At 64.5% G+C, this 41898-nt stretch carries 50 protein-coding genes, 1 tRNA gene and 1 pseudogene; 40 read left to right on the top strand and 12 right to left on the bottom strand.

The features are described from left to right. Both ACK4S9_RS19755 and rpsJ read left to right on the top strand, forming a co-directional pair. Positions 1-120, top strand: a pseudogene (locus tag ACK4S9_RS19755) (elongation factor Tu); the annotation flags it as partial. A gap of 186 nt (positions 121-306) precedes the next feature. After that, on the top strand, positions 307-624 hold the full coding sequence (gene rpsJ, locus ACK4S9_RS19750) for a 30S ribosomal protein S10 (RefSeq protein ID WP_005663509.1): 318 nt from the start codon (positions 307-309) through the stop codon (positions 622-624). A 96-nt stretch (positions 625-720) separates the two neighbouring features. Here rpsJ and ACK4S9_RS19745 read toward each other — a convergent pair whose 3' ends face one another. Beyond that, on the bottom strand, positions 721-906 hold the full coding sequence (locus ACK4S9_RS19745; RefSeq protein WP_409729093.1) for a hypothetical protein: 186 nt from the start codon (positions 904-906) through the stop codon (positions 721-723). Positions 907-1100: 194 nt separating this feature from the next. On the opposite strand from ACK4S9_RS19745, the gene ACK4S9_RS19740 reads away from it, so the two are divergent. Then, positions 1101-1994, top strand: a complete 894-nt coding sequence (locus tag ACK4S9_RS19740; RefSeq protein ID WP_409729091.1) for a hypothetical protein — start codon at positions 1101-1103, stop codon at positions 1992-1994. Continuing rightward, a complete protein-coding gene (locus ACK4S9_RS19735) occupies positions 1991-2566 on the top strand; it encodes a hypothetical protein (RefSeq protein WP_409729090.1) in 576 nt (191 codons plus the stop codon). The genes ACK4S9_RS19740 and ACK4S9_RS19735 overlap by 4 nt, the downstream gene beginning before the upstream one ends. A gap of 10 nt (positions 2567-2576) precedes the next feature. Here ACK4S9_RS19735 and ACK4S9_RS19730 read toward each other — a convergent pair whose 3' ends face one another. From ACK4S9_RS19730 to ACK4S9_RS19700, 7 genes are all read right to left on the bottom strand, one after another. Next, complete coding sequence (locus tag ACK4S9_RS19730; RefSeq protein WP_409729088.1) at positions 2577-3818, bottom strand: TerD family protein; 1242 nt, start codon at positions 3816-3818, stop codon at positions 2577-2579. Then, positions 3815-4708, bottom strand: a complete 894-nt coding sequence (locus ACK4S9_RS19725; RefSeq protein ID WP_409729086.1) for an HpcH/HpaI aldolase/citrate lyase family protein — start codon at positions 4706-4708, stop codon at positions 3815-3817. Before ACK4S9_RS19725 ends, ACK4S9_RS19730 begins: the two co-directional genes overlap by 4 nt. After that, positions 4701-5789, bottom strand: a complete 1089-nt coding sequence (locus tag ACK4S9_RS19720) for a cysteine protease StiP family protein (RefSeq protein WP_409729084.1) — start codon at positions 5787-5789, stop codon at positions 4701-4703. Before ACK4S9_RS19720 ends, ACK4S9_RS19725 begins: the two co-directional genes overlap by 8 nt. Beyond that, positions 5786-6544, bottom strand: a complete 759-nt coding sequence (locus ACK4S9_RS19715) for a hypothetical protein (RefSeq protein ID WP_409729082.1) — start codon at positions 6542-6544, stop codon at positions 5786-5788. Before ACK4S9_RS19715 ends, ACK4S9_RS19720 begins: the two co-directional genes overlap by 4 nt. Beyond that, positions 6516-7700, bottom strand: coding sequence for a phosphoribosyltransferase domain-containing protein (locus ACK4S9_RS19710; protein WP_409729080.1), 1185 nt, complete (start codon positions 7698-7700; stop codon positions 6516-6518). Before ACK4S9_RS19710 ends, ACK4S9_RS19715 begins: the two co-directional genes overlap by 29 nt. Then, positions 7697-8716, bottom strand: coding sequence for an ATP-grasp domain-containing protein (locus tag ACK4S9_RS19705; RefSeq protein ID WP_409729078.1), 1020 nt, complete (start codon positions 8714-8716; stop codon positions 7697-7699). The genes ACK4S9_RS19710 and ACK4S9_RS19705 overlap by 4 nt, the downstream gene beginning before the upstream one ends. 63 nt (positions 8717-8779) lie before the next feature. Continuing rightward, positions 8780-9355 carry a TerD family protein gene (locus ACK4S9_RS19700; protein WP_409729076.1) on the bottom strand — a complete coding sequence of 192 codons (576 nt, stop codon included), beginning with the start codon at positions 9353-9355 and terminating at the stop codon, positions 8780-8782. 159 nt (positions 9356-9514) lie between these two features. On the opposite strand from ACK4S9_RS19700, the gene ACK4S9_RS19695 reads away from it, so the two are divergent. Further along, a complete protein-coding gene (locus ACK4S9_RS19695; protein WP_409729074.1) occupies positions 9515-10534 on the top strand; it encodes a LacI family DNA-binding transcriptional regulator in 1020 nt (339 codons plus the stop codon). A 25-nt stretch (positions 10535-10559) separates the two neighbouring features. Here ACK4S9_RS19695 and ACK4S9_RS19690 read toward each other — a convergent pair whose 3' ends face one another. Together ACK4S9_RS19690 and ggpS are read right to left on the bottom strand one after the other, a co-directional pair. Continuing rightward, positions 10560-11654: a mechanosensitive ion channel family protein gene (locus tag ACK4S9_RS19690; RefSeq protein WP_409729072.1), complete on the bottom strand. Its 1095-nt coding sequence runs from the start codon at positions 11652-11654 to the stop codon at positions 10560-10562. 11 nt (positions 11655-11665) lie between these two features. Then, a complete protein-coding gene (gene ggpS, locus ACK4S9_RS19685; protein WP_409729070.1) occupies positions 11666-14035 on the bottom strand; it encodes a glucosylglycerol-phosphate synthase in 2370 nt (789 codons plus the stop codon). A 322-nt stretch (positions 14036-14357) separates the two neighbouring features. On the opposite strand from ggpS, the gene ACK4S9_RS19680 reads away from it, so the two are divergent. The 30 genes from ACK4S9_RS19680 (at position 14358) to dsbD (ending at position 30945) form a co-directional block, all read left to right on the top strand. Then, a tRNA-Val gene (locus tag ACK4S9_RS19680) sits at positions 14358-14434 on the top strand. Positions 14435-14711: 277 nt separating this feature from the next. Beyond that, on the top strand, positions 14712-15368 hold the full coding sequence (gene rplC / locus ACK4S9_RS19675) for a 50S ribosomal protein L3 (protein WP_409729068.1): 657 nt from the start codon (positions 14712-14714) through the stop codon (positions 15366-15368). 2 nt (positions 15369-15370) lie between these two features. Further along, complete coding sequence (rplD, locus tag ACK4S9_RS19670; RefSeq protein ID WP_036246292.1) at positions 15371-15991, top strand: 50S ribosomal protein L4; 621 nt, start codon at positions 15371-15373, stop codon at positions 15989-15991. Beyond that, on the top strand, positions 15988-16305 hold the full coding sequence (rplW, locus tag ACK4S9_RS19665) for a 50S ribosomal protein L23 (RefSeq protein ID WP_027867259.1): 318 nt from the start codon (positions 15988-15990) through the stop codon (positions 16303-16305). The genes rplD and rplW overlap by 4 nt, the downstream gene beginning before the upstream one ends. After that, positions 16305-17132, top strand: coding sequence for a 50S ribosomal protein L2 (gene rplB / locus ACK4S9_RS19660; protein WP_258826436.1), 828 nt, complete (start codon positions 16305-16307; stop codon positions 17130-17132). Before rplW ends, rplB begins: the two co-directional genes overlap by 1 nt. A 10-nt stretch (positions 17133-17142) precedes the next feature. After that, a complete protein-coding gene (rpsS, locus tag ACK4S9_RS19655; RefSeq protein WP_005663463.1) occupies positions 17143-17418 on the top strand; it encodes a 30S ribosomal protein S19 in 276 nt (91 codons plus the stop codon). After that, entirely contained in the window at positions 17415-17747 is a 333-nt protein-coding gene (gene rplV / locus ACK4S9_RS19650; RefSeq protein WP_171085678.1) for a 50S ribosomal protein L22, read from the top strand. Before rpsS ends, rplV begins: the two co-directional genes overlap by 4 nt. A gap of 11 nt (positions 17748-17758) precedes the next feature. Next, entirely contained in the window at positions 17759-18553 is a 795-nt protein-coding gene (rpsC, locus tag ACK4S9_RS19645; RefSeq protein WP_036208959.1) for a 30S ribosomal protein S3, read from the top strand. A 2-nt stretch (positions 18554-18555) separates the two neighbouring features. Then, positions 18556-18975 carry a 50S ribosomal protein L16 gene (rplP, locus tag ACK4S9_RS19640; RefSeq protein ID WP_027867255.1) on the top strand — a complete coding sequence of 140 codons (420 nt, stop codon included), beginning with the start codon at positions 18556-18558 and terminating at the stop codon, positions 18973-18975. A gap of 12 nt (positions 18976-18987) precedes the next feature. Beyond that, on the top strand, positions 18988-19179 hold the full coding sequence (gene rpmC / locus ACK4S9_RS19635; RefSeq protein WP_027867254.1) for a 50S ribosomal protein L29: 192 nt from the start codon (positions 18988-18990) through the stop codon (positions 19177-19179). Further along, complete coding sequence (rpsQ, locus tag ACK4S9_RS19630; RefSeq protein ID WP_027867253.1) at positions 19176-19448, top strand: 30S ribosomal protein S17; 273 nt, start codon at positions 19176-19178, stop codon at positions 19446-19448. The genes rpmC and rpsQ overlap by 4 nt, the downstream gene beginning before the upstream one ends. A 233-nt stretch (positions 19449-19681) precedes the next feature. Further along, on the top strand, positions 19682-20050 hold the full coding sequence (rplN, locus tag ACK4S9_RS19625; RefSeq protein WP_211519064.1) for a 50S ribosomal protein L14: 369 nt from the start codon (positions 19682-19684) through the stop codon (positions 20048-20050). Positions 20051-20059: 9 nt separating this feature from the next. Then, positions 20060-20374, top strand: coding sequence for a 50S ribosomal protein L24 (gene rplX / locus ACK4S9_RS19620; RefSeq protein WP_036208955.1), 315 nt, complete (start codon positions 20060-20062; stop codon positions 20372-20374). Between the two features lie 5 nt (positions 20375-20379). Then, complete coding sequence (gene rplE, locus ACK4S9_RS19615; RefSeq protein ID WP_258826433.1) at positions 20380-20919, top strand: 50S ribosomal protein L5; 540 nt, start codon at positions 20380-20382, stop codon at positions 20917-20919. Positions 20920-20923: 4 nt separating this feature from the next. After that, positions 20924-21229, top strand: coding sequence for a 30S ribosomal protein S14 (rpsN, locus tag ACK4S9_RS19610; protein WP_005663444.1), 306 nt, complete (start codon positions 20924-20926; stop codon positions 21227-21229). Between the two features lie 15 nt (positions 21230-21244). Beyond that, positions 21245-21640 carry a 30S ribosomal protein S8 gene (gene rpsH, locus ACK4S9_RS19605; RefSeq protein WP_027867250.1) on the top strand — a complete coding sequence of 132 codons (396 nt, stop codon included), beginning with the start codon at positions 21245-21247 and terminating at the stop codon, positions 21638-21640. Between the two features lie 9 nt (positions 21641-21649). Continuing rightward, the gene (rplF, locus tag ACK4S9_RS19600) at positions 21650-22183 is read left to right on the top strand and encodes a 50S ribosomal protein L6 (protein WP_409729062.1); all 534 of its coding nucleotides are present in this window, start codon (positions 21650-21652) and stop codon (positions 22181-22183) included. 11 nt (positions 22184-22194) lie between these two features. After that, a complete protein-coding gene (gene rplR, locus ACK4S9_RS19595; protein ID WP_005663438.1) occupies positions 22195-22557 on the top strand; it encodes a 50S ribosomal protein L18 in 363 nt (120 codons plus the stop codon). Between the two features lie 12 nt (positions 22558-22569). Beyond that, positions 22570-23088 (top strand): 30S ribosomal protein S5, encoded by a 519-nt coding sequence (gene rpsE / locus ACK4S9_RS19590; protein WP_409729060.1) that lies wholly within the window; start codon positions 22570-22572, stop codon positions 23086-23088. Positions 23089-23099: 11 nt separating this feature from the next. Then, complete coding sequence (gene rpmD / locus ACK4S9_RS19585; RefSeq protein ID WP_036246278.1) at positions 23100-23279, top strand: 50S ribosomal protein L30; 180 nt, start codon at positions 23100-23102, stop codon at positions 23277-23279. A gap of 26 nt (positions 23280-23305) precedes the next feature. Next, on the top strand, positions 23306-23737 hold the full coding sequence (gene rplO, locus ACK4S9_RS19580) for a 50S ribosomal protein L15 (RefSeq protein ID WP_258826430.1): 432 nt from the start codon (positions 23306-23308) through the stop codon (positions 23735-23737). A gap of 28 nt (positions 23738-23765) precedes the next feature. Then, positions 23766-25100, top strand: a complete 1335-nt coding sequence (gene secY, locus ACK4S9_RS19575) for a preprotein translocase subunit SecY (RefSeq protein ID WP_409729058.1) — start codon at positions 23766-23768, stop codon at positions 25098-25100. A gap of 20 nt (positions 25101-25120) precedes the next feature. Beyond that, a complete protein-coding gene (gene infA, locus ACK4S9_RS19570; protein ID WP_005663428.1) occupies positions 25121-25339 on the top strand; it encodes a translation initiation factor IF-1 in 219 nt (72 codons plus the stop codon). Positions 25340-25375: 36 nt separating this feature from the next. Continuing rightward, entirely contained in the window at positions 25376-25489 is a 114-nt protein-coding gene (gene rpmJ / locus ACK4S9_RS19565; RefSeq protein ID WP_005663407.1) for a 50S ribosomal protein L36, read from the top strand. A 16-nt stretch (positions 25490-25505) separates the two neighbouring features. Beyond that, on the top strand, positions 25506-25871 hold the full coding sequence (gene rpsM / locus ACK4S9_RS19560) for a 30S ribosomal protein S13 (protein ID WP_036208931.1): 366 nt from the start codon (positions 25506-25508) through the stop codon (positions 25869-25871). 14 nt (positions 25872-25885) lie between these two features. Further along, positions 25886-26296, top strand: coding sequence for a 30S ribosomal protein S11 (rpsK, locus tag ACK4S9_RS19555; protein WP_027867243.1), 411 nt, complete (start codon positions 25886-25888; stop codon positions 26294-26296). 283 nt (positions 26297-26579) lie between these two features. Further along, a complete protein-coding gene (gene rpsD, locus ACK4S9_RS19550; RefSeq protein ID WP_027867242.1) occupies positions 26580-27203 on the top strand; it encodes a 30S ribosomal protein S4 in 624 nt (207 codons plus the stop codon). A 281-nt stretch (positions 27204-27484) separates the two neighbouring features. Beyond that, positions 27485-28462, top strand: coding sequence for a DNA-directed RNA polymerase subunit alpha (locus ACK4S9_RS19545; RefSeq protein ID WP_027867241.1), 978 nt, complete (start codon positions 27485-27487; stop codon positions 28460-28462). 121 nt (positions 28463-28583) lie between these two features. Continuing rightward, positions 28584-28979 carry a 50S ribosomal protein L17 gene (gene rplQ, locus ACK4S9_RS19540; RefSeq protein WP_281912317.1) on the top strand — a complete coding sequence of 132 codons (396 nt, stop codon included), beginning with the start codon at positions 28584-28586 and terminating at the stop codon, positions 28977-28979. 124 nt (positions 28980-29103) lie between these two features. Further along, positions 29104-30945: a protein-disulfide reductase DsbD gene (gene dsbD, locus ACK4S9_RS19535; protein WP_409729055.1), complete on the top strand. Its 1842-nt coding sequence runs from the start codon at positions 29104-29106 to the stop codon at positions 30943-30945. A 53-nt stretch (positions 30946-30998) separates the two neighbouring features. On the opposite strand, the gene ACK4S9_RS19530 is transcribed toward dsbD, so the two are convergent. Next, positions 30999-31559, bottom strand: coding sequence for a Spy/CpxP family protein refolding chaperone (locus ACK4S9_RS19530; RefSeq protein ID WP_409729053.1), 561 nt, complete (start codon positions 31557-31559; stop codon positions 30999-31001). Positions 31560-31763: 204 nt separating this feature from the next. Here ACK4S9_RS19530 and ACK4S9_RS19525 point away from each other — a divergent pair, with 204 nt between their 5' ends. The 5 genes from ACK4S9_RS19525 (at position 31764) to ACK4S9_RS19505 (ending at position 39373) form a co-directional block, all read left to right on the top strand. Then, complete coding sequence (locus ACK4S9_RS19525; RefSeq protein WP_027867238.1) at positions 31764-32492, top strand: response regulator; 729 nt, start codon at positions 31764-31766, stop codon at positions 32490-32492. Continuing rightward, positions 32489-33850, top strand: coding sequence for an ATP-binding protein (locus tag ACK4S9_RS19520; RefSeq protein WP_409729051.1), 1362 nt, complete (start codon positions 32489-32491; stop codon positions 33848-33850). The genes ACK4S9_RS19525 and ACK4S9_RS19520 overlap by 4 nt, the downstream gene beginning before the upstream one ends. A gap of 149 nt (positions 33851-33999) precedes the next feature. Then, on the top strand, positions 34000-35181 hold the full coding sequence (locus ACK4S9_RS19515) for an efflux RND transporter periplasmic adaptor subunit (RefSeq protein WP_409729049.1): 1182 nt from the start codon (positions 34000-34002) through the stop codon (positions 35179-35181). Next, positions 35178-38270 (top strand): efflux RND transporter permease subunit, encoded by a 3093-nt coding sequence (locus tag ACK4S9_RS19510; protein WP_409729047.1) that lies wholly within the window; start codon positions 35178-35180, stop codon positions 38268-38270. The genes ACK4S9_RS19515 and ACK4S9_RS19510 overlap by 4 nt, the downstream gene beginning before the upstream one ends. Before the next feature lie 191 nt (positions 38271-38461). Continuing rightward, on the top strand, positions 38462-39373 hold the full coding sequence (locus ACK4S9_RS19505) for a hypothetical protein (RefSeq protein ID WP_409729045.1): 912 nt from the start codon (positions 38462-38464) through the stop codon (positions 39371-39373). Between the two features lie 82 nt (positions 39374-39455). Here the strand turns inward: ACK4S9_RS19505 and ACK4S9_RS19500 are convergent, their stop codons facing one another. After that, positions 39456-41441 (bottom strand): PKD domain-containing protein, encoded by a 1986-nt coding sequence (locus tag ACK4S9_RS19500; RefSeq protein ID WP_409729043.1) that lies wholly within the window; start codon positions 41439-41441, stop codon positions 39456-39458. Positions 41442-41898: the final 457 nt, after the last annotated feature.

The following is a 41898-nucleotide window of genomic DNA, read 5'->3' as shown; positions in this document are numbered from 1 at the left end:
AACGTGTCGATCACCGTCAAGCTGATCGCTCCGATCGCGATGGAAGAAGGTCTGCGCTTCGCAATCCGCGAAGGCGGCCGTACCGTCGGCGCCGGCGTGGTTGCCAAGATCATCGCCTAATTTCGGTTAGCGAGATCCGTCGACGGGGCGCGTGTCCCGTCGGCACAACAGGTGGGGACAGACTTTTCGGTCTGTCCCCATCTTTATGAGAGGGAACGGTGATATACTCCCGCCTCTTGAGCAGTACCGAAGCACCTTTCACACATTGCCGGCCCCAAGCCGGAACGTTCTTTTAAAGGAAATAGCATGTCCGCTCCGAACCAGAAAATCCGCATCCGCCTGAAAGCGTTCGACTACAAGCTGATCGACCAGTCCGCCCTGGAAATCGTCGACACCGCCAAGCGCACCGGCGCAGTGGTCAAGGGCCCGGTCCCGCTGCCGACCCGCATCCAGCGTTTCGACGTCCTGCGTTCGCCGCACGTCAACAAGACCTCGCGCGACCAGTTCGAAATCCGCACCCACCAGCGTCTGATGGACATCGTTGATCCGACCGACAAGACCGTTGACGCACTGATGAAGCTGGACCTGCCGGCTGGCGTCGACGTCGAAATCAAGCTGCAGTAATCGCATCCACCGCCAGCGGATTTCTCCGCTGAGGTAGCAAGGGCCGGGAATCCGCAAGGATTCCCGGCCCTTGTCGTTTCCGCCCGCCGCAGCGGCTCAGTTCAGGAGCGCGTACAGCACCGGCCCGAGCAGGCTGCCCATGACCACGCCACCGCCGAGCAGCAGCACCAGCAGGGCATAGCGGCCAATCCAGCCGACCAGCGTCGGGTAACCCGTAAAATGCGCGCGCAGGCTCGCGGCGGTGAGGCGGGTGGCATCGTCCGGGAGGTGATCGTTCGACATGGGAGCTCCTTGCAAAAGTCCATTGTCGAGTGCGCTTTTAGCGCGCACTTTGTGCTGGCGCAAGCGCCACGACAGGACAGCAGAGGCTGCGGAACTTCTCCAACCCGGCTGCGGTAAGCGCTTTATGCGGCGCACATTGAGCGGACAGCGCACGCGTGTTGTAATCGTAGGGATCACAACAAAGCGAAAAACGCATGCTTGCCGCACACAGCTTCCAATCCGCAGCGTTCGAGCTGCGCCGCACATCCTGGTTGCAGCTTGCCGGCTACGCCTATCTCGGCTTCTTCATCCTGGTGCTGGTGCGCCTGGCGGCACCGAAAGAGATGGGGTCCGCACTGCGCACGCTCGCCATCGCACTACCCCTGCTCCTGCTGGCCGCCAAAGATTTCGCCCACCTGCCCGATGCGCTGCAGCGCCTGCGCGGCGCCACCGACTGGCGTGGCCGCATCCTTGCCCTGCTGCCGCCGGAATTGATCGGCATGGCCAGGCTCGACCGCCTGATGTGGGTCGGCTTCCTGCAATGGCTGCGCCGCCGCAAGCCGCTGGCGCGGCCGGAAGGCACGGCGCTGACCTATCTGCAGCGCGGCGCCTACGGCACCGCGATCGGCTGCGCGATGGTCGCGGTATTTCTCGAGCTGCCGATCGACTTCGGCATCCTCTACCTGTTCGTCGACGATCCGGATACGCGCATGCTCATCCATGTGGTCGGCGGCATCGGCGCGGTATACACGCTCGCCTGGGTGCTGGGCGACCGCTGGCACGTCGCCGACGGCAGTCATGTACTGGCGGACGACGTCCTGCACCTGCGCATCGGCGTGCGCACCCAGGGCAGCATTCCACTGTCCAGCATCGAGCGCGTCGATGCGGTGAGCGAGGCGCCCGAACGCTGGCGCCGGCGCCACGGCATCCACCCTGCCGACACGATCACGGTAACGCCCTTCGACAAGCCCAATTGCACACTGGTCATGAAGCCGGACGCCGGCGTGACGCTGCTGCACTGGCAGGTGCGCCGGGCCGCACCGCGTTATGTCCTCTTGTATCTCGACCGGCCGGAACTGCTGGCGAGCCGCATCGGTCAGGGCGGATGAGGCGAGAGCGGCGGCTGCGCGCCGTTCCGGGCGCGCTCATCATCCTGGCGCACCTGGTTTTCTTCGCCGTGCTGCTCCGCTACGCCGGCATGCCGACGGTCAGGAACGATACGGCGCCGGCCGATTACATCGCATACGTGCATATCCCGGCCGCCGCCAGGCCGGCGCCGGCCCAAGCGCCGGCACCGGCGCCACAGCGCGCAGCCCGCAAGCGCAGCGCAAGCCTGCGGCAGGACGCGCCGCTGCCGGCGCCGCCGCCAGCCGCGCCAAGCGTGCAGGAAGCGCACGAAGCGCAATCCGCGCAGGCGGCGCCACAGGGCGCGCGCCTCGACATGGCCGCCCTGCGCTCGGACGCGCGCCGTATCGCCGGTGAATACGTGCCGGAAACGTTCGAACGGGTGCGCGATGCCGAGCATCGGCTGGAAGCCGGGAAGAAGGACCTCGGCCGCGCCATCAGGGAAGCCAAGCGGCCGCCCTGCACCAAGAAGTACAGCGGCGGCACGTCCTTGAACGTGTTCGCCTTGATCCCGCTGGCGATCGACACCATCACCGACACCGGCTGCAAGTGGTAGCGCCGGCGGCTTAGCCTTTCGAGCCGGTCTTCCAGCGCAGCCCGAATCCGAAATGCCGATCCATCAGCTCGTGCGCGCTGGTGCCGCCCTGCTGCTGGAAGTACTCGGCCAGCTTGGTGACCTGCAGGCTGCCGCCCCGGTTCTCGATCAGCGCGATCGCGCACATCATCTGGTTGCCGCCGCCGTCCAGGCGCACCTCGATCGGCGCCTGCTCCGGCGCGGAGATGGTCACCACGCCGTCGGTCGCCGCCCAGTTGGGCACGCCCTCGTAGATGAAGGAGAAGATCAGCGCACGGCGAATCTGGTCGAAGCGCTCGCCGTTGATGAACAGGTTCTCGCCGCCGGACACGGCGCCGGTGCGGTCGTCGGCATCCAGGCGGATGAAGGGCTCGCGCTCGAAGTCGCCCCACGCGTTGCCGAGCGCCTGCACCAGTCCGCGCCGGCCGTCGGCCAGCTCGTACATGCAGCCGAGGTCGAGGTCGATGCCGCCGCGGCCCTTGCGGGCGGCGCCGGCGCCGGCGATCAGCTTGTCGAAGAAGCCGGTTTTCACGGGCGGTGGCGGCGCCGTCGGCGCCGCCTGGTTCCAGTTCAGGTTGACGTGGATGCGGCCGAAGCCGCGGCCCGCGCGCTTGTCGAGCGAGACCTTGTCGCCGCGCTTTTCCAGCGTGACCTTCGACAGCGACACCCTGGGCTGCGCCGGCGCGGCCGCGGGGGCCGAGGTGGGGGCAGAAGCGGCAGCCGGCTTGGCTTCGGTGCCGCCGAAATGCGCCAGCAACGCCGACAGTCCGCCATTGAAGCCCTGGCCGACCGCGCCGAAGCGCCACATGCCGTCGCGCCGGTACAGCTCGGCCACGATAACGGCCTTCTCGTCACCGAAGTCCGCACCCGACCACGGGAAGCGCACCGCGCTGCCGAGATTCAGGGCGCAGGCGCCGAGCGAGCGCATGGTCTGGACGCCGTCGATGGCGGCGACAAAGACGAGCTTCGTGATCGTTGCCGGCAAGGCGTCGAGATTGACGGCGAAACGGGCCGGCGAGCCGCTCGACTCCAGCCGCAGCGCGCCCTCGGGGCTGGACAGCTGGTTGTAGAACACCATGTAGCGGTCGTCCGACAGGCGCTCGGCCGCATCCAGCCCGAAGCAGGACACGTCGACCGAGAGGCCGGGCGCCCCGATATCCACCTCGACGGTGAAGGCGTTGCCGGTGCCGAGGTCGGCCAGCTTGCCTTTCTGGCCACGCGAGAACAGGTTCATGAGGTTTCTCCTTCCATCGAACGGGAACCGAAGCGGTGTGATTGTTCCACCAGGCGCTCGGCCCAGGCGCGGTGGGTGGCGACTTCGCACATCGCGTCGTCCATGCGGAACACGGCCGGACTGGCGTCGTCGAGGATGGCGCGCGCCACCGCCAGGTCCTGCGGGCGCACCTGGTAGTGCTGCTCGATCGGCCCGATCTGGGTCGGGTGGATCGCGGTCTTGCCGACCATGCCATGGGCCAGGTCTTCCAGCACCTCCTGGTCGAGCAGCTCGGGCAGGTCGAGGTATTCGAATACCGGCGCCGTCAGCGCGAAGCCCCAGGGCCGGAAGGTGGTGACCAGGCGCGCGATCACGGGCCCGAGCGGCGTGCGGTAGATCGTCATGCCGCGCGGCCGGCGCAGGCCCAGCAGGGCCAGCAGGTCGTTGCCGCCGATGCGCAAAGCCAGGATGCGGTGGCGCACGCCCGGTCCTTCGAACACGGCGCGCAGCTGCTGCATCTCGCTGTCGCAGAACACCTCGGCCGTCTCCAGCGTCGGCATGAGCACGTGGTCGGTATCGCGCACGAGGCGGAAATAGGTCTCGAAGTTGTGGCGCGTGATCTTCGGCAGCACGAAGCCGGTGAGCTTCTCGGCGCCCGGCATGGCCAGCACGCGCGCCATCACGTCCGGATTGCGCACCCGGACGAAACGTTCCGCGGTGACGTCGCCGCGCATGTTCGCCAGCACTACCGAGAGGTTGAACAGCGACCAGCTCAGTTCGCGATCGGCGATGGCGTCTTCGAGGCAGAAGATCAGCGAGCGCGCGTCCGGCAGTTTTTCGCCGTTGGCGATTCTGGCCAGGTCCTTGTGATTGGCCGGCACGTACAGCGACGCGCCTAAAGACTTATGCATCCGATGCACTCCTGATCAGGGAAACTGCGTGATAGGGCAGAAGCGGGTCGAGCGCGACCGGCACCTGTTTTTCTTCGGCCAGCAGCTCGAGGTGCCGCACGTCCGGCGCACCCGGCTGGCGCAGCACCAGCAGGCGCGGCATGCGGCGCAGCAGCACGCGGGTCGCTTCGCCAATGCCGGGCTTGATGAGGTTGACGTCGGCGATGCCGTAGCGTGCCATCGCGCCGTCGAGATAGGCGCGCGAGCGTTCCGCTGCCGCTTTCGCATCCAGCGGTGCCGCGCCGGGCGGCGTGGCGCCGGCCTGCGCCCGCGCCAGATCCACCAGGGCATCGGCGAAACGCTGCGACTGGTCATGGGGAGCGAACTCGCTGTAGTAGACGCAGCCATGGAAGTCGTCCGGACCGATCCGTTCGTCCAGCACCGTGCGGCTCACCAGCCCCGACACCGTGGCATTCAGGATGCTCGACGGAATCAGGTAGTCGTCGCCGGAAGCCGCGACGGCGGCCGCGCCGGCCAGGTCGGAGAGCACGTGCAGGCCATTGTCGATGCCGGTCCCGTGCGCCGCATTGAAGGCCGATACCGACAGCGCCAGCTCGCGCGCGATCACGCCCTTGCCGGTCCAGCCGTCGACGAACACGAGCGATTCCGGCGCATGGCCCCGGGCCAGGATGTGGCGCAGGGCGGCCCGGTCTACGCCGCGGTCGCGCACGATCGACACGCAAAAATGGACCGTCTCGCGTTCGAACACCTCGCGCAGCAGCCGCGCCACCACCACGCCCACCGGCGTGCCGGCGCGCGCCAGCGAGACCACGGCGATGCGGCCGCTGCGCCGTGCGGCGATGAGGCCGGCCAAGCGCAGGCAGTCGGCCGCCATGCGCGCGTTATTGGCGCGGCAGGCTTCCTCGAACACGGCCATGTAGCGCGGCGAGGGCAGGGATTCGGGCGACAGCATCTGGCTGTAGTGGCGCCGGCCGGACTGGATCAGGCGCTCCTTGTCGTGCACACTGGTGAATTCCTGCGCCTGCAAACGCGTGAGCAGGAACTCGACCTCGCCGGCGCGGTAGCTGCCCGGGAAGCTCACAGGGCCTCCACGGTCAGGCGCGCCAGCTGGGTGGCGCGCGGCACGATGGCGTAGTCGCAGGCCGCCATGAAGCGCGCGTCGGAGCGGCTGTCGCCCATGCCGAAGGTGACGATGTCGCCGTGCTCGGCGCGCAGCATCGCGGTGACGTGGGCCACCGCGTTGGCCTTGTCGAGCGCTTTCGGCAGGATGGCCAGGTTGTTGCCGTTGCGGTGCACGACGTAGTCCGGGTGGCCGTCCGCGATCCAGGGGCGCACCACCTCCATCTCGATCGGCGCCAGGCGTTCGTGGCGCTTGTCCGGATCCTTCACGACCAGGAAGAAGGGCGTGGCGAAATCCTCGATCATGCGCGCGCGGCCGCCGAATCCGGTGCGTGCGGCATGCTCGTCGATGTGCCGCGCCAGTTCCTGCAGGCCGGGCAGGGCCGCATGCATCGCGCCGCGCATGCCTTCCAGCCAGGGCATGTCGGCGCCGCCGCCGGGCTGCAGCACCACGCCGCCGTAGTTGATGACGGCGTAGCTGTCGAAGGGCAGGTGCACGCGGCGCAGGCCGTCGTGGTCGCGCGCCGTGGTCGGGATCACCGTCATTCCGTCCTGCACGAAGCTCAGGAAGGCGCGCTGGGCGCGCGTGGTGTACGAGCAGATGCTGCCGTCCTTGTAATAGGCGGCAGGCTCGAGCGCGTCCGCGGAGGCGCACTTCTCGAAAGTCTGGAACAGCGTATCGTCCAGGTCAGCGAACAGGAACTTCTTCAACGTCATCCTCGGACAGGAAGTGGAACAGGCGCGCATCCAGCAGAGCGGCGAGCTCGCGCAAGGCGGCGTTCGGCGCGGTCTCGTGGCAGACCAGCACGTGGTCGTACTGGCCAGGTGCGATGTTGTACACGAAATTGGCGATGCCTTCGCCATAGTTGTCGGGGAAGCGCAATGCGTGGCCGACCGCGCCCCAGGCCAGGATCGGTGAGCGCGTGGTCGACTGCACCCGGACGTCGACGCCGCGCCGCTCCAGGGCGGCGCCCAGCAGCATGGCCGCATGCATGAATTCGCCGGTGCCCAGCACGGCCACCTTCGCGCCGGACGCGAATTCTCCCGCCAGACGCGCGGCCAGGGACTCGGGCGCGCGTAGGGCGGCGCGCAGGCCCAGGCGGCCGAAAGCGGCGCTGGCGCCGCGGTCCGCATCCGGGTCGAAGCGCTGGGCCGGGGTGGCCGGGGCCACGTAGTCGCCCGGCGTGAAGCGGTACTCACCGCTGAGCAGCGCGCCCATCGTCACCGGCAGGCCGAAGCGCCCGGACAGGGCGGCAGTGGCCGCCGGGCCCATGAAATTGGTGATGGTCGCCAGGTGCACCCGCGCGATGCCCGGGTTGAGGCGGCGGCAGGCCTCGGTCAGGTTCAGGAAGGTGTTGCCGGTGCTGGCTTCGTCGTCCACCAGCACCAGGGTGGAGGCCGCCAGCAGCAGGGCGCCCAGGTGCGGATCGTCCGGCATGTGCAGGAACTGGCGCGGCGCGTGGCTGTGCGCTTCCTCGAACTCGATCAGCGCGCCGCCGCCCACGCGGTAGCGCGTGGTGTGGATGAACAGCGCCTCGCGCCCCGGATTGGCGCGCAGCCAGGCTTCGAACACGCCCTGGCCGAGGCCGATCGCGGTTTCCGCCATGGCAATGAATACGACCGGACCATCGCTTGCCGGCACGGTGGCGGCAAGGCGGTCGTGGATGTCCAGCATGCGCGCAGGCGTCACCGGCCAGTGCTTGCCCAGCACCTTGCTCAGGAACAGGAAGCCGCGCTTGGCATTGGCGCGCGCCGCGAAGCCGAGCAGGTCCTCGAACTCGTCCGCGCCTTCGGCCACCGCGACCTCGAGCGTCCCGGTAGGCAGTTCCGCGCTGCGCCGGGCCAGCGCATGCGGGTCCGACTTGGCGTTCATGCCAGCTCCAGTGCGTCGGCAACTTCGATGACGCGCATGCCGTTGCGCACCGGCGTGACCTCGACCGTGTCGAAGCCGTCGGCGAAGCCCTTCAGCGCGATCCAGGGCAGGTTCGGTCCGGCCGCGCAGGCCATGCCGATGCCGCCCGACATGCGCGGGTTGATCTCGAGCAGGCGCGGCTTGCCTGCGGCTTCGCGGAACTGCACGTTGAAGATGCCGTTCAGGCCATAATCGGCGGCGAGCTTGGCGGTCGCCTCGATGATCTCGGGGCGCATGTCGATCAGCTGGCCGCTGCCGGCCTGCGCCGGCTTGCGGCGCGCCACCGCCGCCACCAGGCGGCCGTTGTCGCCCACGCAGTCGACGCTGTACTCGGCGCCTTCGAGGAATTCCATCAGCAGCATGGTGCGGAATTCCTTCAATTCGGCCAGGCCGCGGCGCAGGTCCTGGTAGCCGATGTGGTATTCGACGCCCGCCAGGAGCAGGGCGGCGCTGCTGCGCACTTCATCGACGATGGCGAAGCCGATGCCGTAGATGCCCTTCGCCGGCTTGATGCACAGCTTCGCGTGGCGCGGGCGCAGTTCGGCCCAGGCGGCGTCGAATTGTTCGAGGTTGTCGAAGCGGCGGAATTCGGCCACCGGCGCCTGCGGCAGATCGGTCTCCGCGTAGAAGCCGGCCTTGTCGTGCATCAGCTGCAGCTTGTGCGGCGTGGCCGCGCTCAGGACGCGCGTGCCGAGTTCCTGGAAGCGCGCGTGGTGCGCGGACAGCAGGGTGGCTTCGCGGCCCGGCACGAAGATGTCGATGCGCTGCTTGCGGCAGAATTCGAGGCACCATTCGACGTAGGCGGCCGGCTCCAGGCCGACCGGCTCGCCGTGGAACTCGTGCGCCAGGCGCGCCGCCGGGGTATGGCGGTTGGCATTGCTGTGGATGATGGTGAAACGGCCGGCGGTATCGGCCTCGCGGATCAGCCGGATCGCGGCGTAGATGGACGAAAACGTCCTGTTGTACCAGACGCGCATGAAGACCTTCGAGACAGGTGGACGTACGCGCCCGCGGCGCAGCGGGCGCGTGGAGGATGTGTCTTAGACGTTGACGCCGAACGAGCGCGCGAGCGGACCCAGGCCGCCCTTGAAGCCCTGGCCGACGGCGCGGAACTTCCATTCGCCGCCGTGGCGGTAGAGTTCGCCGAAGATCATCGCGGTTTCGGTCGAGCTGTCTTCGGACAGGTCGTAGCGTGCGATCTCGGCTTCGCCGTTGGCGTTCAGGCAGCGGATATAGGCCTTGGCGACCATGCCGAAGTTCTGGCGGCGCGCGTCGGCGTCGTGGATGGTCACGCAGAACGAGACCTTCTCGACCTCGGCCGGGACGCGCGACAGGTCGACCGCGATCTTCTCGTCGTCGCCCTCGCCCTGCCCGGTGGTGTTGTCGCCGGCGTGGACCACCGAACCGTCGCTGGATTTCAGGTTGTTGTAGAAGATGAAGTCGCTGTCGCCGCGCACCTTGGCGTCGGCCTTGAGCATGAATGCGCTGCCGTCCAGGTCGAAGGCCGCGCCGTCGGTGGAACGCGGGTCCCAGCCCAGACCGATGATCACCTTGGTCAGGCCTGGTGCTTCCTTGCTCAGGTTGACGTTGCCGCCTTTTTGCAGACTGATTGCCATACGAACTCCTTGTGTGGTGGGGTTGATCGGTCGCCGATGACGGCGTTAACTATTCGATTGTACACGCTCCGAATTTCACATTACTCACTCTCTTCGCGTCCATACGCATGTGGCCGCTTCGTAACATTCCGGTCATAATTGCCGTCGCAAGGAGGCAGAATGGCAACAATGAAGCAGGTGGCGGAGCGGGTCGGTGTATCGACCTCGACCGTCTCGCACGTGATCAACGGGACCCGGGCCGTGAGCGAAGCCGTGCGCAGGCAGGTGCTGGCCACCATCGACGAGATGGGCTACATCCCGAACGCGATGGCGCGCAGCCTCAAGAACGACAAGAGCCATACCATCGGCGTCTCCATTCCCGACAACACCCATCCCTGCTTCGCCGAGCTGCTGCGCGGGATCGAGGATGCGGCCTTCGAGGTCGGCTACAACATCATGCTGTGCAACGGCTATGGGGATGCCCGGCGCCAGGCCGTTCACCTGCGCAGCCTGAGCGAGAAGCGCATCGACGGCCTGATCCTGGCGGCCGGCGCTGCCGGCGACGAACTGGCCCCGCTGCTGGCCAGCCAGCGGGTGCCGATCGTGCTGGCCGACCATGAGGTCCCGGCGCTGGACACGGATTTCCTCGGTCTCGACCACGAGGCGACCGGCTATGCCGCCACCCGCCACCTGATCGAACTGGGCCACCGCCGCATCGCCTGCGTGGCCGGCCCCCGGGGCGAACCGCACAGCCTGGGACGCATCGCCGGCATGCGCCTTGCCTTGGAGGATGCGGGCATCCCCCTGCCAGATGCCTACCTGGTGCACGCCGCGCCCGATTGCGCCGGCGGCCATGACGCGGTGCGGGGCCTGCTGGCGTTGGGCACGCCGCCGACGGCGGTATTCGCCTGCAACGACCTGATGGCGCTGGGCGGCCTGTGCGCCGCGCAAGAGGCCGGGGTGGCGGTGCCCGGCCGGTTGTCGGTGGTCGGTGGCGACGACCTCGGCATGGCCGCGTTCGCGATGCCACGCTTGAGTTCGGTAGCCCAGCCGACCCATGCGCTGGGCCGGCAGCTGACCGAATTGCTGGTAGGGCGCATCCGTGGCGACGATGGCCCGCGCCGGCACCAGCGCCTGCGCGGCAGCCTGGTGGTGCGCCAGTCGACCGCTGTGCCGGGCAGGGTGGACGGCTTAGCGTGATCTGGTCCACCGGACCAGATCACCCCTACGCTGCGGCACGTTCATCGGCTGGCGCCATTGCCACGACAGGCAACTCGCCCGTCGGTCCCAGGTGCACCATCTGCGCCGGCAGCGCCAGGCGGATCTTCTGCTGGGCGAGCATCGCCACGATGCGCAGGTAGATTTCCTGCTGCACGTCCATGAACACGCGGTAGTCCGGGCTGTCGACGTAATACACGATTTCGAAGGTGTAGGCGGGCGCCGCCAGCGAGGCCAGGTGCGCGCGGTCGAAGCGCACCTGCGCCTGGGCTGTGACGATCTCCTCGAGCAGGCCGGGCAGGGCGCGCAGCGAGGGTTCGGGCGTATCGTAGGTGACGGCCACCTGGAACACCACGCGGCGTTCCTCCATGCGGCGCAGGTTGTGGATGCGGCTCTTGAGCAGGTCGGCGTTCGAGAACACGATCTGCTCGCCGCCCAGGCTGCGCACCCGCGTGGTTTTCAGGCCCACGCTCTCCACCGTGCCGAGCATCTTGTCGACGATGATGAAGTCGCCCACCACGAAGGGCTTGTCCAGCACGATGGAGAGCTTGGCGAACAGGTCGCCCAGGATGCTCTGCACCGCCAGCGCCACGGCGATACCGCCGACCCCCAGGCTGGCCACCAGGGCGGTGATGTTGACGCCCAGGTTATCGAGGGTCATCAGGGCCACCACCGCCCACAGGACCACCCGCAGCAGGAAGGCGATCGCGGTCGACGAGGTGATGCGGTCGGGATCGCCGGCCTGCTCGGCGCGGGTGCCGGCCAGCCAGGCGCGCAGCGCGTGGTCGCCCCAGATCGCGCACTGGATCAGCACCGCGGCGATCGCGGCGCGGCTGATGAACAGGTGCGACCGTTCGGGCAGGGCCAGCAGGCTGGCGCCGGCATACAGGCCGACGACGAGCAGGACCAGCAGGCGGGTCCTGGACAGCGCCGCCACGGCGGCGCCGAGCGCGCGCGAGCCGCCCGGATTGGCCGCCACGAACGAGCGCAGGCGGCGCAGCAGGATCGCCTTGACGGCGTCGAGGCCGGCCACCACCACGGCGGCGGCCACCAACGCCACCAGCCAGTCGGCCATCGGATTACCCAGGAAAACGGTGTCCATGTGTGCTCCCTTCAGGCGGCGCTACGCTGGTCGGCGGCATCGTCCGGCGCTGCCTGCCGTGCGGTTTGCTGTCCCAGGGCCGCCAGGAAACCGTCGCCCCAGCGGGTGACGTCGTGCTCCCCCACGATCATGGCCAGGCGTTCCGCGCGGTAGGCGATCTCGTCGGCGCCCATGGTGAGCGCCTGGTACAGGGTCTCGCTCATGGCATTGGCGTCGTAGGGATTGACCAGCAGGGCGCCATGCAGCTCGACGGCGGCGCCGGCGAACTCGGACAGGATCAGCAGGCCGGGGCGTCCCAGCGCGTGCCGGGTGGCGACATATTCCTTGGCCACCAGGTTGAGGCCGTCGCGCAGCGGCGTGATCCAGGCGATGCCTGCCGCCGCGTAGTGGGCCAGCACGTCTTCGAACGGCAGCGAGCGGTAGAAGTAGCGCACCGGCACCCAGTCGAGCGTCGAGAAGCGGCCGTTGATGCGGCCCACCGTGCGGTCGAGTTCCTCGCGCAGGCTATCGTAGATTTCCATGCCGCTGGCGGCCGGGGTGACGATGTTCAGCAGGGTTACCTTGCCCAGCATTTCAGGATGCCGTTCCAGCATGCGCTCGTAGGCTTCCAGCTTCTCCAGCGAACCCTTGACGTAGTCGAGGCGTTCGATCGATACGATGGCGGTGCGCGGCTGCCCGGCATCCCCGGCCAGGTAGCTGTCGAGCTCCTTCAGCTGGCGCTGTACGTTGTCTTCCTGCGCCAGGCGCGCGATCAGCTTGACGTCGGTGCCGACCGGGTGGGCGCCGAGCGCGACCCGGCGTTCGCCGACCTCGATCGCGGTCGTCATGCGGTCGACCCCGAGGGCGCAGCCGTAGGTCAGGAAGCGCGGCGCGCAAGCCCGGCTGCCCGCGATCTCCACCGGCGCGAACGAGCGCACCGCGTCGACGAAGTTCTCGACGTAGCGCGGCACGTGGAAGCCCACGTAGTCGCATTGCAGCAGGCTGCCGATGATGTCGCGGCGCCATGGCAGGATGTTGAACACGTCGCTCGAAGGGAAGGCGGTGTGGTGGAAGAACGCAATCTTCAGGTCGGGGCGCAGCGGGCGCAGGAAGGCCGGCACCATCCACAGGTTGTAGTCGTGGATCCAGGCGGTGGCGCCGTGGGCGGCCTCGCGCGCGGTCTGCTCGGCGAACAGGCGGTTGACCTCCAGGAAGCGTTCCCAGTGGGCCTGCTTGAACTCGGCCTTGTCCGGGAAGGAGAAGATGATCGGCCAGAAGGCTTCTTTCGAAAACTTCTTGTAGAACAGGTCGATGTCTTCCGGCGTCAGGGCGATGCGGGCCGCCTTCAGCTGCGGATAGCGGGCCGCGTCCACCGCCACGTGCGATTCGAAGCCCTCGGGGGCGCGGCTGTCCTGCTGCGACCAGGCCACCCACGAACCCTTGCGTCCGTCCGCGAAAAAGCTCAGCAGGGTGGGCATGATGCCGTTCGGGCTCTTCGGACGGCGCTGCAGGGTGATGCCGTCCACCGTGATCTCGTCGTAGGGCAGGCGGTGGTAGACCATGACCAGCTCGGCGTCGCCGCAGGCCGGCGCAACCTGGGTGCCGGCGGCGTCGCCGAGCGGCATGCCGTAATGGGCCAGGGCTTCCAGGATGCCGCCGCAGCCTTCCTGGGTGGCCACGTAGACGCGCGCATTCTTGCGCACGCGCTCGACCAGGGCCGGCTCGGCGCCGCCCACCGCCACGCCGCGAAAGCCGGTCTCGAACATCGACAGGTCGTTCAGGGTGTCGCCAGCCACCACCACGCTGGCCGGGTCGAAGCCGGCCGCGGTCACCAGGCGGCGCAGCGCGGCGCCCTTGCCGACTCCGCGCGGCAGCACGTCGAGGTAGCGGCCGGCCGAGAACAGCAGTTCGCAGTCGAGCGCCTCGACCGCCGCCTGCAGCGCCGGGGTGATCGCGTCCTCGGTCGCGAGGAAGGAGCAGCGGCGTTCCTGCGGCACGCTCTGGCGCACCAGTTGCGGGAAGCCGGCCAGGGCGCGCAGCACCGCCTGGCTGCCGGGCCAGTGCGCGGTCAGTTCGCGCTGGATCTGCTCGACCGGGCGCAGCTCGCTGTCGACCACGGTGGCGCCGACGTCGGCGATGATGTAGTCAGGGTTCGGGATGGTGGGATCGCTCAGCAGGGGCATGACGGTTTCCAGGCCGCGTCCGGTGACGAACACCAGGGTGGGGCGGGCGCCGGCGCATACCCCGGCGGCTATGCCGTCGGGCATGCCGGAGAACAGGTCGCGCACACGGCGCCGCGCCTCATGGGTGCCAGCCAATAGCGTGCCGTCGAGGTCGGTGGCGAGCACGAGGCGGGCAGGATCGAGGGGGCGGGACCAGCGTTGCGAGTCGATGACAGTCATGAATCATCCTTTTCTACGATGCGTCCGCGCGCATGTCGGCGGACCGGGTCGGGGCGTGCGCGATCCGCCGGGAGGCGGGCACACCAGGAAATAGGGCAGGCGCAGCGCGCTGGACGCGCCGTCATCTGCCGGCGAAGGGGAACGTGAACAACAGGAAGGAGGGGTGTCTGTCCCCAAAATGCATTTGTACAATAGCATTTTCTGCCGGCATCGACAACCGGCGATCCGGCAGCCGCCGGGAGGGCGCCGGCGGCATTGCAAAACACAATCGAAAAAAAGCTATTGCAAAACTGTCGGGCCGCTACGTATAATGCGGCTCCCCGGGCGGTTAGTTCAGCTGGTTAGAATACTTGGTCGACATCCAAGGGGTCGCAGGTTCGAATCCTGCACCGCCCACCAGACTTCCAGATCGCAGGCTCCCAGCAATGGTCGTAGCCTGCAGAGAAAAGGCGCAGCGGTGTGCCTTTTCTGTGCTGACCAGCCAGGTCAGATTCCTTGCTCTCTCCAGCTACTGCGGAAAACGCAACAGGCCGAGGTCACCTCGATTTATCCTGTTGCGCCGTTGCCGTTTGCGCGCTATACTAGCCGGCTTCGGTATGGGCGCGTCTTTTTTAGCCCATGCTTTTTTAGTAGTACTAATTAGCCCCGCCCAATCGTAGGTGGGAATGGAGAAAAAATGAGCCTGGGCCTCCTCGGTCGCAAGGTTGGCATGATGCGTATCTTCACGGATGACGGCGATTCGATCCCTGTCACCGTGCTGGACGTGTCCAACAACCGTGTTGCGCAAGTCAAAACCCCTGAAACTGATGGCTACACTGCGGTGCAAGTCGTCTTCGGCCAGCGTCGCGCTTCCCGCGTGAACAAGGCCGCTGCTGGTCACTACGCCAAAGCTGGCGTCGAAGCCGGCACGATGCTGCGTGAATTCCGCATCGATTCCACCAAGGCTGCCGAACTCAAAGCCGGCGACGCCATCAATGCTTCGATGTTCGAAGTGGGCCAGAAAATCGACGTGCAGGGCACCTCGATCGGTAAGGGCTACGCCGGTACCATCAAGCGTTACAACTTCGCCTCGGGTCGTCAGACCCACGGTAACTCGCGTTCGCACAACGTTCCTGGCTCCATCGGTATGGCGCAGGATCCGGGCCGCGTGTTCCCTGGCAAGCGCATGACCGGTCACATGGGCGACGTTACCGTCACCACCCAGAACCTGGAAATCGCCCGCATCGACGCTGACCGTCAACTGCTGCTCGTGAAAGGTGCCGTTCCTGGCGCCAAGAACGGCCAGGTGATCGTCAAGCCGGCTGTCAAAACCAAAGCCAAGAAAGGAGCCTAAGTATGGAACTCCAGCTCCTGAATGAGCAAGGTCAAGCTGGCGCCGGCGTTGCAGCTGCCGACACCGTGTTCGGCCGCGAATACAACGAAGCCCTGATCCACCAGGTCGTGGTCGCCTACGCCGCCAACGCGCGCAGCGGCAACCGCAAGCAGAAAGACCGTGAAGAAGTCAGCCACACCACGAAGAAGCCATGGCGCCAGAAGGGCACCGGCCGCGCTCGTGCTGGTATGTCGTCGTCGCCTCTGTGGCGCGGCGGTGGTCGCATCTTCCCGAACACCCCGGACGAGAACTTCTCGCACAAGGTCAACAAGAAGATGTTCCGCGCAGGTATCTGCTCGATCTTCTCGCAGCTGGCCCGCGAAGGCCGTCTGAACGTTGTCGAAAACCTGTCGATCGAAGCTCCGAAGACCAAGCTGCTGTCGCAAAAGCTGCAGGGCATGGGCCTGGAATCGGTCCTGGTGATCACCGACACCATCGATGAAAACCTGGAACTGGCATCGCGCAACCTGCCGAACGTGCTCGTCGTCGAGCCGAAGGCTGCTGACCCGATGTCGCTGGTGTTCTACAAGAAAGTCCTGGTCACCAAAGCTGCTCTGGCCAAGATCGAGGAGATGTACGCATGAGCACCGCTATCAAATTCAGCGAAGAGCGCCTGATGAAGGTGCTGCTGGCTCCGGTTATTTCCGAAAAGGCGACCTTCGTCGCTGAAAAGAACGAACAGATCGTGTTCAAGGTTCTGCCGGATGCAACCAAGCCGGAAATCAAGGCTGCCGTCGAACTGCTGTTCAAGGTCGAAGTGGAATCGGTGCAAACCGTCAACCGCGAAGGCAAGGTCAAGCGTTCGGGCCGTTTCACCGGTCGCCGCAACCACACCAAGCGCGCTTTCGTGGCCCTCAAGCCGGGTCAGGAAATCAATTTTGTCGAGGAGGCTAAATAATGGCACTCGTTAAGATGAAGCCAACCTCCCCAGGCCGCCGCGGCATGGTGAAGGTTGTGAACAGCGACCTGTACAAGGGTCGTCCGTTCGCAGCCCTGGTTGAGAAGAAATCGAAGACTGCTGGCCGTAACAACAACGGTCACATCACCACCCGCCACATCGGCGGTGGCCACAAGCAGCACTACCGTCTGGTCGACTTCAAGCGCCAGAAGGACGGCATCCCTGCCAAGGTCGAGCGTATCGAATACGACCCGAACCGTACCGCGCACATCGCTCTGCTGTGCTACGCGGACGGCGCCCGTGCGTACATCATCGCTCCGAAGGGCGTCGCTGTCGGCGACACCCTGATGAACGGTTCGGAAGCACCGATCAAGGCCGGTAACTGCCTGCCGATCCGCAACATCCCGGTCGGTACCGTGATGCACTGCGTCGAAATGCTGCCGGGCAAAGGCGCACAGATGGCCCGCACCGCCGGCGCCGCTGTCGTCCTGATGGCCCGCGAAGGCACCTACGCCCAGGTTCGCCTGCGCTCGGGTGAAGTCCGCCGCGTGCACATCGAGTGCCGTGCAACCGTGGGTGAAGTCGGCAACGCCGAGCACAGCCTGCGCAAGATCGGTAAAGCCGGTGCGATGCGTTGGCGCGGTGTCCGCCCGACCGTCCGTGGTGTCGTCATGAACCCGATCGACCACCCGCACGGTGGTGGTGAAGGCCGTACGGCAGCAGGTCGCCATCCGGTGTCGCCATGGGGCCAGCAGACCAAGGGCAAGAAGACGCGTTCGAACAAGCGCACTTCGTCGATGATCGTCTCGCGCCGCGGCAAGAAATAAGGGATAACACATGACTCGTTCATTGAAAAAAGGGCCGTTCATTGACGCCCACCTGGTGAAAAAAGTCGAAGCCGCGCAAGCGACCAAAGACAAGAAGCCAGTCAAAACCTGGTCGCGCCGCTCGACGATCACTCCTGACTTCATCGGTCTGACCATCGCCGTGCACAACGGCAAGGTCCACGTGCCGGTGTACGTGTCGGAGAACATGGTCGGCCACAAGCTCGGCGAATTCGCGCTGACCCGTACGTTCAAGGGCCACGCTGCTGACAAGAAGGCGAAACGATAATGGAAACTAAAGCAATCCTCAAAGGCGTTCGCCTGTCGGAACAAAAGGGCCGCCTGGTTGCGGACCTGATCCGCGGCAAGAAAGTTGACGCAGCACTCAACATTCTGCAGTTCAGCCCGAAGAAGGGCGCGACCATCATCAAGAAGGTTCTCGAGTCGGCAATCGCCAACGCGGAACACAACGATGGCGCGGACATCGACGAGCTGAAGGTCGTGCAGATCTACGTTGAAAAGGGCCCGATCCTGAAGCGCTTCACCGCACGTGCGAAGGGCCGCGGCGATCGCATTTCGAAACAATCCTGTCACATCTACGTGACTGTCGGTAACTAAGGGGTCACACGATGGGTCAGAAAATCCACCCAACCGGCTTCCGCCTGGCGGTCACCCGTAACTGGGCGTCGCGCTGGTATGCTGGCAACGGCAACTTCGCCGAAATGCTGAAGGAAGACCTGGAAGCTCGCGCTTTCCTGAAGAAGAAGCTGAAGAACGCTTCGGTCGGCCGTATCGTCATCGAGCGTCCTGCCAAGAACGCGCGCTTCACCATCTACTCGTCGCGTCCTGGCGTCGTGATCGGCAAGAAGGGCGAAGACATCGAAGTGCTGAAGTCGTCGCTGACGAAGATCATGGGCGTGCCCGTGCACGTCAACATCGAAGAGATCCGCAAGCCTGAGATCGATTCGCAGCTGATCGCCGATTCGATCGCCCAGCAGCTCGAAAAGCGCATCATGTTCCGTCGCGCAATGAAGCGCGCGATGCAGAACGCCATGCGTCTGGGCGCCGTCGGCATCAAGATCATGTCGTCGGGCCGCCTGAACGGCATCGAGATCGCACGTACCGAATGGTACCGCGAAGGCCGTGTGCCTCTGCACACCCTGCGCGCCGATATCGACTACGGCACCAGCGAAGCATCGACCACCTACGGCATCATCGGCGTCAAGGTGTGGGTCTACAAGGGCGATCGTTCGGCAACGGGCGAAGCACCTGTGATCGACGTCCCGGCCGACGAGAAGAAGCCACGCGGCCCGCGCCGCGATGATGGCAAGCCTGCCGGCCGTGGCCGTCCGGGCGCCAAGCCAGGTACCGCACCAGCAGGCCGCCGCGCTGCCAAGCCGGCTGCTGAGAAAGCAGGAGAATAAGCATGCTGCAGCCAAACCGCAGAAAGTATCGTAAAGAGCAGAAGGGCCGTAACACCGGCATTTCGCACACCCGCGGCACCTCGGTGTCGTTCGGTGAGTTCGGCCTGAAGGCAGTCGCCCGCGGCCGTATCACCGCACGCCAGATCGAAGCTGCACGTCGTGCGATGACCCGTCACATCAAGCGTGGCGGCCGTATCTGGATCCGTATCTTCCCGGACAAGCCGATCTCGAACAAGCCGGCCGAAGTCCGTATGGGTAACGGTAAGGGTAACCCGGAGTACTACGTCGCTGAAATCCAGCCAGGCAAAGTCCTGTACGAGATGGACGGCGTTGCTGAAGAACTGGCGCGCGAAGCGTTCCGCCTGGCCGCTGCCAAACTGCCGCTGGCGACCACCTTCGTGGTCCGTCAAGTCGGCCAATAACAGGAGTTGAATATGAAAGCATCGGAACTCCGCGGCAAGGACCAGGAAGCGCTGCAGAAGGAGCTGAATGAGCTGCTGAAGGCCCAGTTCGGCCTGCGCATGCAAATCGCTACCCAGCAGCTGGGCAATACCGCGCAGCTCAAGAAAGTACGTCGCGACATCGCGCGTGTGAAGACTGTGATGAACTCGAAGGAAGCCAAATGAACGACACCACTAAAACGGCGCTGAAGCGTACGCTGGTCGGCAAGGTCGTGTCCGACAAGATGGACAAGACGGTGACCGTCCTGATCGAGCGTCACGTGAAGCACCCGCTGTACGGCAAGATCATCGTGCGTTCGAACAAGTATCACGCGCACGACGAGACCAACCAGGTCAAGACCGGCGACACGGTCGAGATCACGGAAGGTCGCCCGATCTCGAAGACGAAGGCCTGGACCGTGACCCGTGTTGTGCAGCAAGCACAGGTCATCTAACGCCTAAAAATTTGTCTTGCGTGGCCCGCTGGTATCTGTGATACTAGCGGGCTTCGTTCATGTGTTGCCGCAGTATGCCCCCGCGCTTCCTGCGGCCTGTAACGAACGTTATTGGAAAGTCCAATCACCCAATCGTATTGCTCCAGCAGGGGCGGTGCGGCGGGACCAAGACTGACCGCAGGCCCACGGTTTCCGTGGGGTTTTCTACGGCTTAAGTTGGGAAAGAAAATACTATGATTCAAACCGAAAGCCGGCTCGAAGTGGCCGACAACACCGGTGCCAAGGAAGTTCTGTGCATCAAGGTGTTGGGCGGCTCGAAGCGCCGTTATGCGAGCATTGGCGACATCATCAAGGTCACCGTGAAGGTGGCTGCGCCGCGTGGTCGCGTCAAGAAGGGCGAAATTTACAACGCCGTGGTTGTGCGTACCGCTAAAGGTGTGCGCCGCCAGGACGGTTCCCTGGTGAAGTTCGATGGCAATGCCGCCGTCCTGCTGAACAGCAAGCTGGAGCCGATCGGTACCCGTATCTTTGGACCGGTCACGCGCGAACTGCGTACCGAGAAGTTCATGAAGATCGTGTCCCTGGCACCTGAAGTTCTGTAAGGAGTCGACATGGATAAGATTCGTAAAAACGACGAAGTCATCGTTCTGGCCGGTAAGGACAAGGGCAAGCGTGGCGTCGTTCAGAAGCGTGTAGACGCTGAACACGTCATCGTTGAAGGCGTCAACGTCGCTAAGAAAGCGACCAAGCCGAACCCGATGACCGGTGTTACTGGTGGTATCGTCGACAAGACTATGCCGATTCACGTGTCGAACGTCGCGCTGTTCAATGCTGCGACCGGCAAGGCAGATCGCGTTGGCTTCAAAGATGTGGACGGCAAGAAAGTCCGCGTTTTCAAGTCGAACGGCGAAGTAGTGAAGGGGTAAGATAAATGGCCCGTCTCCAACAAATTTACAAAGACAAAATCGTCGCCGAACTGACCGAGAAATTCGGCTACAAGTCGGTGATGGAAGTCCCGCGCCTGACCAAGATCACCCTGAACATGGGTCTGTCGGAAGCAGTCGCCGACAAGAAGGTCATCGAGCACGCCACTGGCGACCTGACCAAGATCGCCGGCCAGAAGCCGGTCGTGACCAAGGCACGCAAGGCAATCGCAGGTTTCAAGATCCGCGAAGGCTACCCGATCGGCACGATGGTCACCCTGCGTGGCAATCGCATGTACGAATTCCTGGATCGCTTCATCACCGTGGCCCTGCCGCGCGTGCGTGACTTCCGTGGTGTGAACGGCAAATCCTTCGATGGCCGTGGCAACTACAACATCGGCGTCAAAGAGCAGATCATCTTCCCGGAAATCGATTACGACAAGATCGATGCGCTGCGTGGCATGAACATCTCGATCACCACCACCGCTAAGACCGACGAAGAAGCCAAAGCGCTGCTCGCCGCCTTCAAATTCCCGTTCAGGAACTAAGAGCATGGCAAAACTTGCACTGATTAACCGCGAACAGAAGCGTGCAGACCTGGTGGAGAAATTCGCCGCAAAGCGTGCAGCTCTGAAAGCAATCATCGACGACCAGTCGAAGTCGGAAGAAGAACGTTACGAAGCGCGCCTGAAGCTGCAGGCTCTGCCGCGTAACTCGGCGCCGACCCGCCAGCGTAACCGCTGCGCCATGACCGGCCGTCCACGTGGCACCTTCCGTAAATTCGGTCTGGCCCGTACCAAACTCCGCGAATTCGCCATGAAAGGCGAAATCCCGGGTATGACCAAAGCTAGCTGGTAATAGGAGAGATAAGCAATGAGTATGAGCGATCCTATCGCCGATATGCTGACCCGCATCCGCAACGCACAGACCGTTTCGAAGACCACCGTCAACATGCCGTCGTCGAAAGTCAAAGTTGCGATCGCCAACGTCCTGAAGGACGAGGGTTACATCGAAGATTTCGCCGTGACCACCGAAGGTGGCAAGGCTGAACTGAAAATCGGTTTGAAGTATTACACCGGCCGTCCGGTCATCGAGCGCATCGAGCGCGTGTCCCGTCCTGGCCTGCGCGTCTACAAGGGCAAGAACGAAATCCCGTCGGTCATGAATGGCCTGGGCGTGGCAATCGTCTCGACCCCGCAAGGCGTGATGACCGATCGCAAGGCACGTGCTACCGGCGTCGGTGGCGAAGTGCTGTGCTACGTGGCTTAAGGAGTAGACATGTCTCGAGTAGCTAAGATGCCAGTCGCCGTCCCGGCAGGTACCGATGTCGCGATCACCGCGTCGTCGATCACCGTCAAGGGCCCGCTCGGCACCCTGACCCAGTCGCTGAACGGCCTGGTCAAAGTGGAAAACAACAACGGCACGCTGACTTTCAACGTGGTGGACGATTCGCGTGAATCGAACGCCATGTCGGGTACCCTGCGCGCCCTGGTCAACAACATGGTTACCGGCGTCACCAAGGGCTTCGAGAAGAAGCTGAACCTGGTGGGCGTGGGCTACAAGGCAGCTGTGCAGGGCAACGCCCTGAACCTGTCGCTGGGCTTCTCGCACCCGGTGCTGCACGCGATGCCGGAAGGCGTCACTGCGACCACCCCGACCCCGACCGAAATCGTGATCAAGGGTATCGATCGCCAGAAGGTCGGCCAGACGGCCGCTGAAGTGCGCGCTTACCGCGCTCCTGAGCCTTACAAGGGCAAGGGCGTCCGTTATTCGGACGAAGTGGTGAAGCTTAAAGAAACCAAGAAGAAATAATCGGAGCTGACATGGACAAGAAACAATCGCGTCTGCGTCGCGGACGTCAAACCCGCATCAAGATCGCCCAGCTGGGCGTGAACCGTCTGTCGGTTCACCGCACCAACCTGCACATCTATGCGAACCTGATCAGCCCGGACGCTAAGGTGCTGGTGTCGGCCTCGACGCTGGAAGCTGAAGTGCGTGCCGAACTGGCAGGCAAGACCGGCGCCGGCGGCAACGCTGCCGCTGCTGCCCTGGTTGGCAAGCGCGTCGCAGAGAAGGCACTGAAAGCAGGAATCACCGAAGTCGCATTCGACCGTTCGGGTTTCCGTTACCACGGCCGTGTGAAGGCGCTGGCGGAAGCCGCGCGTGAAGCCGGTCTGAAGTTCTAAGGAAGAATCGTCATGGCAAAAATGCAAGCGAAAATGGCAAGCGACAAGCCGGATGATGGCATGCGCGAGAAAATGATCGCGATCAACCGCGTCACCAAAGTGGTGAAGGGTGGTCGTATCATGGGTTTTGCAGCGCTGACCGTTGTCGGTGACGGCGATGGCCGCATCGGCATGGGCAAGGGCAAGTCGAAGGAAGTTCCTGTCGGCGTGCAAAAAGCGATGGAAGAAGCCCGCCGCAACCTGATCAAGGTGCCCCTCAAGAACGGTACGCTGCACCACACCGTTACCGGTCGTCACGGCGCCTCGCGCGTCATGATGATGCCGGCCAAGCCTGGTACCGGCGTCATCGCTGGTGGCGCAATGCGCGCTATCTTCGAGGTGATGGGCGTGACCGACGTGGTCGCCAAGTCGACCGGTTCGTCGAACCCGTACAACCTGGTTCGCGCAACCCTCGACGGCCTGTCGAAAATGAGCACTGCATCCGACGTCGCTGCCAAGCGCGGCAAGTCGGTTGAAGACATCCTGGGTTAAGGGGAACAAACATGGCAAACACTGTCAAAGTCAAGCTCGTCAAGGGCCTGATCGGTACCCGTCAGGATCACCGTGCTACCGTCCGCGGCCTGGGTCTGCGTCGTGTCAACTCGGTTTCCGAGCTGCAGGACACCCCGTCCGTGCGTGGCATGATCAACAAAGTCGCGTACCTCGTTAAAGTTGTTTCGTAAGCCGCGGCTTACGTACGGAGAAATCAATGGAACTCAATACCATTCAACCAGCTGACGGCGCCAAGCACGCGAAGCGTCGCGTTGGCCGCGGTATCGGCTCGGGCCTGGGCAAGACTGCCGGCCGCGGTCACAAGGGTCAGAAATCGCGTTCGGGCGGCTTCCACAAAGTCGGCTTCGAAGGCGGTCAGATGCCTCTGCAGCGTCGTCTGCCGAAGCGTGGCTTCAAGTCGCTGAACGCAAGCTTCAAGGCTGAAGTTCGTCTGTCGGACCTGAACAACCTGGCGGTCGGCGAAATCGACATCCTGGTGCTCAAGCAAGCAGGCATCCTGCCGGTGGTGGCACGCGACGTGCGCGTCATCCTGTCGGGCGAGATCACCAAAGCGGTGACCCTCAAGGGCCTGAAGGCAACTGCCGGCGCGAAAGCGGCGATCGAAGCAGCTGGCGGTTCGGTCGCTTAATTGCGGCCCTGCCTGATCGGAGCAAAAATTGGCGACTAATTCACAACTTGGTAAAAGCGCCGCTTCCGGCTTCCCCTGGGGTCGGCTGTGGTTTTTGCTTGGCGCATTGGTCGTGTACCGCATCGGTGCTCATATCCCGGTCCCCGGGATTGACCCGGTGCAGCTGGCAGCGCTGTTCAAGCAGAACGAAGGTGGCATCCTGGGCATGTTCAACATGTTCTCGGGTGGCGCCCTGTCCCGCTTTACCGTGTTCGCCCTCGGCATCATGCCTTACATTTCGGCTTCGATCATCATGCAGCTTGCATCGATCGTCTCGCCGCAACTCGAGGCGCTGAAGAAAGAGGGCGAATCCGGCCGCCGCAAGATCACCCAGTACACCCGTTACTTCACGGTGGCACTGGCACTGTTCCAGGCGTTCGGTATCGCGGTCGCGCTCGAAGCGCAGCCTGGCCTCGTGCTCGATCCGGGCATGGCCTTCCGCTTCGTCACGGTGGTGACGCTCCTGACCGGCACCATGTTCCTCATGTGGCTGGGCGAGCAGATCACCGAGCGTGGTCTTGGCAACGGTATTTCGATCATCATTTTTGCCGGTATCGCAGCAGGTCTGCCGTCGGCCCTGGGTGGCTTGTTCACTCTGGTCTCGAACGGTTCGATCAGCAGCATCGCCGCGATCATCATCGTCATTCTGGTGGTGGCCGTGACGTATGCCGTCGTGTTCGTGGAACGCGGGCAGCGCAAGATCCTGGTCAATTACGCTAAACGCCAAGTCGGCAACAAGATCTACGGTGGCCAAACCAGCCACCTGCCCTTGAAGCTGAACATGGCCGGCGTGATCCCACCGATCTTCGCCTCCTCGATCATCCTGTTCCCGGCGACGATCGTCGACTGGTTCACGCGCGGCAAGGACGCCAGCGGCCCGGTTATCGGGTTCCTGAAAGACCTTGCAGCGTCGATGTCGCCAGGCGAGCCGATCCACGCGTTGCTGTATGCGGTGGCGATTGTGTTCTTCTGCTTCTTCTACACGGCGCTGGTATTCAACAGCAAGGAAACGGCGGACAACTTGAAGAAGAGCGGCGCGTTTGTTCCGGGCATCCGTCCGGGCGAGCAGACTGCACGCTACATCGACAAGATCCTGATGCGCCTGACCCTGGCCGGTGCGGTCTATATCACCCTGGTGTGCCTGGTGCCGGAGTTCATGACCGCCCAGTGGAAAGTTCCTTTCTACTTCGGTGGCACGTCGCTCCTCATCGTTGTTGTGGTGACGATGGACTTCATGGCACAAGTGCAGAACTACGTCATGTCGCAGCAATATGATTCGCTGCTGCGCAAGGCGAATTTCAAGGGCGGAATTCCGTCGCGTTAAGCGGGGAAGGCATAGACCGAATGGCAAAAGACGACGTCATCCAAATGCAAGGGGAGATTCTGGAGAATCTCCCGAACGCAACATTTCGCGTGAAGCTGGAAAACGGGCACGTGGTTCTGGGACATATCTCGGGTAAAATGCGCATGAATTACATCCGCATTCTCCCGGGTGACAAGGTAACGGTGGAACTGACTCCGTACGACCTGTCCCGGGCCCGCATTGTGTTCCGCACCAAGTAAAAATTATCAAAGTAAACGAACCGAAGAGAGTGCAAAATGAAAGTTAACGCTTCAGTCAAGCGGATCTGCCGCAACTGCAAGATCATCAAGCGCAAGGGCGTGGTCCGTGTGATCTGCGTCGAGCCGCGTCACAAGCAGCGTCAAGGTTAATTTCGAGGAATAACGAATGGCACGTATTGCAGGGGTTAACATCCCAAATCATCAGCACACCGTGATCGGCCTGACGGCTATCTACGGCATCGGCCGTCCGCGTTCGCAGAAGATCTGCGACGCTACCGGCATCGCTACCAACAAGAAGGTCAAGGACCTCGACGATAACGAACTCGAGAAGCTGCGTGACGAAGTTGCGAAGTTTGTCGTGGAAGGCGACCTGCGCCGCGAACTGTCCATGAACATCAAGCGTCTGATGGACCTGGGCTGCTACCGCGGCATGCGTCACCGCAAGGGCCTGCCAGTGCGCGGTCAGCGTACCCGCACCAATGCTCGTACCCGCAAGGGCCCGCGCAAGGCAGCTCAATCGCTCAAGAAATAATCTAGGAACCGACCATGGCCAAGCAACAGAGCAGCGCAGCCGCAGCAGCAGCCCGCGCACGCAAGAAAGTCAAGAAGAACGTCGCCGAGGGCATCGCCCACGTGCACGCGTCCTTCAACAACACCATCATCACGATCACCGACCGTCAGGGCAATGCTCTGTCGTGGGCAACCTCCGGCGGCGCCGGCTTCAAGGGTTCGCGCAAATCGACCCCGTTCGCAGCGCAGGTTGCTGCCGAAGCCGCAGGCAAGGTCGCTCAGGAATCGGGCGTGAAGAACCTGGAAGTGCGTATCAAGGGCCCAGGCCCGGGCCGTGAGTCGGCTGTGCGTGCACTGAACAACCTGGGCATCAAGATCACCGAGATCCAGGACGTTACCCCGGTTCCGCACAACGGCTGCCGTCCGCCGAAGCGTCGTCGTATCTAATCGATACGGCGCGCCGGCGGCAACGCTGACGCTGAAGCAGGGCGCTCTTCGGGGCGTCCTGCGTCGCGAAAAGCCAACGACGGGGCCTTGCGCCCCGTTGTGTTTTACCAGATTGACCGGTGTAGTAGCCCAAAAATGGGTTATACTGCCCGGCTCTTGTCGTCTGCCGTTTCTACGGCGGGCGTTTTTCAAGCCACGTCCGCTCTCATCGAGAAGTGGACTAGCGCCTGCCGCATCGCTCGCGATGCCTCCGGGGCGTGATTACTACATCAAAGGATTCAACGTGGCACGTTATATCGGACCAAAAGCAAAACTGTCGCGCCGTGAAGGCACCGACCTGTTCCTGAAGAGCGCACGCCGCTCGCTCGACTCGAAGTGCAAACTGGACGTCAAGCCAGGCCAGCACGGCGTCAAGTCGGGTGCCCGCACCTCGGACTACGGCAACCAGCTGCGTGAAAAGCAGAAGGTCAAGCGCATCTACGGCGTGCTCGAGCGCCAGTTCCGCCGCTACTTCGCTGAAGCATCGCGCCGCAAGGGCAACACCGGCGAAACCCTGCTGAAGCTGCTGGAATCGCGCCTGGACAACGTCTGCTACCGCATGGGCTTCGGCTCGACCCGCGCCGAAGCGCGCCAGCTGGTGAGCCACAAGGCCTTCACCGTCAACGGTAACGTCGTGAACATCGCTTCGTACCAGGTCAAGACCGGCGACGTGATCGCCGTGCGCGAAAAGGCCAAGAAGCAAGTGCGTATCGCTGAAGCGCTGTCGCTGGCCGAGCAAGTCGGTTTCCCGAGCTGGGTCTCGGTCGATGCCAAGAAGTTCGAAGGCACCTTCCGTTCGTTCCCGGAGCGTAACGAGATCGCTGCAGACGTCAACGAAGCGCTGATCGTCGAACTGTACTCGCGTTAATTGACATTTTGGGCGACGCAAGTCGTTCAAAATGTCACCCCGGCGCAGGCCGGGGCCCAAGTTTGGTGGCCCAGCCACGAACTTGGATCCCGGCCCTCGCCGGGATGACGGAGTGGTGGTGCGGGAGCAGCAACTTAGAGTTGGCGCCGCATTGGACGCACGTCTCCATCCCTTCGTCATCTTCGAATTCGTATCACCGCCTGCTCATCGAGCAGGCGCTTTCTATTAATGCCATCAGCCTTATCGGTGTAACGAGCCGAGGGTATTGAAAAGGACATTTCATGCAAAACAGTCTGTTGAAACCACGTATCATCGATGTCGAAGCAATCGCTCCTGGTCACGCGAAAGTCGTGATGGAGCCGTTCGAGCGTGGTTATGGCCACACCCTGGGCAACGCGCTGCGCCGCGTGCTGCTGTCGTCGATGATCGGCTATGCGCCGACCGAAGTGACGATCGCCGGTGTCGTGCACGAGTACTCGTCGCTGGACGGCGTGCAGGAAGACGTCGTCGACCTGCTGCTGAACCTGAAGGGTGTGGTCTTCAAGGTCCACAACCGTGACTCCGTCACCCTGACCCTGAAGAAGGAAGGCGAAGGCGCCGTGCTGGCTTCGGACATCGACCTGCCGCATGACGTGGAACTGATCAACCCGGATCACGTGATCGCCCACCTGACCGCCGGCGGCAAGCTGGACATGCAGATCAAGGTCGAGAAGGGCCGCGGCTATGTGCCGGGCAACGTGCGCCGCCTGTCGGAAGACACCAACAAGACCATCGGCCGCATCATCCTGGACGCATCGTTCTCGCCGGTCCGCCGCGTGTCCTACGCCGTTGAATCGGCCCGTGTCGAGCAGCGTACCGACCTGGACAAGCTGATCATCAACATCGAGACCAACGGCGTCATCACCCCGGAAGAGGCGATCCGCCAGTCGGCACGCGTGCTGGTCGACCAGTTGAACGTGTTCGCCGCCCTGGAAGGCACCGAAGCCGCCGCCGAAGCGCCGTCGCGTGCTCCGCTGGTCGATCCGATCCTGTTGCGTCCGGTGGACGACCTGGAACTGACCGTCCGTTCGGCAAACTGCCTGAAGGCCGAGAACATCTACTACATCGGCGACCTGATCCAGCGCTCGGAAAACGAACTGCTCAAGACCCCGAACCTGGGCCGCAAGTCGCTCAACGAAATCAAGGAAGTCCTGGCTTCGCGCGGCCTGACCCTCGGCATGAAGCTCGAGAACTGGCCGCCTGCTGGCCTGGAGAAGTAATTGCTGTACCTGCCCGGACAATGTCTGTCCGGGCAGTTTTCAACCCCTGAAACCGGTCCGCGGTCACGCGCAAGCGTGAACGATCGAAGAACTGGAATGTAAACACTCGAAAGGAAGTACCATGCGTCATCGTCACGGCCTCCGTAAGCTGAACCGTACCTCGTCCCACCGTCTCGCCATGCTGCGCAACATGACTGTTTCGCTGCTGCGTCACGAAGCCATCAAGACCACCCTGCCGAAAGCCAAGGAACTGCGCCGCGTCGTCGAGCCGATCCTGACCCTGGGCAAGACCGACACCCTGGCTAACAAGCGTCTGGCGTTCTCGCGCCTGCGCGACCGCGAAATGGTGCTGAAGCTGTTCGCTGAACTGGGCCCGCGCTACGCGAACCGCAACGGCGGCTACCTGCGTATCCTGAAGATGGGTTTCCGTGTTGGCGACAACGCTCCGATGGCATACGTCGAGCTGGTCGACCGTCCGGAAGTCGGCACCGCTGAAGAAGCGCCGACCGCCGAGTAATCACGGTCGCTTCAAGAAAAACCAGGCTTTCATGCCTGGTTTTTTTTCGCCTTCAGCGTCGCCGCAGGCAAGGATAAGCGTACCGGTGTACCATTCCGGCGGGCACCAACACTCATTGCTTACCATGATCCGATTTTCCGTCCGCCGCCTGTGGCTGGCCTGCACGGCGCTGCTGACCTTTTTCGTACTCCTGCACGCAGGCGCGGCGCGCGCCGAACAGGAATTCCTCGATCCCGCCATCGCCTTCCGCTTCGAGGCGCGCATGGCCGAACCGCAGACGCTGGAAGTGCGCTACCGGATCGCCGACGCGTACTACATGTACCGCGAGCGTTTCGCCTTCCGCGCCGATGGCGTCAAGCTCGGCACGCCCGAGATCCCGCCCGGGAAGGTGAAGTACGACGAGACCTTCCAGAAGGACGTCGAGACCTACAAGGGCGAAGTCGTGATCCGGATCCCGGTCCAGGGCAGCGGCCCGTTTACCCTGACGGCGAGCAGCCAGGGCTGCGCCGACGCCGGCCTGTGCTATCCGCCGCAGGACCATAGCGCCCGGCTGTCGGCAGGCGCGGGCGGAGCCGCCCCGGCGCTGCCGATCGGCGCCAACGCGTCCGGCATGTCCACCGCGCTGCCGTCGGTGGCGATGGATATGGCGCCGGCCACTCCGGTCCAGGCGCCGGCCGCGCCCAACGCACCCTCGGCCGCGGCCCAGCCGTCCGACATGGCCGGCATCGCCGGCATCCTGGAAGGCGGCCGCCTGCTGGCGATCGTCCCGGCCTTCGTCCTGCTCGGCCTGGGCCTGGCCTTCACGCCCTGCGTGCTGCCGATGGTGCCGATCCTGTCCTCGATCATCGTCGGCGAAGGCCGCCAGGCAAGCCGCTCGCGCGGCTTCATCTTGTCAAGCACCTATTCGCTCGGCATGGCGATCGTCTACACGGCGCTGGGCGTGGCCGCCGGCCTAGCGGGCGAGGGCCTGGCCGCCGCCCTGCAGAATCCCTGGGTGCTGGGCGCATTCGCCCTCCTGATCGTGGCGATGGCGATGTCGATGTTCGGCTTCTACGAACTGCAGATGCCGGCCGCGCTGCAGACCCGGCTTGCCGACGTTTCCGGCCGCCAGTCGGGCGGCAAGCTGGCCGGGGTGTTCGCCATGGGCGCCATCTCGGCGCTGATCGTCGGCCCCTGCGTGGCCGCGCCCCTGGCCGGCGCCCTGGTCTACATCAGCCAGACCCGCGACGTGGTGATCGGCGGCGCCGCCCTGTTCGCCATGGCGGTCGGGATGAGCATTCCACTGCTGCTGGTGGGCGTCTCGGCCGGCTCGCTGCTGCCGCGCGCCGGGGCCTGGATGGAATCTGTCAAGCGCCTGTTCGGCGTGCTGATGCTGGCGATGGCCCTGTGGCTGGTGTCGCCGGTGCTGCCGCCGATCGTGCAGATGCTGGGCTGGGCGGCGCTGCTGTTCGGCTATGGTTTCTACCTGATGCGCAAGCACCGCCACTGGGCCTCGATGGCCGCGGGTGCCGCGTTTGCGGTGCTGGGAGCGGTGCAGCTGGTCGGCGCCGCCACCGGCGGGCGCGATGCGCTGGCGCCGCTGGCGCACCTGACGGGCGGCGCCCACCAGGGCCTGGTCTTCAAGCGCATCAAGACGGTCCAGGACCTCGACCGCGAGCTGGCCAATGCCGGCGGCAAGACCGTGATGCTGGATTTCTATGCCGACTGGTGCGTGTCCTGCAAGGAGATGGAAAGGTTCACCTTCGTCGACCCGGCGGTGCAGGCCAAGCTGGCCGATACCATCCTGCTGCAGGTCGACGTGACCGCCAACGACGCCGAGGACAAGGCGATGCTGAAGCGTTTTAAACTGTTCGGACCGCCGGGGATCATCCTGTTCGGGCCGGACGGGCAGGAGATTCCGGACAGCCGGGTGATCGGCTACCAGGATGCGAAGAAGTTCCTGAACTCGCTGGCCAAGCTGCCCTGAGCCGAGCATAAAAAAAGACGCCGAGGCGTCTTTTTTTACGTCGAGGCCGGCAATCAGCCTCGCATCATCTTGCCGTGGCCGCCGTGGTGACGGCCGCCGCGGCGCTGCTGCTCGTCGAACACCTTGCGCTGTTCCGGGCTCAAGGCCGCGTACAGGCTGTTCAGGGCCGACAGGCGCGCTTCCATGCGGGCGGTGCGCTCCTTCTGCAGGGCGATGCGGCGCTCCAGGCGCTGCGGTGCGGTCAAGGCGGCGCGCTGCTCCTTGTTCAGGCGCTGGCCGGCGCGCTCCCCTTGTTGCGGCGGATTCATGCTGGTCACGAAAGCCTGCCACACCGGCTGCTGGGCCGGGGTCAGTTTCAGCGATTCGGCCAGCCTGGCCTGGCGCGCGGCGCGCTGTTCAACACGCTTGGCACGGAACTCGGCCATTTTCGCCTTGCGCTGCTCGGGAGTCAGCTTGTGGAATTCGGCGCGCTTGGCTTCGCGCTGTTCCTTGCTCATGGCATGTGCATGGCGGCCCTCAGGCGGGGCGGTGGTCTGCGCCTGCACGCCGAGCGAGGCGCCGGCGATACCGAAGGCGGCCAGGACGATCACGATGTTTTTGCGGACGGTATTCATTGTGTATTCCTTTGGTGAGAGTCAGGTGGGTGTGCACTTTGCATCCGGACTGCTCGCTGCACGGTTCCCATCATCGATCCAAACTGTAACCGTGGAATTTCCCCTGTCCGATTCTTTGTATCAATATGTTTCGCGCCTATGGGCATATACATGCCGATACAAAACCGCTGTCCACACTTGGCTTAGATGCGGATAATTGAGGTTATGGATAATCCCTCTACGATTTTGATTGTCGACGACGATCGCGACATCCGCACCCTGCTCGCCGACTACCTGGAATCGAACGGCTACCGCACCATGTCGGCGGCCGACGGCACCGGCATGTGGAAGGCGCTCGACGACGCGCGCCCCGACCTGATCGTGCTCGACCTGAACATGCCGGGCGACGATGGCCTGACCCTGTGCCGCAAGCTGCGCGCCACCTCCAGCCTGCCGGTCATCATGCTGACCGCCCGCAACGAGCCGCTCGACCGCATCCTCGGCCTCGAGATGGGCGCCGACGACTACCTGCCCAAGCCCTTCGAGCCGCGCGAGCTGCTGGCCCGCATCCGCAGCGTGCTGCGCCGTTCGCACGCGATGCCCTCGAACGCCCCGTCCGAGAACGTGCAGCAGATGCGCTTCTCCGGCTGGACCCTGGACCTGACCGCGCGCCACCTGGTCAATCCGCAGGGCGTGGTCATCATGCTGTCGGGCGCCGAGTTCCGCCTGCTGCGCGTGTTCCTGGAACACCCCAATCGCGTGCTCAACCGCGACCAGCTGCTCAACCTGACCCAGGGCCGCGACGCCGACCCCTTCGACCGCTCGATCGACATCCAGATCAGCCGCCTGCGCCAGAAGCTGGGCGAGGATGCGCGCATGCCCCAGATCATCAAGACCGTGCGTAACGGCGGCTACGTGCTGGCCGGCCAGGTGACCGTGGAGCCGCCTGCGTGAAAGCCTTCTTCGGATCGATGACCGGGCGCGTGTTCATCACGATCCTGCTCGGTATCCTGATCTCCGCGGCGCTGACCCAGCTGGCAGCCGACCTCGAGCGCCAGCGCGTCATCGAACAGCAGCGCGACCAGCACCTGCTCGAGCGCGCCGAACAACTGGTGATGGCGACCGAAATCGTGCCGGCCTCGGCGCGTTCGGTCTACCTGTCGGTGGCCAACCGCCCGGGCCTGCGCCTGGAAGTCGGCGCTCCCCAGCCGCTGGCGGAGGAGAAGAGCTGGTTCGCGCGCTCGCTGGCGGCGCGCCTGGGCGACGGCTACGGCATCAGCTCGGCGGCGAACCGCCCGGCCTCGTGCGACATGCCGCACCAGCAGGCCGTGCTCTACGGCCTGATCCGCTCCCAGTGGCACGGCGCCTGCGAAACCCTGAACGTGCGCCTGCGCGACGGCGAGGAGCTGCGCCTGTCGGTGCTGCCGCCGCGCTCGGCCTTCACCGGTCCCGAAACCGACTACCGCACCACCATCGGCCTGTTCCTGCTCAGCATCGCCGCGCTCGCCTACGTGGTAGCGCGCATGACCACCCGCCCGCTGAAAGTGCTGGCACGGGCCGCCCAGGACCTGGGACACGACATCAACCGCGCGCCGCTCGAACTGACCGGCGCCAGCGAGATCCGCCAGGCCAGCGCCGCCTTCAACGCGATGCAGGCGCGGATCCGCCAGTACATCTTCCAGCGCACCCAGATGCTGGCGGCGATCACGCACGACCTGCAGACGCCGCTGACCCGCATGCGCCTGCGCCTTGAAAAGGTGCCGGACGCGGAACTGCAGGAGCGCCTGATCGGCGACCTGTCGGCCATGCAAGCCATGGTGCGCGAAGGCCTGGTGCTGGCGCGCAGCATGGACACCACCGAGAACATGCAGGCGCTGGACCTCGATTCGCTGCTGGAAGCCGTGTGCGCCGACGCCGTCGACGCCGGCCAGCAGGTCGAGCTGAAGGGGCGTGCCGGCATCGCCCTGCTGGGCCGGCCGCTGGACCTGCGCCGCTGCCTTGGCAATCTGATCGACAACGCGGTGAAGTACGGCCGCGATGCGCGCGTGTGCGTCGAGCGCATCAACGGCGCGGCGCGCGTGCGCATCCGCGACAGCGGTCCCGGCATCCCGGTTGGCGAGCTGGGCCGGGTGTTCGACCCGTTCTACCGCGTCGAGACCTCGCGCTCGCGCGAATCGGGCGGCACCGGACTGGGCCTGACCATCGCCCGCAACATCGCCGAGCAGCACGGCGGCAGCATCGCGCTGGCCAACCATCCGGAGGGCGGCCTGGAAGTGACCCTGGTGCTGCCGGCGTATTACCCGAACAAATAAGGGACAAGCACCAACGCGACGTTGTGGTTACAACATGGCGGATACACAATCCTGAAACACGAGCGTGCGAGAATGCAGCACCGCGTATTGTTTGCACGCGCGGATAACACAAGAGAAAGAGCCGCGGGCACTGGCGGCAAGGGACGAACATGAAAAAGAAGAATGCGGGATTCATCGTGGGTGTCGTGGCGCTGGCCGTTGCCGGCGCCTGGTACCTGAACAAGGGTGACGGCGCCCACGCCGACAATGGCCAGGGCAAGGGGCCGGGCGCCAAGGGCGGCATGCCGCCCACCACCGTGAACGTGGTGGCGCCGCAGCGCCAGGACGTCGGGGTGGAGTTGTCCGCGAACGGCACCGTGACCCCGGTGCGCACCGTCGACCTGCACCCGCAGACCACCGCCACCATCCGCCAGGTCCACATCCGCGAAGGCCAGTTCGTCAAGGAAGGCCAGGTCATGTTCTCGCTCGACGACCGCGCCGACCGCGCCAACGTGGCCCGTGCCGAAGCGCAAGTGGCGCAGAACCGCGCCACCCTGGCCGACCTCGAGCGCCAGTACAAGCGCAGCCAGGAACTCGCCGCCCAGAATTTCCTGTCCCAGAGCGCGGTCGATTCCCTGAAGAGCCAGGTCGAGGCGGCCCGGGCCCTTGTGCAGAGCAATGCCGCGGCCGCCCGCGCCAGCCAGGTCAGCGCCAGCTACACCACCATCCGCGCCCCGATGTCGGGCCGCGTCGGCGCCATCGACATCCATCCGGGCGCCCTGGTGCAGCCGTCCACGTCCCTGACGACCATCACCCAGCTCGACCCGATCGACGTTTCCTTCAACCTGCCGGAATCGTCGCTCGGCGCACTGCTGGCGGCCCAGCGCGCCGGCCGGGTGGCGGTGCAGGCCAGCACCGGCTCGGAAGCCAAGCCGGTTACCGGGGAACTGAAGTTCGTGGACAACGCGGTCGACCCGACCGCCGGCACCATCCGTGTGAAAGCCCAGTTCGCCAATCCCGAGGCCTTGCTGTGGCCGGGCCAGTACGTGACCACCCGCATCACCGTCCAGACCATCCGCGACGCCGTCGTGATCCCGCAGAACGCCATCATCACCAGTACCCAGGGCACCTTCGTGTACGTGGTGGGCGAGGGCATGGAGGCGAAGCAGGTCAAGGTGGCGCGCCTGCACGGCTTCGGCGAGTATGCTGCCGTGACCGGCCTGGCCGGCAACGAGAGAGTCATCACCGAAGGCAAGCAGAACCTGCGTCCGGGCGGCAAGGTCCGTCCGGCCAGCGCAGCGGCCGGCACGCCCGCCGCCGATACGCCTGCGAAGAAAGGTGAAAAGGCATGAACCTGTCCGAGCTGTGTATCCGCCGCCCCGTGATGGTGGTGTTGATGTCGCTGTGCCTGATCCTGGTCGGCGTCCTTGCCTACATGCATATTCCGGTCGCGGCGCTGCCGAGCTATAACACGCCGGTCATCAACGTCAACGCCAACCTGGCGGGCGCCAGCCCGGAGAACATGGCCTCGTCGGTCGCGCTGCCGCTGGAAAAGCAGTTCGCGACCATCGCCGGCATCAAGATGATCAGCTCGACCAGTACCCAGGGCAATACCTCCCTGACGCTGGAGTTCGACGAATCGATCGACGTCAACCAGGCCGCGGTGGACGTGCAGGCCGCCCTGCTGCAGGCCCAGCGCCAGCTGCCGCAGGAAATGACCGACCTGCCGTCCTACCGCAAGATCAATCCGGCCGACGCTCCGATTCTGTTCATGCACATGACCTCGCCGTCGATGGACTTGTCGGAGCTGAACGACTACGCGGAAAACCTGGTCTCACCGGCGATCTCGACCCTGCCCGGCATTGCCCAGGTGACGGTCAACGGCGGCAAGCGCTTCGCGGTGCGGGTGCGCGCCAGGCACGACCTGATGAGCGCGCGTAACATCTCGATGTCCGAGCTGGCCACGGCGCTGCGCTCGGCCAACTCGATTACCCCGCTGGGCATCCTCGACGGCCCGACCCAGAGCCTGACCATCCAGGGCGGCGGCCAGCTGATGCGCGCCGCCGACTTCGCCGGCCTGATCGTCGCCACCCGCGACGGCCAGCCGGTACGCCTGCGCGACATCGCCGAGGTCGAGGACAGCTACCAGTCCGTCAAGGCTACCGGCAGCCTGAACGGCGAACGCTCGATCGTGCTGATGGTCCAGCGCCAGCCCAACGCCAATACCGTGCAGGTGGTCGACGCAGTGCGCGCGCTGATGCCGCGTTTCGAGGAGCAGCTGCCGCGCTCGATCACGATCCACCTGGTGAACGACCGCTCGGAATCGATCCGCGAAGCGATCCACGACGTCAACCTGACCCTGGCCGGCACCGTGTTGCTGGTCATCCTGGTGATCTTCCTGTTCCTGCACCGCCTGACCGCGACCTTCATTCCGGCCGTCACGGTGCCGATCTCGCTGCTGGGCGCGCTCTCGCTGTTGTATGCCTTCGGCTACAGCCTCGACAACATTTCCCTGCTCGGTATCACGCTGGCCGTCGGCCTGGTGGTCGACGACGCCATCGTGGTGCTGGAAAACATCGTGCGTCACATGGAAATGGGCAAGAAGCCGCTGCAGGCGGCCCTGGTCGGCTCGCGCGAGGTGGCCTTCACCATCATTTCGATCTCGATCTCCCTGGTGGCGGTATTCATCCCGATCTTCTTCATGCCGGGCGTGATCGGACTGCTGTTCCGCGAATTCGCCGTGATCGTCGGCCTGGCCGTGCTGGTCTCGGCCCTGGTGTCGCTGACCCTGGTGCCGATGCTGTGCTCGCGCATGATCAAGCAGGGCGGCCACGTCGATCCGAAAGAAATGTCCTGGGTCGGCCGCCGCTTCGAAGCGATGTTCACCAACGTGCGCGACGGCTACGCCCGCACCCTGGACATGGCGCTGCGCCACCGCTTCCTGGTCTTGATGCTGGCGCTCGGCACCTTCGTGCTGACCGCCGTCCTGTACGTAACCATGCCGAAAGGCTTCTTCCCGGAAGAAGACATCGGGCAGCTCCGCGTGACGGTCGAGGCGGCCGAGGACACCTCCTCGGTGGCCCTGCAGAAGTTGCAGGCCCAGGTGGTGGACATCGTGCGCGCCAACCCGCACGTGAAGGACGTGACCTCGTTCACCGGCGGCGGCAATACCGGCCGCATGTTCCTGGTACTGAAGCCGCGCAGCGAGCGCCCGCCGATGCCGCAGGTCGTCGACCAGCTGCGCAAGGCCACCCGCGGTGTCGCCGGCGTGCAGGTGTTCATGTCGCCGGTGCAGAACCTGCAGCTGGGCGGTCGCCAGTCCAAGAGCCGCTACCAGTACACGCTGCAGAGCGTATCGGGCGGCGAGATCGGCGGCTGGGCCGAGCAGTTCCTGGAGCGCATGCGCGCCGACCAGCGTTTCCGCGACGTCACCAGCGACTCGCAGAACAAGGCGCTGCAGGCCACCATCGACATCGACCGCGACAAGGCCGCGCTGCTGGGCGTGGAGATGGCCGACATCCGCACCGTGCTCTACGCTTCCTTCGGCGAGCGCCAGGTCTCGACCATCTACTCGACCGCGGCCAGCTACTACGTGATCCTGGAAGCGGCGGCCGCCGACCGCTACTACGACGAGGCGCTGTCGCGCGTCTCGGTGCGATCCAAGAACGGCGACCTGGTCAAGCTGTCGAGCTTCGCCACCGTCAAGCGCACGGTCGGCCCGCTGGCCGTCAACCACCAGGGCCAGCTGCAGGCGATCACGCTGTCCTTCAACCTGGCGCCGGGCGTGCCGCTGGGCGACGCCACCGCCGCCATCGAACAGATGGGCCGCGACATGAAGCTGCCGGCCTCGATCATCACCAACTACGGCGGCGATGCCCAGGTGTTCAAGGATACCCAGTCGAGCCAGCTCATCCTGATCATCGCCGCCATCGGCGTGATCTACGTGCTGCTGGGCGTGCTGTACGAGAGCTACATCCACCCGATCACCATCCTGGCCGGCCTGCCGTCCGCCGCGGTCGGGGCGTTGCTGACGCTGTGGATGTTCGACATGGACCTGACCCTGATCGCGATGATCGGTATCCTGATGCTGATCGGTATCGTGAAGAAGAACGCGATCATGATGATCGACTTCGCCCTCGACGCCCAACGCAACGGGGGCATGAGTCCCCAGGAGGCGATCCGCGAAGCCTGCATCCTGCGTTTCCGCCCGATCCTGATGACCACCCTGGCGGCAATGATGGGCGCGCTGCCGATCGCGCTGGGCATCGGCGCCGGCGCCGAGCTGCGTCAGCCGCTGGGCCTGGCCGTGGTCGGCGGCCTGATCTTCTCGCAGGTGATCACGCTGTACATCACCCCGGTGATCTACCTCTACCTCGACAAGTACAGCGGCACCGGTCCGATGACGGACCGCCAATTGGCCAAGCTGGAAGCGGCGCACTGATGGTGCGCGGCAGGCGGAGCGATCCGCCTGCCGGTTTCCGGCGGCCTGAAACATCTTGTAACACCGTTCCGGGGTGCGCCCGGGTAAGCTGTGTTGCTCTTTAAGTAGTTCCAAAGTGCGCGGCCGCTGCAAAACGGTTAGACTGCGGCTCTCGCAGTATTGATAGACGCCGATCAGGAACCCGTTCGACCTTGCGTGACCATTCCCACATCTACGACGAGCACAGCGACGTGTGCACGCATTGCGGCCAGCCGCTGCCGATGCAGGGCAGGCCCGTGCTCACGTACGGTCGCCAGGGACCGAACCGTCCGGCGCTGGTCGGCACGATCCTGCTGCACGTGCTGCTGGTCGTGATCTGGCTGTTCCAGCCCGACAAGGATGCGAAGCAGGCCAAGCCGGCCTCGGGCGACGAGGGCAAGGTGGTCTACGTCGCACCGCTGCAACAGAAAGAGGCGGAGGCGCCGCGCCAGCAAGCCCCCAAACCCTTGCCGATGCCGTCCATCCCGGTGCCGAAGCAGGAGCGCATCGAGATCGCGCGCCTGCCCGACACGATCACGACCCCGCCGGAAGAACCGGTCAAGGAAAGCAAGCCGCCCCAGAAGTTCGACGAGCAAAAACCTGTCGACATGCAGGATTTCATCAACGCCAAGCGCCGCCAGCGCGGTGCGGCGACCGGCAGCGAACAGCCGTCGGCCGAGGAAAGCGATGCGGCCAAGGGCATGCGCAATGCGCTTGCCAACATCGCCGCCATCAATGGCCGCGGCCGCGAAGACCGCAACGAAAGCGGCGGCGTGTTCTCGGTGTCGAACAAGACCTTCCACAGCATGGACCTGAAGTTCCGCGGCTGGAACCCGAACTTCCAGCGCCGCTGGCTGACGCAGGTGACGGTGGAGCAGGGCAACGAGCCCGACATCGAGATCGCCGTGGTCAAGAAGATGATCGAGCTGATCCGCCGCGAGAAGACCGGCGACTTCGAATGGGATTCGCACCGCCTCGGCCGCATTATCAAGCTGAGCGCGCGGCCGCAGGATACCGACCAGCTGATGACTTTCCTGTTCAAGGAAATGTTCCCGGAATACAAGCCGCCACCGCAGTGGCGCTAAGGCCCGGGGATGGTGGAACGAGCGGCCAGCTCCTGGAATTGCTTCCGGAAGCCAGCCGTGCTACCGCCGTCCCGCTTGTCGGCTAGGGGAGGAAGATTTCCCCCTGCACAGCCGGCACAGCGCTTCCGGCATGCGCCGGTAGGTTGTCGTAAACGACGACCTCGGCACCGGTCTTGGGATCGGTCTGCCAGATCCGCAGGCCGAAGCGGCCCGCCTGCCCCTTGCCGCGCGACGTGCCGGCCGTCGCGGTCAGCTTGAACCCGTAGTCTCCCGTGCCGTTGATCGTGCCCCGGCCTTCGAACTGCCCGCCTGCGCCGCGCGCCGCCAGCGGCCTCATCTCGACGCTGCGGAAGTTAAGCATACCCACCTGGAACTGCAGCTGTGCTTTCACGACCTTGGCCTGAGCGCTCGTTGCGCTCGGGACAAGGAAGCTGAAGCTCGCCCTGCCGGCCGGGCCGCCGTCTTTCCGGTTCGCCGCCGCAGGTGACTGGAACCAGCCGCTACCGACTGCGTTGCCTGCTGCCTTCTCGTATGCAATGATCGTACGGCTGACGGTTGGCCCCTGTCCGCTGCGGTCACCCACTTTCACCGACACCGTGTAGATTCCCGGCGCGATGTAACGGTGGCTTGCGCTGGCCTGGCCGAGGCCTCGGCTTTCGCGCGCGTTACCTTGCTGCACGCCGCTACCGTCACCCCAGGACCAGAACACGTTATGCCGTGCCGCCGGGTCGTTGCCAGCAAAGCTGACGGAAGCATCGAACGGCGCGCCGACCTCGACCGTGTCAGCGGATTCGATCGGCGCGACGGTATGCGGGCCCGGGCAGCCGCAGTCGGGCTTCAACAAGGCGAACGCGCCGGTCAGAAAGGCCAGAATCGTCCCATTGTCGGAGATGGCAGCAGCCGCCTCCACCCTCAGTCCGGGCGGGGCATGGCGCAGGCGCTTGTTCAGGTCGATCATTCCATCCCTGCGCGTCCAGATGAAGCCGCTACGTACAAACGTTGAGATGTCGGCCCCGCCAACGACCTGCTCCCTGTTGTTGACCCCGTAGGAAAACGAGATCGGGCCGCCGAGGGTGCCGAGGTCGATCAGGCCCCTGGCGCGCGTCCACAATCCGGCATGATCGACGCCGTTCGGGAAACGGATGTTAGCCGCGACATTCCCGTTCCGGCTCATTGGTTTCGAGTAGAGGAACGACTCGACACCGCCGGCCGTACCGATGCTGCGCATGCCGCTGCTGCGGGTCCAGACGAAAATGTTGTTCAGGCCGCTCGCATTCGTCGAGTTACCGACGGCCATTCCATCGTCACTGAGTGCCGCGACGCCGCTACGGGTCCCGCCAAGCGTGCCGAGATCGATCATGCCCGACTTGTGCGTCCAGACAAACGCGTGTGTGTTGCCGCCGGGCGCCTCGCCCAGGCCCCCGATCATGCCGGCATCGTTGATCGCGTGCGCAAAACTGGCGCCCGACGGGTTGCCCGGCAATCCGCCAAGGTCCCGCATCCCGGCGCCGGGGCGCCACAGGAAGGCGTGGGTCGGCCCGGCCTGGGTAGCCGAATAGCCGACCACCTGCCCACGATGATTGATCGGTCGAGTCTCGCCCGTGATCGATGAGCTGCCGCCCAGGGTGCCCAGGTCGCGCATCCCGCCTTGCCTGCTCCACTTGAACGCGTGATAGGCGGCGTCACCGGCAGGATAGGAATAGCCGGCCACTTCTCCGGCATCGTTCATGCCGGTGACGATGGATTGTGTTCCGCCCAGGGTGCCGATATCCTGCAGCGATTTCCCATCATAGAAATAGGCGCGCCAGGCACCGTTTTCATCAATGATCGAGAACGCCATCTGGTCCCTGGCATTGAACCCGGAAAACCCCGTCAGTCCAATGCCTGGCAGGTTGATTACCCGGTAGGCCTTGGGCGCCGCAGCCGAATGCTGCGCGTGTGCACTGGTCAGATCGGGCTGTGACTGCGCGGCGCCTGGCGCAGTCGCTAATGCCAGGCCACTGAACAGGCACGGCAAGAGCCAGAGCAGACGTCTCTTTGACTGGACAAGCTGGTTCATGCGTAACATAACTTCCTCCAGATAATGGTTGGGAGAGCAGGCTCCGGACAAGGGCTTGCCCAAGGCCTGCCTGCCCATCCTTACCCATCGCACGACGGCGGCGCCTGCGTGCGCGCATGCCTTACGGCCGGACTCACTTCTACTGCCTCAAGCGAGTCCGCGTTTCAGAAAACGTGAAGGCCTTTTCCTGTTCGCAGGAAATTGCCTCGATCCGGCGCAAACCATTACTGATGAGCTTGTTCTTGCCCATACGACTCCATCGCCGGAGCGTTTAGGCTGAGCTCATGCCTGTCGATCCGGACGGGCATCTGTTTTGCCTGGATGAATCAAGGCCAGGCATTGTTCTTCACATTGACGGAGAGCACTTATGACCGACAAGCACCACGAGGCAGTCAGCCCATCGCGCCGCGCAGCCCTGAAGACGGCCGGCCTTACCCTTTGCGCCGGCATGCTGCCGTTCGGCGGC

The sequence above is a fragment of the Massilia sp. genome, assembly GCF_046293535.1.
In the GTDB taxonomy this organism is placed as follows: domain Bacteria; phylum Pseudomonadota; class Gammaproteobacteria; order Burkholderiales; family Burkholderiaceae_D; genus Telluria.
The sequence above is the reverse complement of the archived record's forward strand: the minus strand, read 5'-3'. Positions and strand labels throughout refer to the sequence as shown.

Bases quoted from the DNA above. Each gene is read 5' to 3' on its own strand.
- rplB (WP_258826436.1), top strand. From the start codon at position 16,305: ATGGCACTCGTTAAGATGAAGCCAACCTCCCCAGGCCGCCGCGGCATG.
- dsbD (WP_409729055.1), top strand. From the start codon at position 29,104: ATGATCCGATTTTCCGTCCGCCGCCTGTGGCTGGCCTGCACGGCGCTG.
- rpmJ (WP_005663407.1), top strand. From the start codon at position 25,376: ATGAAAGTTAACGCTTCAGTCAAGCGGATCTGCCGCAACTGCAAGATC.
- rpmD (WP_036246278.1), top strand. From the start codon at position 23,100: ATGGCAAACACTGTCAAAGTCAAGCTCGTCAAGGGCCTGATCGGTACC.
- ACK4S9_RS19690 (WP_409729072.1), bottom strand. From the start codon at position 11,654: ATGGACACCGTTTTCCTGGGTAATCCGATGGCCGACTGGCTGGTGGCG.
- rplX (WP_036208955.1), top strand. From the start codon at position 20,060: ATGGATAAGATTCGTAAAAACGACGAAGTCATCGTTCTGGCCGGTAAG.
- ACK4S9_RS19715 (WP_409729082.1), bottom strand. From the start codon at position 6,544: ATGACGTTGAAGAAGTTCCTGTTCGCTGACCTGGACGATACGCTGTTC.
- ACK4S9_RS19500 (WP_409729043.1), bottom strand. From the start codon at position 41,441: ATGTTACGCATGAACCAGCTTGTCCAGTCAAAGAGACGTCTGCTCTGG.
- ACK4S9_RS19710 (WP_409729080.1), bottom strand. From the start codon at position 7,700: ATGAACGCCAAGTCGGACCCGCATGCGCTGGCCCGGCGCAGCGCGGAA.
- ACK4S9_RS19735 (WP_409729090.1), top strand. From the start codon at position 1,991: ATGAGGCGAGAGCGGCGGCTGCGCGCCGTTCCGGGCGCGCTCATCATC.
- ACK4S9_RS19745 (WP_409729093.1), bottom strand. From the start codon at position 906: ATGTCGAACGATCACCTCCCGGACGATGCCACCCGCCTCACCGCCGCG.
- ACK4S9_RS19705 (WP_409729078.1), bottom strand. From the start codon at position 8,716: ATGCGCGTCTGGTACAACAGGACGTTTTCGTCCATCTACGCCGCGATC.
- ACK4S9_RS19525 (WP_027867238.1), top strand. From the start codon at position 31,764: ATGGATAATCCCTCTACGATTTTGATTGTCGACGACGATCGCGACATC.
- ACK4S9_RS19695 (WP_409729074.1), top strand. From the start codon at position 9,515: ATGGCAACAATGAAGCAGGTGGCGGAGCGGGTCGGTGTATCGACCTCG.
- rplR (WP_005663438.1), top strand. From the start codon at position 22,195: ATGGACAAGAAACAATCGCGTCTGCGTCGCGGACGTCAAACCCGCATC.
- rplN (WP_211519064.1), top strand. From the start codon at position 19,682: ATGATTCAAACCGAAAGCCGGCTCGAAGTGGCCGACAACACCGGTGCC.
- rplF (WP_409729062.1), top strand. From the start codon at position 21,650: ATGTCTCGAGTAGCTAAGATGCCAGTCGCCGTCCCGGCAGGTACCGAT.
- infA (WP_005663428.1), top strand. From the start codon at position 25,121: ATGGCAAAAGACGACGTCATCCAAATGCAAGGGGAGATTCTGGAGAAT.
- rplE (WP_258826433.1), top strand. From the start codon at position 20,380: ATGGCCCGTCTCCAACAAATTTACAAAGACAAAATCGTCGCCGAACTG.
- ggpS (WP_409729070.1), bottom strand. From the start codon at position 14,035: ATGACTGTCATCGACTCGCAACGCTGGTCCCGCCCCCTCGATCCTGCC.
- ACK4S9_RS19545 (WP_027867241.1), top strand. From the start codon at position 27,485: ATGCAAAACAGTCTGTTGAAACCACGTATCATCGATGTCGAAGCAATC.
- rpsS (WP_005663463.1), top strand. From the start codon at position 17,143: ATGACTCGTTCATTGAAAAAAGGGCCGTTCATTGACGCCCACCTGGTG.
- ACK4S9_RS19700 (WP_409729076.1), bottom strand. From the start codon at position 9,355: ATGGCAATCAGTCTGCAAAAAGGCGGCAACGTCAACCTGAGCAAGGAA.
- rplO (WP_258826430.1), top strand. From the start codon at position 23,306: ATGGAACTCAATACCATTCAACCAGCTGACGGCGCCAAGCACGCGAAG.
- ACK4S9_RS19730 (WP_409729088.1), bottom strand. From the start codon at position 3,818: ATGAACCTGTTCTCGCGTGGCCAGAAAGGCAAGCTGGCCGACCTCGGC.
- rpsH (WP_027867250.1), top strand. From the start codon at position 21,245: ATGAGTATGAGCGATCCTATCGCCGATATGCTGACCCGCATCCGCAAC.
- rplC (WP_409729068.1), top strand. From the start codon at position 14,712: ATGAGCCTGGGCCTCCTCGGTCGCAAGGTTGGCATGATGCGTATCTTC.
- rpsN (WP_005663444.1), top strand. From the start codon at position 20,924: ATGGCAAAACTTGCACTGATTAACCGCGAACAGAAGCGTGCAGACCTG.
- ACK4S9_RS19530 (WP_409729053.1), bottom strand. From the start codon at position 31,559: ATGAATACCGTCCGCAAAAACATCGTGATCGTCCTGGCCGCCTTCGGT.
- ACK4S9_RS19740 (WP_409729091.1), top strand. From the start codon at position 1,101: ATGCTTGCCGCACACAGCTTCCAATCCGCAGCGTTCGAGCTGCGCCGC.
- rplP (WP_027867255.1), top strand. From the start codon at position 18,556: ATGCTGCAGCCAAACCGCAGAAAGTATCGTAAAGAGCAGAAGGGCCGT.
- rpsJ (WP_005663509.1), top strand. From the start codon at position 307: ATGTCCGCTCCGAACCAGAAAATCCGCATCCGCCTGAAAGCGTTCGAC.
- rplQ (WP_281912317.1), top strand. From the start codon at position 28,584: ATGCGTCATCGTCACGGCCTCCGTAAGCTGAACCGTACCTCGTCCCAC.
- rpsC (WP_036208959.1), top strand. From the start codon at position 17,759: ATGGGTCAGAAAATCCACCCAACCGGCTTCCGCCTGGCGGTCACCCGT.
- rpsK (WP_027867243.1), top strand. From the start codon at position 25,886: ATGGCCAAGCAACAGAGCAGCGCAGCCGCAGCAGCAGCCCGCGCACGC.
- rpsE (WP_409729060.1), top strand. From the start codon at position 22,570: ATGGCAAAAATGCAAGCGAAAATGGCAAGCGACAAGCCGGATGATGGC.
- ACK4S9_RS19725 (WP_409729086.1), bottom strand. From the start codon at position 4,708: ATGCATAAGTCTTTAGGCGCGTCGCTGTACGTGCCGGCCAATCACAAG.
- rplD (WP_036246292.1), top strand. From the start codon at position 15,371: ATGGAACTCCAGCTCCTGAATGAGCAAGGTCAAGCTGGCGCCGGCGTT.
- rpmC (WP_027867254.1), top strand. From the start codon at position 18,988: ATGAAAGCATCGGAACTCCGCGGCAAGGACCAGGAAGCGCTGCAGAAG.
- ACK4S9_RS19515 (WP_409729049.1), top strand. From the start codon at position 34,000: ATGAAAAAGAAGAATGCGGGATTCATCGTGGGTGTCGTGGCGCTGGCC.
- ACK4S9_RS19510 (WP_409729047.1), top strand. From the start codon at position 35,178: ATGAACCTGTCCGAGCTGTGTATCCGCCGCCCCGTGATGGTGGTGTTG.
- rpsQ (WP_027867253.1), top strand. From the start codon at position 19,176: ATGAACGACACCACTAAAACGGCGCTGAAGCGTACGCTGGTCGGCAAG.
- rplW (WP_027867259.1), top strand. From the start codon at position 15,988: ATGAGCACCGCTATCAAATTCAGCGAAGAGCGCCTGATGAAGGTGCTG.
- rpsM (WP_036208931.1), top strand. From the start codon at position 25,506: ATGGCACGTATTGCAGGGGTTAACATCCCAAATCATCAGCACACCGTG.